57 protein-coding genes, 2 tRNA genes and 1 pseudogene (2 of these 60 cut by a window edge) are annotated in these 55,589 nt (G+C 65.2%); 35 read left to right on the top strand and 25 right to left on the bottom strand.

Annotation, left to right across the window (positions count from 1 at the left end; all coding sequences use genetic code 11):
* From GFY24_RS21525 to GFY24_RS21480, 10 genes are all read left to right on the top strand, one after another.
* A protein-coding gene (locus GFY24_RS21525) for a TIGR02234 family membrane protein (RefSeq protein WP_153806857.1) crosses the window boundary here: on the top strand, nucleotides 1–130 show its final stretch. It extends 806 nt beyond the left edge of the window; the window shows 130 of its 936 coding nt (coding positions 807–936); the start codon falls outside the window, past its left edge; the stop codon is at nucleotides 128–130.
* 149 nt (nucleotides 131–279) lie between these two features.
* Nucleotides 280–1,098, top strand: a complete 819-nt coding sequence (gene trpC, locus GFY24_RS21520) for an indole-3-glycerol phosphate synthase TrpC (protein WP_153806856.1) — start codon at nucleotides 280–282, stop codon at nucleotides 1,096–1,098.
* Between the two features lie 8 nt (nucleotides 1,099–1,106).
* A complete protein-coding gene (gene trpB, locus GFY24_RS21515; protein WP_153806855.1) occupies nucleotides 1,107–2,390 on the top strand; it encodes a tryptophan synthase subunit beta in 1,284 nt (427 codons plus the stop codon).
* Complete coding sequence (gene trpA, locus GFY24_RS21510) at nucleotides 2,387–3,187, top strand: tryptophan synthase subunit alpha (protein ID WP_309231143.1); 801 nt, start codon at nucleotides 2,387–2,389, stop codon at nucleotides 3,185–3,187. Before trpB ends, trpA begins: the two co-directional genes overlap by 4 nt.
* A gap of 139 nt (nucleotides 3,188–3,326) precedes the next feature.
* Complete coding sequence (gene lgt / locus GFY24_RS21505; protein WP_309231142.1) at nucleotides 3,327–4,517, top strand: prolipoprotein diacylglyceryl transferase; 1,191 nt, start codon at nucleotides 3,327–3,329, stop codon at nucleotides 4,515–4,517.
* Nucleotides 4,518–4,592: 75 nt separating this feature from the next.
* Nucleotides 4,593–5,096, top strand: coding sequence for an NINE protein (locus GFY24_RS43385; protein ID WP_309231141.1), 504 nt, complete (start codon nucleotides 4,593–4,595; stop codon nucleotides 5,094–5,096).
* A 199-nt stretch (nucleotides 5,097–5,295) separates the two neighbouring features.
* Entirely contained in the window at nucleotides 5,296–6,054 is a 759-nt protein-coding gene (locus GFY24_RS21495) for a transporter substrate-binding domain-containing protein (protein WP_309231140.1), read from the top strand.
* A gap of 37 nt (nucleotides 6,055–6,091) precedes the next feature.
* Complete coding sequence (locus GFY24_RS21490; protein WP_153806853.1) at nucleotides 6,092–6,760, top strand: amino acid ABC transporter permease; 669 nt, start codon at nucleotides 6,092–6,094, stop codon at nucleotides 6,758–6,760.
* A 235-nt stretch (nucleotides 6,761–6,995) separates the two neighbouring features.
* Nucleotides 6,996–8,417, top strand: coding sequence for a pyruvate kinase (gene pyk, locus GFY24_RS21485; protein WP_309231139.1), 1,422 nt, complete (start codon nucleotides 6,996–6,998; stop codon nucleotides 8,415–8,417).
* Between the two features lies 1 nt (nucleotide 8,418).
* Complete coding sequence (locus GFY24_RS21480) at nucleotides 8,419–9,330, top strand: acyl-CoA thioesterase II (protein ID WP_153806852.1); 912 nt, start codon at nucleotides 8,419–8,421, stop codon at nucleotides 9,328–9,330.
* A 116-nt stretch (nucleotides 9,331–9,446) separates the two neighbouring features.
* Here the strand turns inward: GFY24_RS21480 and GFY24_RS21475 are convergent, their stop codons facing one another.
* From GFY24_RS21475 to GFY24_RS21465, 3 genes are all read right to left on the bottom strand, one after another.
* Nucleotides 9,447–9,848 (bottom strand): hypothetical protein, encoded by a 402-nt coding sequence (locus GFY24_RS21475; RefSeq protein WP_153806851.1) that lies wholly within the window; start codon nucleotides 9,846–9,848, stop codon nucleotides 9,447–9,449.
* Nucleotides 9,849–10,063: 215 nt separating this feature from the next.
* The gene (locus GFY24_RS21470; protein ID WP_153806850.1) at nucleotides 10,064–10,744 is read right to left on the bottom strand and encodes a low molecular weight phosphatase family protein; all 681 of its coding nucleotides are present in this window, start codon (nucleotides 10,742–10,744) and stop codon (nucleotides 10,064–10,066) included.
* A 250-nt stretch (nucleotides 10,745–10,994) separates the two neighbouring features.
* The gene (locus GFY24_RS21465; RefSeq protein ID WP_153806849.1) at nucleotides 10,995–11,528 is read right to left on the bottom strand and encodes a monooxygenase family protein; all 534 of its coding nucleotides are present in this window, start codon (nucleotides 11,526–11,528) and stop codon (nucleotides 10,995–10,997) included.
* A gap of 317 nt (nucleotides 11,529–11,845) precedes the next feature.
* On the opposite strand from GFY24_RS21465, the gene GFY24_RS21460 reads away from it, so the two are divergent.
* Complete coding sequence (locus GFY24_RS21460) at nucleotides 11,846–12,394, top strand: hypothetical protein (RefSeq protein ID WP_153806848.1); 549 nt, start codon at nucleotides 11,846–11,848, stop codon at nucleotides 12,392–12,394.
* Nucleotides 12,395–12,477: 83 nt separating this feature from the next.
* On the opposite strand, the gene GFY24_RS21455 is transcribed toward GFY24_RS21460, so the two are convergent.
* The gene (locus tag GFY24_RS21455) at nucleotides 12,478–13,578 is read right to left on the bottom strand and encodes an FAD-dependent monooxygenase (protein ID WP_153806847.1); all 1,101 of its coding nucleotides are present in this window, start codon (nucleotides 13,576–13,578) and stop codon (nucleotides 12,478–12,480) included.
* A gap of 127 nt (nucleotides 13,579–13,705) precedes the next feature.
* Here GFY24_RS21455 and GFY24_RS21450 point away from each other — a divergent pair, with 127 nt between their 5' ends.
* Nucleotides 13,706–14,275 carry a TetR/AcrR family transcriptional regulator gene (locus GFY24_RS21450; protein WP_153806846.1) on the top strand — a complete coding sequence of 190 codons (570 nt, stop codon included), beginning with the start codon at nucleotides 13,706–13,708 and terminating at the stop codon, nucleotides 14,273–14,275.
* A gap of 112 nt (nucleotides 14,276–14,387) precedes the next feature.
* Here GFY24_RS21450 and GFY24_RS21445 read toward each other — a convergent pair whose 3' ends face one another.
* The 3 genes from GFY24_RS21445 to arfB form a co-directional block, all read right to left on the bottom strand.
* Nucleotides 14,388–15,056 (bottom strand): YdcF family protein, encoded by a 669-nt coding sequence (locus GFY24_RS21445; RefSeq protein ID WP_153806845.1) that lies wholly within the window; start codon nucleotides 15,054–15,056, stop codon nucleotides 14,388–14,390.
* 52 nt (nucleotides 15,057–15,108) lie between these two features.
* Nucleotides 15,109–15,459: a hypothetical protein gene (locus tag GFY24_RS21440; RefSeq protein ID WP_153806844.1), complete on the bottom strand. Its 351-nt coding sequence runs from the start codon at nucleotides 15,457–15,459 to the stop codon at nucleotides 15,109–15,111.
* Between the two features lie 190 nt (nucleotides 15,460–15,649).
* Nucleotides 15,650–16,078: an alternative ribosome rescue aminoacyl-tRNA hydrolase ArfB gene (gene arfB / locus GFY24_RS21435; protein ID WP_153806843.1), complete on the bottom strand. Its 429-nt coding sequence runs from the start codon at nucleotides 16,076–16,078 to the stop codon at nucleotides 15,650–15,652.
* Nucleotides 16,079–16,284: 206 nt separating this feature from the next.
* Between arfB and GFY24_RS21430 the strand changes: the two genes are divergently transcribed.
* Together GFY24_RS21430 and GFY24_RS21425 are read left to right on the top strand one after the other, a co-directional pair.
* A complete protein-coding gene (locus GFY24_RS21430; RefSeq protein ID WP_153806842.1) occupies nucleotides 16,285–16,668 on the top strand; it encodes a VOC family protein in 384 nt (127 codons plus the stop codon).
* Nucleotides 16,669–16,815: 147 nt separating this feature from the next.
* A complete protein-coding gene (locus GFY24_RS21425; protein ID WP_153806841.1) occupies nucleotides 16,816–17,652 on the top strand; it encodes a hypothetical protein in 837 nt (278 codons plus the stop codon).
* A gap of 188 nt (nucleotides 17,653–17,840) precedes the next feature.
* On the opposite strand, the gene GFY24_RS21420 is transcribed toward GFY24_RS21425, so the two are convergent.
* Nucleotides 17,841–17,927: transfer RNA gene (locus tag GFY24_RS21420), tRNA-Leu, on the bottom strand.
* A 231-nt stretch (nucleotides 17,928–18,158) separates the two neighbouring features.
* Here GFY24_RS21420 and GFY24_RS21415 point away from each other — a divergent pair.
* The 6 genes from GFY24_RS21415 (at nucleotide 18,159) to GFY24_RS21390 (ending at nucleotide 24,326) form a co-directional block, all read left to right on the top strand.
* A complete protein-coding gene (locus GFY24_RS21415; RefSeq protein ID WP_153806840.1) occupies nucleotides 18,159–18,782 on the top strand; it encodes an ANTAR domain-containing response regulator in 624 nt (207 codons plus the stop codon).
* Nucleotides 18,783–19,030: 248 nt separating this feature from the next.
* Nucleotides 19,031–20,242: a branched-chain amino acid ABC transporter substrate-binding protein gene (locus tag GFY24_RS21410; RefSeq protein ID WP_309231138.1), complete on the top strand. Its 1,212-nt coding sequence runs from the start codon at nucleotides 19,031–19,033 to the stop codon at nucleotides 20,240–20,242.
* A gap of 85 nt (nucleotides 20,243–20,327) precedes the next feature.
* The gene (locus GFY24_RS21405) at nucleotides 20,328–21,365 is read left to right on the top strand and encodes a branched-chain amino acid ABC transporter permease (protein WP_153806839.1); all 1,038 of its coding nucleotides are present in this window, start codon (nucleotides 20,328–20,330) and stop codon (nucleotides 21,363–21,365) included.
* A complete protein-coding gene (locus GFY24_RS21400; protein ID WP_153806838.1) occupies nucleotides 21,362–22,588 on the top strand; it encodes a branched-chain amino acid ABC transporter permease in 1,227 nt (408 codons plus the stop codon). The genes GFY24_RS21405 and GFY24_RS21400 overlap by 4 nt, the downstream gene beginning before the upstream one ends.
* Nucleotides 22,585–23,553, top strand: coding sequence for an ABC transporter ATP-binding protein (locus tag GFY24_RS21395; protein WP_153806837.1), 969 nt, complete (start codon nucleotides 22,585–22,587; stop codon nucleotides 23,551–23,553). Before GFY24_RS21400 ends, GFY24_RS21395 begins: the two co-directional genes overlap by 4 nt.
* Nucleotides 23,550–24,326 carry an ABC transporter ATP-binding protein gene (locus GFY24_RS21390; RefSeq protein WP_375336076.1) on the top strand — a complete coding sequence of 259 codons (777 nt, stop codon included), beginning with the start codon at nucleotides 23,550–23,552 and terminating at the stop codon, nucleotides 24,324–24,326. Before GFY24_RS21395 ends, GFY24_RS21390 begins: the two co-directional genes overlap by 4 nt.
* Before the next feature lie 62 nt (nucleotides 24,327–24,388).
* Here the strand turns inward: GFY24_RS21390 and GFY24_RS21385 are convergent.
* Nucleotides 24,389–24,461, bottom strand: a tRNA-Trp gene (locus GFY24_RS21385).
* Nucleotides 24,462–24,633: 172 nt separating this feature from the next.
* On the opposite strand from GFY24_RS21385, the gene polA reads away from it, so the two are divergent.
* Entirely contained in the window at nucleotides 24,634–27,372 is a 2,739-nt protein-coding gene (polA, locus tag GFY24_RS21380; protein WP_309231137.1) for a DNA polymerase I, read from the top strand.
* Between the two features lie 89 nt (nucleotides 27,373–27,461).
* Here the strand turns inward: polA and GFY24_RS21375 are convergent, their stop codons facing one another.
* Nucleotides 27,462–27,797, bottom strand: coding sequence for a four-helix bundle copper-binding protein (locus tag GFY24_RS21375; RefSeq protein ID WP_153806836.1), 336 nt, complete (start codon nucleotides 27,795–27,797; stop codon nucleotides 27,462–27,464).
* Between the two features lie 244 nt (nucleotides 27,798–28,041).
* On the opposite strand from GFY24_RS21375, the gene GFY24_RS43000 reads away from it, so the two are divergent.
* On the top strand, nucleotides 28,042–28,173 hold the full coding sequence (locus tag GFY24_RS43000) for a hypothetical protein (RefSeq protein WP_255458710.1): 132 nt from the start codon (nucleotides 28,042–28,044) through the stop codon (nucleotides 28,171–28,173).
* Nucleotides 28,174–28,266: 93 nt separating this feature from the next.
* Nucleotides 28,267–28,689: an alpha-isopropylmalate synthase regulatory domain-containing protein gene (locus tag GFY24_RS21370; RefSeq protein WP_153806835.1), complete on the top strand. Its 423-nt coding sequence runs from the start codon at nucleotides 28,267–28,269 to the stop codon at nucleotides 28,687–28,689.
* 82 nt (nucleotides 28,690–28,771) lie between these two features.
* On the opposite strand, the gene trxA is transcribed toward GFY24_RS21370, so the two are convergent.
* Nucleotides 28,772–29,140, bottom strand: a complete 369-nt coding sequence (gene trxA, locus GFY24_RS21365) for a thioredoxin (RefSeq protein WP_153806834.1) — start codon at nucleotides 29,138–29,140, stop codon at nucleotides 28,772–28,774.
* Between the two features lie 129 nt (nucleotides 29,141–29,269).
* Between trxA and GFY24_RS21360 the strand changes: the two genes are divergently transcribed.
* The 4 genes from GFY24_RS21360 to GFY24_RS21345 all read left to right on the top strand — a co-directional run bounded on the left by GFY24_RS21360 (nucleotide 29,270) and on the right by GFY24_RS21345 (nucleotide 33,159).
* Entirely contained in the window at nucleotides 29,270–30,355 is a 1,086-nt protein-coding gene (locus tag GFY24_RS21360; RefSeq protein ID WP_153806833.1) for an isocitrate/isopropylmalate dehydrogenase family protein, read from the top strand.
* Nucleotides 30,356–30,508: 153 nt separating this feature from the next.
* The gene (locus tag GFY24_RS21355) at nucleotides 30,509–31,417 is read left to right on the top strand and encodes an ABC transporter substrate-binding protein (protein WP_309231136.1); all 909 of its coding nucleotides are present in this window, start codon (nucleotides 30,509–30,511) and stop codon (nucleotides 31,415–31,417) included.
* A gap of 9 nt (nucleotides 31,418–31,426) precedes the next feature.
* Nucleotides 31,427–32,383, top strand: coding sequence for an amino acid ABC transporter permease (locus tag GFY24_RS21350; protein ID WP_153806831.1), 957 nt, complete (start codon nucleotides 31,427–31,429; stop codon nucleotides 32,381–32,383).
* A gap of 23 nt (nucleotides 32,384–32,406) precedes the next feature.
* Entirely contained in the window at nucleotides 32,407–33,159 is a 753-nt protein-coding gene (locus GFY24_RS21345; RefSeq protein ID WP_153806958.1) for an amino acid ABC transporter ATP-binding protein, read from the top strand.
* Nucleotides 33,160–33,244: 85 nt separating this feature from the next.
* Here GFY24_RS21345 and GFY24_RS21340 read toward each other — a convergent pair whose 3' ends face one another.
* The 3 genes from GFY24_RS21340 to GFY24_RS21330 are packed head-to-tail and all read right to left on the bottom strand — an operon-like array spanning nucleotide 33,245 to nucleotide 35,550.
* The gene (locus tag GFY24_RS21340) at nucleotides 33,245–34,135 is read right to left on the bottom strand and encodes an alpha/beta fold hydrolase (RefSeq protein WP_153806830.1); all 891 of its coding nucleotides are present in this window, start codon (nucleotides 34,133–34,135) and stop codon (nucleotides 33,245–33,247) included.
* Entirely contained in the window at nucleotides 34,132–34,563 is a 432-nt protein-coding gene (locus GFY24_RS21335) for a helix-turn-helix domain-containing protein (RefSeq protein WP_309231135.1), read from the bottom strand. The genes GFY24_RS21340 and GFY24_RS21335 overlap by 4 nt, the downstream gene beginning before the upstream one ends.
* A 45-nt stretch (nucleotides 34,564–34,608) precedes the next feature.
* Entirely contained in the window at nucleotides 34,609–35,550 is a 942-nt protein-coding gene (locus GFY24_RS21330; protein ID WP_153806829.1) for a LysR family transcriptional regulator, read from the bottom strand.
* A gap of 71 nt (nucleotides 35,551–35,621) precedes the next feature.
* Between GFY24_RS21330 and GFY24_RS21325 the strand changes: the two genes are divergently transcribed.
* Nucleotides 35,622–36,983 carry an FAD-binding oxidoreductase gene (locus tag GFY24_RS21325; protein ID WP_153806828.1) on the top strand — a complete coding sequence of 454 codons (1,362 nt, stop codon included), beginning with the start codon at nucleotides 35,622–35,624 and terminating at the stop codon, nucleotides 36,981–36,983.
* 270 nt (nucleotides 36,984–37,253) lie between these two features.
* Here the strand turns inward: GFY24_RS21325 and GFY24_RS21320 are convergent, their stop codons facing one another.
* Together GFY24_RS21320 and GFY24_RS21315 are read right to left on the bottom strand one after the other, a co-directional pair.
* Nucleotides 37,254–38,951: an alpha/beta fold hydrolase gene (locus GFY24_RS21320; RefSeq protein ID WP_153806827.1), complete on the bottom strand. Its 1,698-nt coding sequence runs from the start codon at nucleotides 38,949–38,951 to the stop codon at nucleotides 37,254–37,256.
* A gap of 73 nt (nucleotides 38,952–39,024) precedes the next feature.
* Nucleotides 39,025–39,582 (bottom strand): TetR/AcrR family transcriptional regulator, encoded by a 558-nt coding sequence (locus tag GFY24_RS21315; protein WP_153806826.1) that lies wholly within the window; start codon nucleotides 39,580–39,582, stop codon nucleotides 39,025–39,027.
* A 114-nt stretch (nucleotides 39,583–39,696) separates the two neighbouring features.
* On the opposite strand from GFY24_RS21315, the gene GFY24_RS21310 reads away from it, so the two are divergent.
* Together GFY24_RS21310 and GFY24_RS41170 are read left to right on the top strand one after the other, a co-directional pair.
* Nucleotides 39,697–40,581 (top strand): SPFH domain-containing protein, encoded by an 885-nt coding sequence (locus GFY24_RS21310; protein WP_153806825.1) that lies wholly within the window; start codon nucleotides 39,697–39,699, stop codon nucleotides 40,579–40,581.
* Nucleotides 40,581–40,745, top strand: a complete 165-nt coding sequence (locus GFY24_RS41170) for a hypothetical protein (RefSeq protein ID WP_194852959.1) — start codon at nucleotides 40,581–40,583, stop codon at nucleotides 40,743–40,745. Before GFY24_RS21310 ends, GFY24_RS41170 begins: the two co-directional genes overlap by 1 nt.
* A 213-nt stretch (nucleotides 40,746–40,958) precedes the next feature.
* On the opposite strand, the gene GFY24_RS41165 is transcribed toward GFY24_RS41170, so the two are convergent.
* Both GFY24_RS41165 and GFY24_RS21295 read right to left on the bottom strand, forming a co-directional pair.
* Complete coding sequence (locus GFY24_RS41165) at nucleotides 40,959–42,536, bottom strand: protein kinase (protein ID WP_309231134.1); 1,578 nt, start codon at nucleotides 42,534–42,536, stop codon at nucleotides 40,959–40,961.
* A gap of 61 nt (nucleotides 42,537–42,597) precedes the next feature.
* Complete coding sequence (locus tag GFY24_RS21295; protein WP_153806824.1) at nucleotides 42,598–43,470, bottom strand: class I SAM-dependent methyltransferase; 873 nt, start codon at nucleotides 43,468–43,470, stop codon at nucleotides 42,598–42,600.
* Between the two features lie 295 nt (nucleotides 43,471–43,765).
* On the opposite strand from GFY24_RS21295, the gene rpsA reads away from it, so the two are divergent.
* Together rpsA and GFY24_RS21285 are read left to right on the top strand one after the other, a co-directional pair.
* A complete protein-coding gene (gene rpsA / locus GFY24_RS21290) occupies nucleotides 43,766–45,247 on the top strand; it encodes a 30S ribosomal protein S1 (RefSeq protein ID WP_153806956.1) in 1,482 nt (493 codons plus the stop codon).
* A gap of 240 nt (nucleotides 45,248–45,487) precedes the next feature.
* Entirely contained in the window at nucleotides 45,488–47,017 is a 1,530-nt protein-coding gene (locus GFY24_RS21285) for a phospholipase C (RefSeq protein WP_153806823.1), read from the top strand.
* A gap of 72 nt (nucleotides 47,018–47,089) precedes the next feature.
* Here GFY24_RS21285 and GFY24_RS21280 read toward each other — a convergent pair whose 3' ends face one another.
* On the bottom strand, nucleotides 47,090–47,308 hold the full coding sequence (locus GFY24_RS21280) for a hypothetical protein (protein WP_153806822.1): 219 nt from the start codon (nucleotides 47,306–47,308) through the stop codon (nucleotides 47,090–47,092).
* 292 nt (nucleotides 47,309–47,600) lie between these two features.
* Between GFY24_RS21280 and coaE the strand changes: the two are divergent.
* Nucleotides 47,601–48,548, top strand: a pseudogene (coaE, locus tag GFY24_RS21275) (dephospho-CoA kinase); the annotation flags it as partial.
* 63 nt (nucleotides 48,549–48,611) lie between these two features.
* On the opposite strand, the gene GFY24_RS21270 reads toward coaE, so the two are convergent.
* Complete coding sequence (locus GFY24_RS21270; RefSeq protein ID WP_153806820.1) at nucleotides 48,612–49,136, bottom strand: DUF402 domain-containing protein; 525 nt, start codon at nucleotides 49,134–49,136, stop codon at nucleotides 48,612–48,614.
* Nucleotides 49,137–49,301: 165 nt separating this feature from the next.
* Between GFY24_RS21270 and GFY24_RS21265 the strand changes: the two genes are divergently transcribed.
* Nucleotides 49,302–49,715 (top strand): hypothetical protein, encoded by a 414-nt coding sequence (locus tag GFY24_RS21265; protein ID WP_228566519.1) that lies wholly within the window; start codon nucleotides 49,302–49,304, stop codon nucleotides 49,713–49,715.
* An 86-nt stretch (nucleotides 49,716–49,801) separates the two neighbouring features.
* Here the strand turns inward: GFY24_RS21265 and GFY24_RS21260 are convergent, their stop codons facing one another.
* The 5 genes from GFY24_RS21260 to GFY24_RS21240 all read right to left on the bottom strand — a co-directional run bounded on the left by GFY24_RS21260 (nucleotide 49,802) and on the right by GFY24_RS21240 (nucleotide 54,492).
* Nucleotides 49,802–50,386, bottom strand: a complete 585-nt coding sequence (locus GFY24_RS21260) for a DUF402 domain-containing protein (protein ID WP_228566518.1) — start codon at nucleotides 50,384–50,386, stop codon at nucleotides 49,802–49,804.
* 98 nt (nucleotides 50,387–50,484) lie between these two features.
* Nucleotides 50,485–51,186 (bottom strand): DUF3159 domain-containing protein, encoded by a 702-nt coding sequence (locus GFY24_RS21255; protein WP_153806818.1) that lies wholly within the window; start codon nucleotides 51,184–51,186, stop codon nucleotides 50,485–50,487.
* 42 nt (nucleotides 51,187–51,228) lie between these two features.
* Nucleotides 51,229–52,677, bottom strand: a complete 1,449-nt coding sequence (locus GFY24_RS21250) for a sulfatase-like hydrolase/transferase (RefSeq protein WP_153806817.1) — start codon at nucleotides 52,675–52,677, stop codon at nucleotides 51,229–51,231.
* Nucleotides 52,678–52,688: 11 nt separating this feature from the next.
* Nucleotides 52,689–53,645 carry a formylglycine-generating enzyme family protein gene (locus GFY24_RS21245; protein ID WP_153806816.1) on the bottom strand — a complete coding sequence of 319 codons (957 nt, stop codon included), beginning with the start codon at nucleotides 53,643–53,645 and terminating at the stop codon, nucleotides 52,689–52,691.
* Between the two features lie 238 nt (nucleotides 53,646–53,883).
* Nucleotides 53,884–54,492 (bottom strand): TetR/AcrR family transcriptional regulator, encoded by a 609-nt coding sequence (locus GFY24_RS21240; RefSeq protein WP_309231133.1) that lies wholly within the window; start codon nucleotides 54,490–54,492, stop codon nucleotides 53,884–53,886.
* Nucleotides 54,493–54,634: 142 nt separating this feature from the next.
* Here GFY24_RS21240 and uvrB point away from each other — a divergent pair, with 142 nt between their 5' ends.
* A protein-coding gene (gene uvrB, locus GFY24_RS21235; protein ID WP_153806815.1) for an excinuclease ABC subunit UvrB crosses the window boundary here: on the top strand, nucleotides 54,635–55,589 show its beginning. The gene runs 1,211 nt beyond the window's last position; only the first 955 of its 2,166 coding nucleotides appear in the window; the start codon lies at nucleotides 54,635–54,637; the stop codon falls past the right edge of the window.

The raw sequence follows: 55,589 nt of genomic DNA, 5'->3' as shown, positions 1-55,589 counted from the left end.
CGAGCCGCTCTCGGGTCGCGTCCTCTGGGATGCCCTCGACGCGGGTGCGGACCCGACCGACGATGAAACCAATACCCCTGCCGCACACGATGATCCAGGTAGCGGCGGTGCGGGCCACAAGCCCGCCTGATCAGCAATCAGGAGCAGTGTCGCTCCAGGTTCCGGCCCCGCCGACATTGACGGGAACATAGCCATTTACTCTTTATCAGCATCGGTGAGACAGCGCCTGGGGGGACTCTCAGGCAGCAAGTCCGTCTCCCCAGAAAGGATTCGAGCCAGATGACGGTACTCGACTCGATTCTCGACGGGGTCCGCGCGGATGTGGCCGCTCGGGAAGCCCTCCTGGATTTCCAGGCTGTCAAGAAGGCCGCCGCCGCGGCGAAGTCTCCACGTGACGCCAAGGCTGCGCTGCACGAAGAGGGTATCGGCGTTATCGCCGAGGTGAAGCGGTCTTCTCCTTCCAAGGGCGCCCTGGCCGACATTCCGGACCCGGCCGTTTTGGCCCGTGCGTACGAGGACGGTGGCGCGCGGATTATCAGCGTGCTGACCGAGCAGCGTCGCTTCGGCGGATCGCTCGCGGATCTCGACGCGGTGCGCATGGCGGTGGATATCCCCATCCTGCGCAAGGACTTCATTGTCGGCCCGTACCAGATCCATGAGGCCCGCGCCCACGGCGCGGACGTCATACTGCTGATCGTCGCGGCGCTCCCGCAGGACGTGCTGTCCTCGCTCATCGATCGCACCGAATCGCTCGGTATGACCGCGCTCGTCGAGGTGCACACCGAGGAAGAGGCGGACCGCGCGCTCGAAGCCGGTGCCACCGTGATCGGGGTGAACGCCCGCAATCTCAAGACCCTCGAGGTCGATCGGGATGTGTTCGCGCGCATCGCCCCCGGCCTGCCCAGCGATGTCATTCGCATCGCCGAATCCGGTATCCGCGGCACCGCGGACCTGCTGGCCTACGCCGGAGCGGGCGCGGATGCCGTGCTCGTCGGCGAAGGCCTGGTGACCAGCGGCGACCCGCGTGCCGCGGTGGCCGAGCTGGTGACCGCCGGAACCCATCCTTCCTGCCCGAAGCCGGTTCGCCGGGGCCGGTGAAAGAGCCGATGACACAGATCAACGATTTGGGTAAGAACACGCTCGGCCTGCCACAGGCCAGCGCCGGCGTCGCGCACCGGAGCGAGCACGAGCCGGACCTCGGTGGACACTTCGGTGTCTACGGCGGCCGGCATGTGCCCGAGGCGCTCATGGCCGTGATCGAAGAGGTCACCGCCGAATACGACAAGGTGCGCGTCGACCCCAACTTCCTCAACGAACTGGACCGGTTGCAGCGCGATTACACCGGGCGTCCGTCGCCGGTGTTCGAGTGCAGGAACCTCGCCAAGTACGCGGGCGGCGCTCGCATCGTGCTCAAGCGAGAAGACCTGAACCACACCGGTTCTCACAAAATCAACAATGTGCTGGGGCAGGCGCTGCTCGCCAAGCGCATGGGCAAGACGCGCGTCATCGCCGAGACCGGAGCGGGCCAGCACGGCGTCGCCACCGCCACCGCCTGCGCGCTGCTCGGCCTGGAATGCGTCATCTACATGGGTGCCGTCGACACCGCGCGGCAGGCATTGAATGTTGCCCGCATGCGGCTGCTCGGCGCCGAAGTCGTCAGCGTGACAACGGGTTCGCAGACCCTCAAGGACGCCATCAATGAGGCGCTGCGGGACTGGGTCACCAATGCGGACGCCACCTACTACTGCTTCGGTACCGCCGCGGGCCCGCATCCGTTCCCGCTCATGGTGCGCGACTTCCAGCGCATCGTGGGTCTGGAGGCGCGCCAGCAGATCCAGACTTTGACGGGTCGGCTGCCCGATGCCGTAACCGCCTGTGTCGGTGGCGGTTCCAATGCCATCGGCATCTTCCACCCCTTCCTCGATGATGCGGGCGTGCGCCTGGTCGGTTATGAGGCGGCGGGCGACGGTGTCGAAACCGGCCGTCACGCAGCCACTTTCGCCGGTGGACGGCCCGGTGCGTTCCAGGGCGCGTACTCGTACCTGCTGCAGGACGAAGACGGCCAGACCATCGAATCGCACTCCATCTCAGCCGGTTTGGACTACCCGGGTGTCGGCCCGGAGCACGCCTACCTCAAGGACATCGGTCGCGCCGAATACCGGCCGATCACCGATACCGAGGCCATGGACGCGCTGTTGCTGCTGAGCCGCACCGAGGGCATCATCCCGGCCATCGAATCGGCGCACGCGGTCGCCGGTGCGCTGAAGCTGGGCCAGGAATTGGGCGAGGGCGCAATCATTCTGGTGAACCTGTCCGGTCGCGGTGACAAGGATATGGACACCGCCGCCAAGTGGTTCGGTCTCTTCGACAAGCCGCAGGAGCAGCAGTGAGCCAGCAGTCCCGTCTCGCCAATACCTTCGCCGCCTGCCGCGAGGAGAACCGCGCCGCGCTGATCGGCTATCTGCCCGCCGGATACCCGGACTTGCAGGGCAGCATCGACGTCTGCCGCACCATGGTCGAATCCGGTTGCGACATCATCGAAGTCGGCGTCGCCTACTCCGATCCGGTGATGGACGGCCCGACCATCCAGGCCGCCGCCGAACAGGCGTTGCGCGGTGGCATCCGCGTCCGCGATGTCTTCAAGGTCGTGGAGGCCATTACCCAGGCCGGTGGTAAGGCCGTGGTCATGACCTACTGGAATCCGGTGCTGCAGTACGGCGTCGACACCTTCTCCCGCGATCTGGCGGCGGCGGGCGGCCTCGGCCTGATCACCCCGAACCTGATTCCGGAGGAGGCCGACGACTGGTTCGTGGCCTCGTCCACCTACAACCTGGATCGCATCTTCCTGGTGGCCCCGTCCTCCACGGAGGAGCGTCTGGTGAAGACCCTGGAAGCCTCGCGCGGATTCGTCTACGCCGCTTCGACCATGGGTGTCACCGGCGCGCGTGACGCGGTCTCGGATATGGCTCCGGCACTGTGCGCCCGGGTGCGCGCGCATTCGGATATTCCGATCGGCGTCGGCCTGGGTGTGCGCAATGGTGCGCAGGCGGCCGAAATTGCTTCCTACGCAGACGGTGTCATTGTGGGCTCGGCCTTGGTGAGCGCCGCGGCGCAGGGTCTGGGCGCGGTGCGCACCCTCACCGAGGAACTCGCGCTCGGCGTGCGCTCGGCGGCCGTGGCCTCCTGACAGCAGATTCACAGCGAAGGCGCGCATCGATCCCGATGCGCGCCTTTCGCGTGTTCGGGGCGGTGTTGTTCGCGCGAGTGTCGGCGGCGCGTTACCCGGGGACCATGCCCGTGGAGTTGATTCCGCTACGGTGGGGCCCGTGACCATTCGAGCCCTGGCCGACCAAGTTTCGGCCTCCGACGTGCTGGCCTACATTCCCAGTCCGCCTCGCGGAGTATGGGAGATCGGCCCATTTCCGTTGCGCGCCTATGCCATCTGCATCATTCTAGGCATTGTCGCGGCCATCTGGCTGGGGGAGAAGCGGTGGCAGCAGCGTGGCGGCCAGCAGGGCATGGTCCTGGATGTGGCCATGTTCGCGGTGCCGCTGGGATTGATCGGCGGGCGGCTCTATCACGTGGCCACCGACTGGTCGACCTACTTCGGTCCCGGCGGTAAGGCGGGCGATTGGTGGAAGATCTGGCAGGGCGGCCTCGGCATCTGGGGCGCGGTGCTGCTCGGCGCGGTCGGCGCGTGGATCGGCTGCCGTATCTACAAGGTGCCGCTGCCCGCCTTCGGTGATGCCATCGCGCCCGGTGTGCTGCTGGCGCAGGGCATCGGACGGCTCGGCAACTACTTCAATCAGGAGCTGTTCGGTCGCGACACCACCATGCCGTGGGGTCTGGAGATCTACGACCGGTTCAATACGCACGGTGACCCGGATCTGATGAACGGCATCGCATCCGGTCCGCCGATCAAGATCGTGCAGCCGACCTTCCTGTACGAGCTGATCTGGAATCTGCTGGGTGTGGCGATCCTGCTCTATGTCGACCGCAAGTTCCGGATCGGGCACGGGCGATTGTTCGCGCTGTACGTGGCGATCTACTGCTTCGGGCGGTTCTTCGTGGAGCTGCTGCGTGATGATCACGCTACGCATATCGCCGGAATTCGGATCAACTCGTTCACCGCGGCGATCGTATTCCTCTGCGCCATCGCGTATTTCGTATTCGCGACCAAGGGCCGGGAGACGCCGGAGCAGGTGCGCGCGGGCGTGGAGCGGCCGTGGCCGTGGCAGTTCTCGGCGCTGCGGGCATACGGGGCCGAGAGCGCGGGGACCGAGGTCGTGGCGGTCGAATCCGAGGACGAGGCAGTCGATCTCGACAAGTCCGAATCGTCCGATACCGAATCCGATGAAAAGGACGAGGCATCCGGGGACGACACCGACTCCGAATCCCCTTCGGAAGGCAACGAATCCGCTGAGGTCCGCGATAACTCTTCCGAATCCGGCGATTCCGAACCGGCGGTCCCGCTCGAGGAGACGAAAACGGTCGACTCGGGCAAGAATGGCTCCTGACCGCCGCGTATCGAGATTCGCACGGCGGGTTCAGCACACAGGGGGCCGTGCGGCCCGCGATTCAGGAGGACTCGAGTGACCGATCCATTCGCTAAGCAGCCCGAGCAGGGTGGCCCGCAGTACGGCGCGCCCGGCACCGGGCCGCAGTACGGGCAGCCGCAGCCGGGTTACGGGCAGCAGCCCGGTTATGGTCAGCCGCAGCCGGGCTATGGCGAGCCGCAGCCGGGTTACGGTCAGCCCCAGCCGGGTTACGGCCAGCCGCCCTATGGTGCGCCGCAGCCCGCGTACGGTCAGCCCGGTCCCTACGGTCAGCCGATGCCGTACGGCGCCGATGCCGAGGCTCCGTTCGGTCGCGATCCGTACGGCGTGCCGTACTCGGACAAGTCCAAGCTGACCGCCGGCCTGCTGCAGATTCTGATCGGTGGATTGGGTATCGGCCGTTTCTACCTCGGCTACACCACTATCGGTGTGTTGCAACTGATCACGTGTGGCGGCTTCGGAATCTGGTCGCTGATCGACGGCATTCTGATTCTCACCGGCAAGGTGCCGGATCCACAGGGCCGCCCGCTGAAGGACTGATCGCGGGGGTCATCGACACACCGACTTCGGCGGGCACCACTGGGCAGAGAGGTGCCCGCCCGCCGCTATCATCACCGTTGTAAACGCACAAGGTTTGCGCGCGGCGTGATCATTCACGTGCCGCCCGGTTGGTTTCCGGCGTACCCTTTGTCGGTTGTTTGTCGCGTGGGTCGACCACGCTCGAGGAGAGGTAGTCCCCGTGCGCCGTAAGCTGTTCGCCGCCGTGCTCGCCGTAGTCGCCGCCACCGCGGCGCTCACCGCCTGCAGCAGCAGTAGCGACGACCCCAATGTGTTGAAGGTCGGCACCGAGGGCACCTACTCTCCGTTCAGCTACCAGGACGGCGGCAGCATCACCGGCTACGACGTCGAGGTCGCCAAGGCCGTCGGTGAGAAGCTCGGCCGCAAAGTCGAATTCGTGCAGACCCCCTGGGATGCCATCTTCGCGGGCCTGGAATCCAAGCGTTTCGATCTCGTCGCGAACCAGGTGACCGTGAATCCCACACGCGCCGAGAAGTATTCGCTGTCGCAGCCCTACACCACCTCCGAGGGTGTCATCGTCACCAAGACCGATAACACCGGCATCCACGCGCTCACCGATCTGAGCGGTAAGACCTGCGCGCAGTCGGTCACCAGCAACTGGAACAAGGTCGCCGAGGGCGCGGGCTGCAAGGTCGAGGGCGTCGAGGGTTTCGTGCAGGCCATTCAGCTGCTCAAGAACGGCCGCGTCGACGCGACCGTCAATGACACCCTCGCGGTCGCCGAGTACAGCAAGAAGACCAATGACGCCAGCGTGCACATCGCAGGCAAGACCGGTGAGACCAGCAAGCAGGCGTTCGCCGCGCGCAAGGATTCGCAGGCGCTCATCGACCAGGTGAATACCGCGCTCGATCAGCTACGCGCCGACGGCACCCTGGCCAAGATCTCCGAGAAGTACTTCGGCACCGACGTCAGCAAGTAAGCGGCACAGGGCGATTGGACTGCTGAGCGATTAGACGATGGACGACGCCACCTGGGAACTGATCCGGGCGAACCTGTGGCCGATGCTCAAGGCCACGGTCGAAACGACCATCCCGCTGACGGCCATCAGCTTCGCGATCGGGTTGGTGCTGGCGCTGTTCGTGGCGCTGGCCCGCATGTCGAAGCTGTGGCCGGTGTCCGCGGCGGCCCGGTTCTATATTTCGATCATTCGCGGGACGCCGCTGCTGGTGCAGCTGTTCATCGTCTTCTACGCGCTACCGCAGTTCCACATAGTCATCGACCCGTTCCCGGCGGCGGTGATCGCGTTCAGTCTCAATGTGGGCGGGTATGCGGCCGAAGTCATTCGCGCCGCCATTCTTTCGGTCGCGCACGGGCAGTGGGAGGCGTCCTATGCGGTCGGTATGACCTATGCGCAGGCGCTGCGTTTGATCATCCTTCCGCAAGCTTCCCGCATCGCCGTACCGCCGCTGTCGAACACGCTCATCTCGTTGGTGAAGGACACCTCGCTGGCCTCGACCATCCTCGTCACCGAGTTGTTGCGGACGGCTCAACTCGCGGCCGCGCCGACCTTCGACTTCTTCGCCCTGTATGGCGTGGCGGCACTCTACTACTGGGTTATCTGCCTGATTCTCGGCTTCGGTCAGACACGCCTCGAGACTCGCCTCGCGCGCCACGTCGCTCGTTAACCAGCACTCAGGTTCGTGGCCCGCCTCGGGTCTGGACTGACGGAGCAGGGGAGCGAAGCGGAGGAGCGGAGGAGGGAAGACCCGAGGTCACGAGGGCCGCGAACAGCCGGAGCGCAGCGGAGGCAGATTGAACAGAGCACGCTGACCGGCTGTTAGCTGAACGGCATGTGTATATCTTTGTTTCGAGCGTGTGCCCGTTCAGCGGGACACTTGCGGCAGGTCTAGGGTTGTCCCCGTGATGCGACGAACGAAGATTGTGTGCACACTCGGACCGGCTGTGTCGTCCGAGGACCGTATTCGTGAACTCGTTGAGAGTGGAATGGACGTGGCGCGGCTGAATTTCAGCCATGGCGAACACTCCGACCATGCCGACAACTATAAAAAGGTGCGTCAGGCCAGCGATCTGCTGGGCCGCGCGGTGGGAATTCTCGCCGATCTCCAGGGACCGAAGATCCGATTGGGCCGGTTCATCGAGGGTAAGACCGTCTGGGCGACGGGTGAAGAAATCCGCATCACCGTGGACGACATCGAAGGCACTCACGACCGAGTTTCGACCACCTACAAGCAGCTCGCCCAGGACGCCAAGGCCGGAGATCGACTGCTCGTCGACGACGGCAAGATCGGGATGACCGTCGAACGCGTCGAAGGCAATGACGTGATCTGCCGGGTCACCGAGGGCGGGCCCGTCTCCAACAACAAGGGCGTGTCCCTGCCGGGTATGGATGTTTCCGTTCCGGCCTTGTCCGAGAAGGACATCGACGATCTCGAGTTCGCACTGAACCTCGGCGTCGACTTCATCGCACTGTCCTTCGTGCGCTCGCCGTCCGATGTCGAGCTGGTGCACGAGATCATGGATCGCGTGGGTCGCCGGGTGCCGGTCATCGGCAAGCTCGAAAAGCCCGAAGCCATCGACAATTTGGAGGCCATCGTGCTGGCCTTCGACGCCATCATGGTGGCGCGCGGTGACCTCGGTGTGGAGCTGCCGCTGGAGCAGGTGCCGCTGGTGCAGAAGCGCGCGATTCAGATGGCGCGCGAGAACGCCAAGCCGGTCATCGTGGCCACCCAGATGCTGGAATCGATGATCACCAACTCGCGGCCGACGCGCGCCGAGGCGTCCGATGTGGCGAACGCGGTGCTCGATGGTGCTGACGCGGTGATGCTTTCGGGCGAGACCTCGGTCGGCGACTACCCGATCGAGACCGTGCGCACCATGGCCCGCATCGTGCACGCGGTGGAATCCGAGTCCTCCACCCGGGTGCCGCCGCTGACCCACGTGCCGCGCACCAAGCGCGGTGTCATCTCCTACGCTGCCCGCGATATCGGCGAGCGTCTGAATGCCAAAGCGCTTGTTGCCTTTACGCAGTCCGGTGACACCGTGCGCCGCCTGGCGCGACTGCACACCCCGCTGCCGCTGCTGGCATTCACCCCAAATCCGGCGATTCGCAGTCAGCTGGCCTTGACGTGGGGTACTGAAACATTCATCGTCCCCACCGTCGATACCACCGACGAGATGATTCATCAGGTGGATACCGCACTGCTGTCGATCGGCCGGTACAAGAAGGGCGATCTCGTGGTGATCGTGGCGGGCTCCCCGCCCGGTACTGTCGGGTCCACCAATCTGATTCACGTGCACCGTATCGGCGAGGAGGACCACTAAGTTGAGCGCGTCGCTTGGCGAGACCGCAACCGGGGCCGAGGAATCCGCCCCGGCCGATGACCTGAGGGTGCTCCTCGGGCTGCTCGATCTCGAGGAGCAGGGCCCCGACATCTTCATCGGACAGCATCCCGAGAAGGTGTGGAGTCGCACCTTCGGCGGGCAGCTGGTTTCCCAGGCGATCATTGCCGCGGGGCGCACGGTCGGCCCCGGCCGGCCGGTGCACGCGGTGAACGCGCACTTCGTGCGTGGCGGAGACCCCAAGATGCCGATCGAATATCACGTCGATCGGCATCGCGACGGGCGCTCCTTCGCCAATCGCACGGTGACCGCGCTGCAGGACGACCAGGAACTGTTCGTCATGCTCGCGGCCTTCCAGGACTGGGGTAAGGGCCTCGAGCACAGCGCACCGCTGCCCGAGGTCGCCGACCCGGAAAACCTTCCGCGCGTGGAGGAGTCCTTCGCCGGACTGGAAGACAAGCTCGAAATGTTCGTCAAGGCACCGCATCCCATCGATATGCGGTACACGAACGACCCGGCCTGGATTCTCAAGGGCACCGGCGAGAAGCTCAATCACAATCGCGTCTGGATGCGCACCGACGGCGCGCTCCCGGACGATCCGCTGATTCATGTTGCGGCGCTGGCGTATTCATCCGACACCACGGTGCTGGATTCGATCATCACCACGCACGGTTTGTCCTGGGGGCATGACCGCATTCTCGCGGCCACGGTCAACCACTCCATCTGGTTCCACCGCCCCTTCCGCTTCGACGACTGGGCGCTCTACGCCACCGAGTCGCCGGTAGCCTCGGGTTCGCGCGGCCTGGCCCGCGGCCACTTCTACTCCCGCGGTGGCGATCTGATCGCCACCACGGTGCAAGAGGGCGTCATCCGCCACTTCCCGGCTCGCCGCTGAGCCGAGCCACGAGACTTCGGGCCGTACCCTCACCGGGGTGCGGCCCGTCTCGTCATCCCGGCATGCTTTTGGCCGGGATCCACCCTGTGGCAACAGATTCCAGGGTGCCGGCTCCCTCAGATGAGTTCGCGGTTCTCTTCGAGTTCGAAGTTCTCCCGCTGCAACGCGTGCACGATGTAGGGGATGGGCTCATGGGTCGACAGTTCGAGCACCAGCCGTTGCTCCAGGCGCGCGATTCCGGCCTTGGTGAGCTGGCGCGCCTCGCCGACCAGGCTGAGCGCTATCTCGTAGGTGTGGCGCTCACCCGGGTCGGCATCGGGATGGTCCAGGCGCCACTGGGTTTCGAGGACCGTATGGGTGGGATCGTCGCACTCCACCGGAAGGGTGAAGCGCCAGGCGAAGATGTCGCGATCGTCCACGTATTCGTCCACGACGCGGCACACGGTTTCGGTGACACGGTGGAGGGTCTGCGGTGTGACGAAAACATGGAGCGAAACATCCGAAATTCGCTTCGGCATGTCCTGAGTCCTGTTCCTGTGTCGGACCACCGGCGGTGGTGTTCCGCGCGGAAGTGTAATCCCTTACCGGACTTAGCGGGCAGACAGGTGTATTGACACGCAGGAGCCAGCGTAATCCTGGTTACGCCACAACGGAAGTAGGAGCAGTCGATTCGTGGTCGGAATCGGAAATGGCCGGCCGGAATCCGCACGCGGGCGATGGCCGGAATCCGCTCCTATCCGGCCGATTCCACCGAATGATGCGTGGGTTCGATTGACCGCTTGGGGAATTCGGGCAGTGTCCCGGTGTCGGTGCGACCGCCGGGCAGCACCAGCAACGCCGGGCGATGCGTCCCGGTATCGGTGACCGAGGAGCGATGAACGGTGGCCTGCGGGTGCTGATGTGCGTGCAATGCCAGCAGCAGCGGCACCAGCGCCTCGGCGATCCGATCGCCGACCTCACAGAACTGCTGGGCCTTGAGACCCACCGGGTCCGAGATGTTCTCGCTCGCCACATACGCCAGATCGTCACGCGCGGCATGCAATCCGACCACGGTGCGCGCACCGGTCACCTTGGCGATGCGGTACGCCTCGAGCAGCGTGAAGGTGCGGGGGAGGGCCTCGGGCACCAAATCGCGTACCTGGTCACGAATCTTGTCGGTCATGGTGAGCACCAGATCGGCGCGGTGCATCATCTCCGGTTTGATGCGGCGCGCCTTGAAACCGCTCGGGTCGCCGCCGAGTCCGATAATCGTCTGGGCCGCAAGGGGTTCCACCGGGAATCCGACCAGTGCCCGCACGCCCGCGCTTTCGGCGGACAGCTCCTGGAGACCGTGTTCGGCGGCCACCGCCAGCGTGAGGCGCTCGGCTATGACGGACCGGCAAACGTTTCCGCTGCACACGAAGAGCACATGCATGGGCACAACGTATGCCCATGTCCGCGACACGAAAACGGCTGGAAGACCGAATCACATATTTTGACCGGTAAGTTCATCTTTCGGTCCCGTGTCGGTCGCTTCACGTTCGCTGGTGGTACCGATCGCACACCGGTCGGCTATCGTCAATACCCCTGGCATGTGAGCATGCTGGTTTTCCGCCAGCAAATCAATAGTGCCGGCGATTTACTTGGCAGGTCGGTCGGATTCGATTGGGCGCGTTGCTCTTCGGCTAGGACTGCGGCGGCCGCGCGGGCCCCTCGGTTCCGTTGTAATACGCGGTCTCCTCGACCACCGAGGCGACCAGCGGGGCCGCCCCGCGCACCCGCTGCCGAGTCGAGAACATCCGCCCGCGTGCCGGCACCAGCGGCGCGAACCGGGTGAGCCCGGAGACCGCGGACATATCGTCGTACACCGAATCGATGCCGCCGCGCGCGAAGTACGCCTCATGCCAGAAACCGGTGCCGCCGGAGTCCTTCAGGAATTCCTGCCACCAGATCCGATGCGGGTCGGAGCGAGTCCATTTCTCCAGACTCTCGAGGTCTCGCCAATACTGCCGAGCACCCCAATGCGGTGGGAAGAGCGACCAGATCACGTCCTCGTGCGAGAGCAGCCCATCGGGGCGATCATGATGCGACCGGTACAGCTTGGGCCCGACCCCCAGCAGTCGCAGGATCCCGCGTGGCTTGTGCACCCGCATGCCGAGCAGTATCACCACCAGATCCGGATACCCCGACAGATCCGCCGTCACCCTGTTCACCCGCATGCGGAGACCCTCCACTTCGACCCGAGGCCGTCGTCAGGTCTGTCTGTGCGGTGGTACGAAATACCCGCTCCACCGGTTCGGATCCTCTTGGTTACCGCCACTGCCTCCAGCATGCGCCCGTGCGCGGGCACCCGCCATCCGCTCGTCCGGTCCGTTCTCCCTATTCATGCGGGTTCAATGCTCCGCGACCACCCGCGTGAATGCTACTCGGCGCTATCGGACATATGCCCTATTCGCCGAAGCGAGACCGCGCGCGACGACCTGGGAGTCGCTCTATTGCTGTGCGCGAGTGCCTTCACCTTGGCTACTGTCCGTGGGTGAGCTCCGAAACCGCCGCCCCGCGTTCCTACTCCCTGCGCGACCTGGCCGAGACCTATGTGCTGGCCCAGGCGAACTGGTCCGACCCGATCGGTGGCTACGTCCAGGAGAATACCTCCTACAACGCCGCCCTGCGCAAGTACCGTGAGCGTCTCCTGGAGGCGCTCGAAGGACTCTACGGCCTCACCCTCGAAATGGGTCAGATGGTCGAAATCCCTCGCGGCACAGTCCTGTTCATGCATTTCAAACGCACGGTCAGCTCCTGCCTGGCATTGCGCACGCCCGGCTCGGGCTATCTCGAAGCGGGACTACTACTGCGCTCCCTGGAGGCGGCGGGTGATCCCGGCCGCCGCGTCCTGGAAACCTCCACTCGCATAGACAAGTTCATGGACCAATCCCGTGAAGCGCACCTGGACATTCTGGAGGACCTACTACGCATCCTGGTCGGCGGGAACGCGGCACTGACGTTCACCGCCGAGGATCTGCGCAGCCTTGGCGTGGACGACACCCCGCCCGTCGCGGCGGACTTCCTCTCGGCCGCCGAGTAGTCCCCGCCTGCCGGCTAGCGTGGGCCCGAGCTCACGCTTCGTACAGCTCCAGCGGCAGCTCGTCCTTCAGCGGTGCCGGGCGGTCAGCATTCCCAATCCAACACCGGTGCAAGGGCTTTGAACTGAGATGACGACGGCAGCAGCCGCATGACGGTATCGCGGAGCGCGACGGCGGGGGCTGAGGCCAGCTGGCCTACGCTGCCGATTCGGGCCGAGCGGGCGGCGATCATCTGGGTTCGTGGCCGGCGCTCGGCGTCGTAGCGGGTGAGATCGGGGTCCTCGGCGGCGACCTGCGCCAGGACCACCGCGTCTTCCAGGGCTTGGCAGGCCCCCTGACCGAGGTTGGGAGTCATGGCGTGGGCGGCGTCGCCGATCAGCGCGATGCGGCCCGCGACATACGTTTTCAGTGCGGGCAGCTCATAGATGTCGTTGTGCAGGACCGCGGTTTCGTCGGCCGCGGCCAGCAGGGCCGGGATCGGCTGATGCCAGGTGCCGAAGCGCTGCCGCAGTTCCGGGAGACCGGTGCTGGGTGTGCCGGCCGGGGTATTGGCGGTGGCGAAGCAGTAGACGCGGCCGTCTTTCAGCGCGGCGTAGCCGAAACGTTCACCGCGGCCCCAGCTTTCGGCGGCATCGCGCAGCGGCTCGGTGGGGGTGACCACCACCCGCCAGGCGGTGTATCCACTGTAGCGGGGTTCGACCGGTCCGCAGACCGCGCGGCGCACGACGCTGTGGATGCCGTCGGCTCCGACGATCACATCGCCGGTGGAGGTGCCCTGCGAGTGCGTGACGGTGCCGTCGGCGCGAACCTCGCTCACCGAAATCCCGGTGCGCAGTGCGGATTCCGGGACCGCCGCGCGCAGGATGTCCAGCAGATCGGCGCGATGCATCATGATCGGGCTGCCGTACCGAGCCCGCACCGCCGCCGCATCCGTACGAGACAGCCAGTTCCCCTTACGGTCCCGAATCCCCGCCGATCCATCCTCGACGGCCCGAGCGCGCACCTCATCGCCGAGCCCGAGCGCATCGAGCGCCCGAATCGCATTGGGCCACACCGACAATCCCGCGCCCACCGCGGTAATCCGCGCGGCCTTCTCCAGCACCTCGACCTCCCAGCCCCGCCTGCTGAAGGCAATAGCCGTAGCCAGCCCGCCGATACCGCCGCCGACGATGAGTGCCTTGGACATCTGATTTCTCCGCTTCCGCTCCTGAACCGGCTCCCCGAGCCGATTGCCGCACTCCTCGAAAATTACTACAGGTGTAGTTGAAAAACTGCCGATGTAGTGAAAGTCACTACCGATGTAGTATCCGTCCATGCCCACCAAACGCGAGCAGATCCTCGACGGCGCAATCGAACTCCTCGGTTCCCGCGGCCTGCGCGCCCTGACCCACCGAGCCGTCGACGACATAGCAGCCATGCCCTCCGGCTCAACCTCCAACTACTTCCGCACCCGCGAGGCCCTCCTCTCCGGCATAGCCGACCGCTTGGAGGAACGTGACTACGCCGACTGGGAAGCCGTCAGCCGCATATCAACCCTGTCGACCCTGCCCCAACTGATCGACGGCCTGTCCGCCCTCCTCACCCACACGGTCACCGCCGACCGCGCCAGAACCCTCGCCCGCTACGCCCTCTTCCTCGAATCCCAAACCACCCCCGCCCTCCAACTCACCCTCCGCCGAGGCCACGACCGCCTCACCGAATGGATCCGCACCCTGCTCCACGCCGTCGCCCCCGCCGCACCCCCATCAACAACCAAACTCCTCGTCGACTACATAGACGGCGCAGCCCTACACGAACTGACCTACCCCACAACGAATTTCAACCCGCATCCTGGATTGGATCGAATGACCCGCGCCCTGCTGAGCGATCCGATCGACACATAGATCGCCACGAATGGCCTGCGGCCCCGCATATTCGGAAAAATGAGTCAAAGGCGTGATTGCGGTCGCGCGGCTACTCCAGGTACGCGATCCCGTTTTGCCCGTCGCCGGCGTCCTACACGGGGAGAAGGCGGCGAGTAAACCCGGCATTCACCAGGCGGGAGTATGCCATCCGAACCTCGTCGGGTACGTCCTGCTCAATTGCCCAGCCTTTCGCCGCGTAGACCCAGATCCGCTGGGTATCGCCGACAAGCATGTTCATCACACGATCTACATCGCCGATGCCGGCCACGTAATCGTCGAGGCCGAGCGGAAGCGATCCGCAGATCACTTCGACCTCAGGCCAACGCTTCCGGCAGATCGCATAGCTGCGGCGCTGTTGGTACGGGCGAGAAATCAGCATCACCGACTTGGTCGAGCCCAGGTACTCGCGATCCGCGAGCAGAGTGCGGCTGAAGTCGATATTGTCGCCGGTGTTGGTCGCATAGGGCTCGACCAGGATCGCGTGCTCAGGCACGCCGAGTTCGATTGCCCGCTCACGAAAATGCACTGCTTCGCCACGCGGGAACCGGTCCACGGTGGTTGGCGCGTTCGCGCCGGTGAACACAATCAGCGGGAAGACGCCCGCGCGGTAAAGGTCGGCGGCATACGTGGCGACTCCGATGTCGTGACCCCCGAGGCCGACAGCGACATCAACCGGATGCGGCTCGTGATGCATTTGGTTGTAGTCCCAAAGGGTTTCGACATCCGAGCGGTACATCGCGGGCACAGTTGGCGTCGCCATCGGGAGCTCCTCTGATCGGGCAACTTGGAGTCGGAACGCCGAAGGGATTGGCCTATCGGAACTCCCGCACCACTTCGATGCGGCCCACGATGTGCCGGTTGAACTCCTCGAGTTCCTCAGCCGGTACCCACAGTTCGAGGATCGTTCGGCCGCCCGCCTGCTGTATCGGATACCTGGCCGCGAAGTCGGCATCGATCTCGAACCGAGTCACGTACCCGACCCCGGATGCCGGAACATTCCAGTCCCGCGCGATCCGAATCGCATAGTCCTCGTTCAACACCGGATAGAAGATCGGCTGATCGGCCAGCCGCGGCGGCCACGAGGTCCACCCCGACGCCTCGACCAGCGCCAACTCCTCCGGCCCGGTCGGCCGCCAAAGTGCCAGTGTCTCAGGCCTGTTCATCGCCATTCCTCGGTTGCTACGTTCGGCGAATCATCGCATCACCGGACCGTCGACGGCCAAGCCATATTCGCGACGGAGGTAACCGCCGGGCTCGAGCCCGAACAGCGGGACGCCGCCAACGGCATCGGATTGATCAGCTGTGTGTAGGTGTGCCTGCGAAGGCGGCTGCCAGCGGCGAGCTGCCCGTCGTCTAGTCGTCGGGGGAGGCGCGGCGGTTGCGTTTGGTGATGCCGCGCCGCTTTTTCGCGGCGATGCGACGTTCCTTTGCGCCGCGCGAGGGCTTCGTGGCGCGGCGATCGGGTGGTGGGGCTGAAGCGGCGTCACGCAGTAACGAGGCCAGGCGTTCGCGGGCGGCCGCGCGGTTCTGCAGCTGTGCGCGTTGTTCCGATGCGGCGATCGTGAGCACCCCGTTGACCAGGCGGGTGGCCAGGCGGTCGAGCATCCGGGTGCGCAGCCACTCCGGCACGGAGGGCGAATTGGCGAGGTCGAACGACAGCTCTACCCGGCTGTCGGTTGTGTTGACGTGCTGCCCGCCCGGACCGGACGACCGTGAGAACCGCTCGCGCAACTCGGACGCCGGTATTACCAGCACCCGAGTCACGGTCAGGTCCTCTGCCATGATTCGACGCCGCTCTTTCCGATCCGCGAGTTGGGCCACGTCGGCCTGGTTACGACTGAACGGTGACCTTGTCGTTCACCATAGCGACCACCTTGTCGGCCCGCAGATGGTCCCGTTTCACCGCCACTCGGACTTCCGATAGCAGCCCATGAAAGCCCACGTCAGGCAGTATTGCCCGGGCTCGACCCGCATGATGAAGTGTCCTGATGCGATTGGATCAGGTGACCGTCGGCACGATAGACCTCGACAGCGCCGAACGCTTCTACAGCCTGCTCGGCCTGCGATTGATCGTCCGCGACAAGCACTACCTGCGGTTCGAATGTCCCACAGGCGACAGCACGTTCTCCATCGAACATGTCGACGCTGTCCCGGCAAACGAGCAGGTCACAATCTACTTCGAAACCGACCAACTCGACGCCGACTGCAAAAGACTGCAGCAAGCCGGTGTCATCTTCGACCAACCACCCGCCGACATGCCCTGGCTCTGGCGCGAAGCCAGACTCCGTGATCCCGACGGCCACAAACTCTGCCTGTTCCACGCCGGCCCCAACCGCCGAAATCCGCCATGGCGATTGGAGAGAAACTCCTGAGAAATCCACTGAGGCCCTGTCGATCTCCGCGAACCGCGGCGACCGTCGCGAGCATTTCGCGGCTGGAGGTCTGCTGTGGCATGCGTGGTGCCCGGGTAGTTCCGCAAGATGTCGCGAGACATGTTGGTGCAAGCGAAAATCGAGTGCATGACCGATCTCGCGCTGACTGCGGAACGTCGTGACGAACTGGCTGCGTTACTGGAGGACGCGCAAGGCCTTCGGTCCAGGTTTCCGAAGGTGGCGGACTACCTCGATACGGCGCCGATGTTGTCGGGCAGCGGGAATGTCCAGGCGGACTCCGCGTTTGATCTTCGGTTCGTGCATTTCATGACGGGCGGTCCGGCCGCGAGTAGCAATCCCTATTGGGACATTGTCGGTCCATCGGTGTCTGACCGCGATGGCATCCGCCGGGCCGATGGTGGTCGGCCGAATGGGAGTGCGCGGCTTGGGTACGCGCAGACGATTCTCCAAGCCGTCTACGCGTACGCCATCCCGGCACCGGAAACCCTCGCCTGGATGGCCGATTTCTGTGCCGGTCGGCCAATCGTGGAACTCGGTGCCGGCCGCGGATATTGGGCCGCGCAGCTGGCGAAGCAGGGGCTTGTCGTCGACGCCTACGATTCCGAGCCCCCGGACCGAGCCGAGAACCTCTCGTTCCCGGGAGCTGCCGGCCAGCTCGATGTCTGGCATCCGGTGGGTGACCTTGCGGCGTGCTCGGCACGCATCAGTGATCGCCCAGATCATGTGCTGTTCCTGTGCTGGCCCCCAGGGTGGGGCAGCACGATGGCATCGCAGGCACTAGCAGAGTTCGAGCGCTCCGATGGCGAGCGGCTGGTATTCGTTGTCGAACCGAAGGGCGGCAAGACCTGCGACGACGCCTTCTTCGATGCGCTCAATTCAGGATGGCGGCTGGAATCTCAAGACTCCCAATATGTTTCGTGGTGGAACCTATCGGATGTCGCCCAGGGCTGGGTTCGCCGCTGAGTGCCGAATCACTGTCGGCGTCCGAAGCCACGGAACCCAGTCGTCGGAAAGATTCTGGACGGCGATCTTTCAACAGCGGATTGAAGGATGTTGTGCCGCAATGGGATTCGTGCGAGCCGTAAGTGGGGCTCGGGGCAGGCGGTCTGCGAGATACGAAAGGGGCCTCCGGGAGGTTCCGGAGGCCCCTGTGGTGCCGAGTGTGGGAATCGAACCCACACGTCCTTTCGGACAACGGTTTTTGAGACCGTCGCGTCTGCCTATTCCGCCAACTCGGCGCACCGCGTTGGAGAGCATAGCGGGTTGGTGGGCGGATGTCCTAACCGGGGCTTGTGGGAGCGGAGGTGAGAACGACATGGTTGTGATACTGGTCGGTTTGCGCTGGGTACGTGGGTTGTGAGCGGGGGCGGACGGTACTCTTTGGGTACTCGGGTACGTGCCGATCCGTCGAGGGTGGCTTCGGACCGATGTACGTCGGGTGTTGGTATCGGAGCGACAGGGGTTCATCTATGGGAACGACAGCAGGGGGCGGTTCGAAGAAGGATGCTTCGGCATCGGCCCCCAAGCGGGTGGTGGTTGCCGAGGACGAGGCGCTCATCCGGATGGACCTGGTGGAGATGCTCTCCGAGGAGGGCTATCACGTGGTGGGTGAGGCGGGGGACGGCCAGGTGGCTGTCGATCTCGCCGAGGAGCTACGTCCGGATCTGGTGATCATGGACGTGAAGATGCCGCGGCGCGACGGCATAGACGCCGCCGCCGAGATCGCGTCGAAACGCCTTGCGCCGGTGGTCATTCTGACCGCGTTCAGCCAGCGCGACCTGGTCGAGCGGGCCCGCGACGCGGGCGCCATGGCATATCTGGTGAAGCCGTTCACCAAATCCGATCTGGTACCGGCCATCGAATTGGCCGCCAGCCGATTCCATGAGATCGCCGCGCTGGAAAGCGAAGTCGCGAATCTGACCGATCGCCTGGAAACGCGCAAGCTGGTGGAGCGTGCCAAAGGTGTGCTCATGCAGACCCAGGGGCTTTCGGAACCGCAGGCATTCAAGTGGATTCAGCGCACCGCAATGGACCGCCGCACCACGATGAAGGCGGTCGCGGAGGTAGTACTGGAGAATCTCGCCCCGAAGTAGTCCGACTTGCCTGAAAGTTGCCCCTCGGTTGCCGCGAATGTGCTAATGCAATTAACTCGCCGGTAACACGAGGGGTGCTTTCGTTTGTGGCGATGTCACATGAATGATCCGAATGTGATGCGGAGCTAACCTGGCGGGGATATGTTCTGTCCGGGCCGATCGATGGGGCGGCCCACCTCGGCGAGCCGAGGGAGCACAGAACATAGAGGTGAATCGTGCTTGGTTCAGTGACAAACACGCGAGGCCCAGTGGCTCGCGCGGTAGTCATCGGGGCTGCGGCAGTACTTGCGCTTGGCATTGCCGGATGCAGCAGCAAGTCCACCGACAACAACAGCGGTGGCACCGGTGGCGGTGGTAGCAGTCTGACCATCGCGCCCCTTGTCCAGATCGACAAGGACGGCAAGGAAGTCGCCAGCGCCGACAATTCGGCCGCGGCGAATCCCGCCAGCGACGGCAAGGACAAGTGCGCGCCGCAGACGATCGCGATGTCGGGCCCGCTCACCGGCCCGAACGCCAACCTCGGTCTCAATATCGTGCGCGGCGTGAAGCTCGCGCTGGACCAGCACAACAAGGCCAACCCGAACTGCCAGGTGGCCGTCAAGGAATTCGACACCGAGGGCGACCCGCAGAAGGCCACCCAGGTCGTTCCGACCATCATCAACGACTCGTCCATCGTGGCCATGATCGGCCCGACCTTCTCGGGCGAGACCAAGGCGACCGGTCAGGTCATCAGCGATGCGGGTCTGCTGTCCCTGACCCCGTCCGCCACCAATGTCACCCTCACCACCAATGGCTGGAAGACCTTCTTCCGCGGCCTCGGTAATGACGGCGTGCAGGGCCCGGCGGTCGCCAAGTACCTGGCGGGCACCGGCAAGTACAAGAAGATCTGTGTCGCGCAGGACAATTCGGATTACGGCACCGGTCTGGCCAAGACGCTGACCGAGGGCCTGGGCCCGATCGCCGATCCGAGCTGCTCGGTGCAGCTCAAGGCCGGTGACAAGGACTTCTCCGCGGCGGTCTCCAAGCTGGCTTCGGCCAAGCCGGACGCCATCTTCTACGCCGGTTACTACGCCGAGGCGTCCCCGTTCGTGCAGCAGCTGCGTTCGGGCGGCGTGACCGCGACCTTCATCTCCGATGACGGCACCAAGGATGTCGAGTTCACCAAGCAGGCGGGTGACTCGTCCAAGGGTGCGCTGCTGTCCTGCCCGTGTGGTCCGGCTCCGGACAAGTTCGCCACCGATTACAAGGCGTTCAGCGGCTACGAGTCCGGCACCTACTCGACCGAGGGTTACGATCTCACCACGATCGTGCTCAAAGGTATTGCCGCAGGCAAGGTTTCGCGTCCGGACCTGGTCGAATACGTGAAGACCTACCAGGGCCAGGGCCTGGCCCGCGAATACAAGTGGGATGCCCAGGGTGAATTGGCCAATGCGCTGATCTGGATGTACGAAGTCAAGTAGTCCCCCCGACTCGAAGCGGCGCGGCCGGTTACGGCGGGTCACAAACCCGTCCGGCGCGCCGCTTCCTCTACGGCGAGAGTTTTGAATGTCTTCATCCCTATTGGCCGATGCGGCTCTGCTTGCCAACGGGTCCATCGAATTCAACGTCTCGGGCGTGGTCGACCAATTCTGGCGACTCACCGTGGACGGCTTGGCTTACGGCTCGATCTACGCTCTGGTAGCGGTCGGCTACACATTGGTCTACGGTGTGCTGCGACTGATCAATTTCGCCCATTCGGAAATCTTCATGGTGGGCATGTTCGGTCAGTACATCGGTCTGATGGTGGTCGGATTCTCGCCCAGCGGCAATGTGTACTCCGAAGGCATCGTCCTCACCGTCGTCTACCTGTTGGTAGCCATGATCTTCGGCATGCTGGTCTCGGGTGCGACCGCGGTCGGCCTGGAACGCATCGCCTATCGCCCGCTGCGTAAGCGCGGGGCCAAACCACTCATCTTCCTGATCACCGCGATCGGCATGTCGTTCGTGCTGCAGGAGTTCGTGCACTATGTGCTGCCGAAGTTCTCGACCAAGCTCGGCGGCACCAACGCGCAGCAGCCGATCATGCTGGTGCAACCCACCGAGCAGTTCACCCTCTTCGGCGCTTCGGTCTCGAACGTGACCATCGTGATCATCGTGGCCGCGATCATTTTGGCGGCCACCACCGAAATCCTCATCAACAGAACCAAATTCGGCCGCGGTATTCGCGCGGTGGCGCAGGATCCGGATACCGCCACCCTGATGGGTGTGTCGCGGGAGCGGATCATCATGCTCACCTTCCTGCTCGGCGGTCTGCTCGCCGGCGCGGCGGCCATGCTGTACACGTTGAAGATCCCGAACGGCATCATCTACTCGGGCGGATTCATCCTGGGTATCAAGGCATTCAGTGCCGCGGTGCTCGGTGGTATCGGCAATCTGCGTGGTGCGCTGCTGGGTGGTCTGTTGCTCGGACTCGCGGAGAATTACGGTCAGATTCTGTTCGGCACCCAGTGGCGTGATGTTGTCGCGTTCGTGGTGCTGGTGGCCGTGCTCATGTTCCGTCCCACCGGCATTCTCGGTGAGAGCCTGGGGAGGGCGCGGGTATGACGATATCGAAATCCGCTGCACCACAACCGAAGTCCGAGCCGAAGGGTCGCGGTATCGGCGACTCCCTGCGTGATTGGTGGGGTGGGCTGTCCCGTCCCGCGCAGTGGGGCGTCGGCGTGCCGGTGATCATCCTGCTCGCGCTGCTACCGCTGTTCCCGCCGCCGCTGCTCGATACGCCGGGCACCAGTTTCTCCGGTGTGATGGCGCAGTTCGCCATGACGGCGCTGATCGCCGTCGGGCTGAATGTCGTTGTCGGCCAAGCCGGTCTGCTCGATCTCGGCTATGTCGGCTTCTATGCGGTGGGCGCGTACACGGTCGGTCTGCTCACCAGTCCGAACAGTCCGTGGAATCAAACCGACGGCTGGCTGAGCCCGAGTTGGGCCTGGATCGTCTGTGTGCCGCTGGCGATCCTGGTCACCGCGATCTCCGGCCTGATCCTGGGTACGCCGACGCTGCGGCTGCGCGGTGATTACCTGGCCATCGTCACCCTCGGTTTCGGTGAGATCGTGCGTCTGCTCGCCGACAATCTGGGTGATATCACCAATGGCAGCCTCGGCCTGTCCCGTATCGCGTATCCGCGCGTCGGAGTCTCCGAGACGCATCCGGACGGGTACTTCTCCTCCGGCAATCTCGGCGACAAGAACAGCTCGAACCTGTTGGACCGGGCCAACTCCGGCGCCTGGTGGTTCTGGCTCGGCATGACCCTGGTGGTCATCGTGCTGCTGTTCGTCGGCAATCTGGAGCGCAGCCGGGTCGGCCGCGCCTGGGTGGCGATTCGCGAGGACGAGGACGTCGCCGAGATGATGGGCGTCCCGACCTTCAAATTCAAGCTGTGGGCGTTCATGATCGGCGCGGGCATCGGCGGTATGTCGGGTGCGCTGTACGCCGGTCAGGTGCAGTTCATCAATCCGACCGGATTCAACATCATCAATTCGATGCTGTTCCTGTGCGCGGTGGTGATCGGCGGTCAGGGCAATAAACTGGGTGTCATCGTCGGCGCGTTCCTGATCGTGTATCTGCCGAACCGGTTCATGTCGGTGAATATCGGCGGGCAGTCGCTCGGCGACTACAAGTATCTGTTCTACGGCGTCACGCTGGTGGTGGTCATGATCTTCCGGCCGCAGGGTTTGTTCCCGGTGCGGCAGAAACTGCTCGCCTACGGACGCACGGTCTACCGCGCGGTTCACCGCACGCCCGTCGAAACCACTGGAGGGCAGCGATGACCGGGCCGGGCGCGGGTGGCGCGCTGTTCGACAATGAGGATATGGCGGCCGGTTACACCACCGAGGAGGTCAGGCAGGCCGCGGGGACGCTCGATGTCACCGAGGTCCTGCCGATCTACAAGGACGCCGAAGTCGTCGCGGAAGTTGTTGCGCCGCATCGTGAAATCGAAACCGCCGTGGGTGCGTCGCTACTGCGCACCGACGGGCTGACGGTGAAATTCGGCGGCCTCACCGCACTGGACAATGTGAGCTTCGAGATCCGCCGTGGCGAAATCCTCGGCATGATCGGACCCAATGGCGCGGGCAAGACCACCTGCTTCAACGCCATTACCGGTGTGTACCGCCCGTCCTCGGGCACTGTGTCGTTCGACGGCAAACCGCTCACCAAATCCAAGCGCAATGAGATCACCCGCCTGGGTATCGCCCGCACCTTCCAGAATGTGCGGCTGTTCCAGGAGATGACGGCGCTGGAGAATGTTGTCGTGGGAACCGATGCGCGGCACCACACTTCGGTGCCGGGCGCGGTCTTCCGCACCGCGCGGCACCGCCGCGAGGAGAGGGACGCCATCGAACGCGGTATGGCGCTGCTGGAATTCGTCGGCATCGCCCCGCGCGCGGTCGAGAAGGCGCGCAACCTCTCCTATGGCGATCAGCGCCGCCTGGAGATCGCCCGTGCGCTGGCCACCGAGCCGAAATTGCTGTGCCTGGACGAACCCGCGGCCGGATTCAATCCGAGCGAGAAGTCCGCGCTCATGGATCTGATCCGCAAAATTCGTGACGACGGTTTCACGGTGCTGCTCATCGAGCACGATATGCGCCTGGTCATGGGCGTGACCGACCGTATTGTGGTGCTCGAATTCGGCCGCAAGATCGCCGACGGACTGCCCGCGGAGATCCGGGACAACCCCAAGGTGATCGCCGCCTACCTGGGCGTCCCCGATGAGGAAGTGGGTGCGGATCAATGACATTGCCGACGAATTCGCCTGCCGCCAAGGGAGATATGCCGGGCGCGGATCCCGATGCGCTGTTGCAGGTCGACGATATGGTCGTCAGCTACGGCAGAATCCAAGCCCTGCATGGCATTTCGCTCTCCGTCGCACCGGGTGAACTGGTCACCCTGCTGGGTGCGAACGGCGCGGGCAAGACCACCACCATGCGCGCCCTCTCCGGTCTGCTCCCACTGGGTCGCGGCCGAATCCTCTTCGAGGGCCGCGATATCACCCGGGTGAAAGCGCACGAACGCGTGGGCCTGGGCCTCATCCAAGCCCCCGAGGGCCGCGGCGTCTTCCCCGGTATGACGGTCCAGGAAAACCTCGACATGGGTTGCTACTCACGCCCATTCAAGAACAGGGTCGAGTACAACCACACCCTGGAATGGATCTTCTCGCTCTTCCCGCGCGTACAGGAACGCCAGAAGCAGGTCGGCGGCACCCTCTCCGGCGGTGAACAGCAAATGGTGGCCATCGCCCGCTCCCTGATGGCCCGCCCGAAGCTGCTCCTGCTCGACGAACCGTCAATGGGCTTGGCCCCCATGGTCATCCAGCAGATCTTCAAAATCATCGCCGACATCAACGCCCAGGGCACCACGGTCCTGCTGGTCGAGCAGAACGCCCAGCAGGCCCTGACCCGAAGCGACCGCGCCTACATTCTCGAAACCGGCGAAGTCACCAAAACCGGCGCGGGCCGAGACCTCCTGCACGACCCGGCAGTCAAATCCGCCTACCTCGGCGTCGGCTGATTCGCCTGCTCGGCACCGGCATTCGGGCCGGTCACCCTGATGGGTAACCGGCCCGAATATTGCAGGGGCGACAGGACTTGAACCTGCAACCTGCGGTTTTGGAGACCGCTGCTCTGCCAGTTGAGCTACGCCCCTTGGCATGTTGTGCGCGGCAAGATTATCAGGACCCGCCGCCGACGCGAAATCGGATTTCCAGGCGCTGGTGGGGGACCGGCCGGCGGCGGCCGTGCGACCTGTGTCGGCCGGTGGGCGCGGCGAAAGTGCCCGCTTCCCCCATGTGTCGGTGCACGTCCCTAGACTCTCCTGCGTGACCCCTGCCTCTACCGATCAACGGCCGAGTGCCGTCTCCGTTCCCGATGCCTCCGCCGAGCAGCCGACATTGCTGCTGTTGGATGGGCATTCGCTGGCATATCGCGCGTTCTATGCGTTGCCGGCGGAGAACTTCAAGACGGCAGGTGGGCAGACCACCAATGCGGTGTACGGGTTCACCGCGATGTTGATCAATTTGTTGCGGGATGAGAAGCCCACCCATGTGGCGGCGGCGTTCGATGTGAGCCGGAAGACGTTTCGGACCGAGGCTTATCCGGAGTACAAGGCGAATCGGGCCAGCACGCCGGATGAGTTCCGGGGGCAGGTGGAGACCACCCAGGAAGTGCTGGGGGCGCTGGGGATTCCGGTGATGGCCATCGACGGGTACGAGGCCGATGATGTGATCGCCACGCTGGTGACGCAGGCGGTGCCGCAGGGATTCCGGGTGCTGATCGTCACCGGCGACCGGGATTCGCTGCAACTGGTCAATGACAATGTGACCGTGCTGTACCCGAAGAAGGGTGTCTCGGAGCTGACCCGGTTCACCCCGGCGGCCGTCGAGGAGAAGTACGGGCTCACCCCGGCGCAGTACCCGGATTTCGCGGCGCTGCGCGGCGACCCGAGTGACAATCTGCCGGGTATTCCGGGCGTGGGGGAGAAGACCGCCACCAAGTGGATCCGCGAATACGGTGACCTCAACGCACTCGTGGACAAGGTCGACACGGTCAAGGGCAAGGTCGGAGATGCCTTGCGCGCCAACCTTTCCAGCGTGATCCTCAACCGCCAGCTCACCGAGATGGTGAAGGAGGTGCCGCTGCCGTACACCCCGGATCAGCTGGGTATGCAGCCGTGGGATCGGGACAAGATCCATCGGCTCTTCGACGAACTCGAATTCCGGGTGCTGCGCGATCGGCTGTTCGACACCCTCGCCCCGGTCGAGGCCGAAGCCGAGGTCGGGTTCGACATCAGCGGTGCGGCCATCGCCCCCGGCGCATTGGCCGGGTGGCTGGCGGAGCACGCCAAAGCCGGTGTCCGGCACGGTGTTTCGGTTGTCGGCGTCGGCAACCCGGTGCACGGTGACGTGAAGGCCATCGCCCTGGCCGCCGCCGACGGTGAAGGCGGCTACCTCGACGTACACACCCTCACCCCGGAGGACGAAGCCGCGCTCGGCGCCTGGCTCGCCGATCCGGAGACCCCGAAAGCCCTGCACGAGGCCAAATCCGCCATGCACGCGCTACGCGGTCGCGGCTGGACACTCGGCGGGCTCAGCAGCGATACCGCCATCGCCGCCTACCTGGTGCGGCCCGGCCAGCGCACCTTCAACCTCGACGACCTCTCACTGCGCTACCTGAGTCGCGAACTGCGCGTGGAGGACACCGGCGAAACCCAGCTGTCCCTGCTCGATGACGAGGACCAGGTCGACGAAGAGGTCGCCAAGGGCGAAATGCTGCGCGCCCGAGCGGTTTCCGACCTCGCCGACGCCTTCGACGCCGAACTCGAGCGCATCGAATCCACCGCGCTGCTCGGCGATATGGAACTGCCGCTGCTCAGCGTGCTCGCCGATCTGGAGGCCGCCGGTATCGCGGTCGACTCCGCCCAATTGGATGAACTGCAAGGCGAATTCGCCAACCGTGTCGCCGAGGCCGCACAGGCCGCCTACGGGGTGATCGGCAAGCAGATCAACCTGGGCTCGCCCAAACAGCTCCAGGTGGTGCTGTTCGACGAACTCGACATGCCCAAGACCAAGCGCACCAAAACCGGTTACACCACCGATGCCGATGCGCTGGAAGGGCTTTACGAGAAGACCCAGCACCCGTTCCTGCAGCATATGCTCGAACACCGTGACGCCACCCGGCTGAAGGTGACGGTCGACGGCCTGCTCAAGTCGGTCGCCGACGACGGGCGGATTCACACCACCTTCAATCAGACGGTCGCCGCGACGGGTCGCCTGTCCTCGACCGAGCCGAATCTGCAGAACATTCCGATCCGCACCGATATGGGTCGTCGTATTCGCGATACGTTCGTGGTGGGTCCGGGGTTCGAATCGCTCATGACCGCGGATTACAGCCAGATCGAAATGCGCATCATGGCGCACCTTTCCAAGGACGAGGGCCTCATCGAGGCATTCAACTCCGGCGAGGATCTGCACAATTTCGTCGCCTCCAAGGCATTCGACATTCCGATCACCGAGGTCGATCCGGAGCTGCGCCGCCGCATCAAGGCCATGTCCTACGGTCTGGCCTATGGACTCTCCGCCTACGGCCTGTCCCAGCAGTTGAAGATCAGCGCCGAAGAGGCCAAGGCGCAGATGGACGTCTACTTCGAACGCTTCGGCGCGATCCGCGAATACCTGCGCGAGGCAGTCGAATTGGCCCGCAAGACCGGCTACACCGAAACCCTCTTCGGCCGCCGGCGCTACCTCCCCGACCTCGACTCGTCGAACCGTCAGCGCCGCGAGGCCGCCGAACGCATGGCCCTGAACGCCCCCATCCAGGGCACGGCCGCCGACATCATCAAGGTCGCCATGATCGACACCCAGCGCGCCGTCGCCGCCGCGGGCCTCAAATCCCGCATGCTCCTGCAGGTGCATGACGAACTCATCTTCGAAGTTGCCCCCGGCGAACGCGAACAACTCGAATCCCTTGCCCGCGAACACATGTCGAACGCCATCGAACTCTCGGTCCCGCTCGAGGTCTCCGTCGGCGTAGGCCGCAGCTGGGACTCCGCCGCCCACTAGCGGAACCGCACCAGACCTCGCAGCCCGTGCTCTGTCGAGCACGGCCTGCGGTATGTGATGGGGAAGTCCGCCGGGGCGGGCTCTTCGGGTCAGCTCTCCGCGAGCTGAGCCGCGAGAATCGTTAGTACGTCAGCGGTTTCGCGGCAGGTGCGGGCGCAGATCTTCTCGTCGAGTTGTTCGCAGCTCTCCGCGGTGGCGGTGCACACCTGGGCGGTGAGCTCGCACAGCGCCAGGGCCCAGGGGGAGCGGCGGTCCAGGATGTCGGCGGTGAGGCGGCAGATGGCCGCACAGTCCATCAGTTGGGCGATATGCGCGCGGGCGGCGTGTTCCCCACTCAGGTCCAGGGATTCGCCGGTTTGGCGGACGCAGGTGCGGTGACAGCCGAACAAATGGTTGATGGTGCTCATGATCTTCGGATCGGTCATCGTATTGCTCCCGGTTGTTCACGGAGGGTTGGAACGAGCGTCCGGCAAGGTTTGCCCATTGTGACATCCGTTGTTGCCCGCGCCCGGAACCATGGAAGTCGTGCCATACGAGGCTGGTTGCTGTGCTTGCCGTCGCTAGGCGGTATGGCCTGCGCCACACACCTGATGACCTGCGACGAAGTTACCCGTGGGTCGAATGCGAATATGGTTGCCAATGCGAGGGCCTGCCCCTATGCTCGGTGCCGTGCCGAATCCCCTCAACAGCCGCAACGCTGCGCTCGATGTCGCCGACCGCGACCGCGCAGCGATTGTTCCGCTCACCGCGACGGTGGCTGTCGAGCGCGTACTCGTAGTTCTCCGCCGTAGCGGGGTCTGATTCGGACCGGCCCCTCGCTGCGGCCGTTTGAACTTTTTTTTGCGCTGGTCCCCTCTGCCAATTTCTGAGAAGAAGTCGGGAAGACCTAGTTCAATGACACTCACAATCGATATACACACGTTCATCGCCGCTGCCCCCGCGAGCCTGCGGGCCGAAAGCGCCGGTATGAGTCCAACCGAGTTCCATGATCGCTACTGCCGCTATGCGGGCGCGGTCAAGCTCGGCGAATGGACTCACCTCCGAGCCGCGGATTTCACCGCGACCCTGGAGTTCGCCGGTCACCTGCGCACCGTCACGGCGTCCGGGAGCCCGGTCGCGGCGCTCACCTCGGCCCTGTACGACGAGGGCTATCCGGTGGAGATCCTGCGATTCCATCAGCGCCACACCGAAACCGGCACCGCCACCTTCGTGCAGTGCGAGTTCAACGGCCGCCGCGGCTGGGGTGCCGCCATCGCCGATGACAGTGCCGAGTCCACGGTCCGCGCCATGATCGCCGGTATCAACACCTTCGCGTAAACGAATGCGCCGCAACCCTTTCGGGGATTGCGGCGCATTCGGTGCGTGAATTACCGGCGGTGCCAACGCATTTCGCGCCAGGCTAAGCCTGGGCCTGCTGCTCGGCGAGCTGCTTGCGGACCTCGTCCATATCGAGCTCCTTCACCTGCCCGATGAGATCCTCGAGCGCGGCGGGCGGAAGTGCGCCGGGCTGCGCGAAAACCAGCACGCCCTCGCGGAAAGCCATAATGGTCGGAATCGACCGGATATTCGCGGCGGCGGCCAGGCCCTGTTCGGCCTCGGTGTCGACCTTGCCGTGCACCACATCCGGGTGCTTCTCCGAGGACGACTCGAAGGTGGGGGCGAACGAACGGCACGGACCGCACCACGCAGCCCAGAAGTCGACGAGAACCACGTCGCTCTTGGTGACGATGTCATCGAAGTTCTGCTCGGTCAGTGTCTGGGTGGCCATGACGTCCTCTCATGTCGATTTTCCGGTCCAACACCGGGTCGGGCGGTTCTCTTCCCTTTACCCACTACGGTAGCGGCCAACCGCGTGCCGCCGGGTGGCCGCTGTGGCGTTTGCGCGAGGATGACCGGCATGAGCGACAGCGAGACTCGGCTCCGGCTGGGCCTGATCGAGGGTGACGGCATCGGCCCGGAGATTGTGCGGGCGACCCGCGATGTGGTGGACGATGCCTTCGAGGTGGTAGGCCTGACCGCGGTGGAGTGGGTGCATTTGCCGATCGGTCACACCGCGATCGAACAATTCGGTGACCCCATGCCCGAGTCGACGCTGCGGGTCCTCGAAGGTCTCGAGGGCTGGATCATGGGCCCGCACGACAGTGCCTCGTACGCGCCGGAGCATCGCACCGGTCTGCCGCCGGCGGGCGCGGTGCGAAAGCGTTTCGGCCTGTACGGCAATGTGCGTCCCTCGCGGACCATCGCGGGTGTGCGTTCGGTCGCGCCCGAGATGGATCTGGTGATCGTGCGGGAGAACAGCGAGGGCCTGTACGCCGATCGCAATATGTTCACCGGCTCCGGCGAATTCCGTCCGACCGCCGATATGGCAATGGCCATCGGCGTGTTCACGCGTCAGGCCATCGAGCGTGTCGCGCGGCTGGCCTTCGACGGCGCGAGCGATCGCCGCAAGAAGGTCACCATCGTGCACAAGGCGAATGTGCTGCCGGTGACCATGGGCCTGTTCCGGGACGTGTGCTACGAGATCGCCACCCGGTACCCGGATATCGAGGTGACCGATGAGCACGTCGATGCCGCGGCCGCGCATCTGGTCCGCGCGCCGGGGGATTACGACGTGATCGTCACCGAGAATCTCTTCGGCGACATCCTGTCGGATCTGGCCGGGGAATTGACTGGTTCTCTGGGTTTGGCGGCCTCGCTGAACTGTTCGGATGACCAGGCCATGGCGCAGGCCGTGCACGGTGCCGCGCCCACGCTCACCGGCCACAATCGCGCGAATCCGGTGGCGCTCATGCTCTCTGCCGCGTTACTGCTGCGCTGGTTGGCGACCCGCTGTTCGCATAGTGCGCTGCGACGGGTGGCCGAGCGAATCGAACACGGGGTTGCGGAGACGTTGCGGGCCGGAGTCGCTACTTCCGATTTGGGTGGGTTAGCATCTACCACCGAATTCACCGAGCAGGTGCGCGCCCGGCTGCACCGCTGGTGAGCGCACTTCCGGAACCGGGCGTGTATCGGCCACGCTTCGGCGTGTCGCCGATTAATGTTCGGTTACCGACCGGCATGGAATGTACGAACCGCCTACATTTCAAAACGGCGGGCGACGTCCGGATGTCGCGTGACCGAACTGTGGAGGACTGCTGTGTCTGTTCGTAACTCTCTCCGCGGGCGTGCCCTGCGGGCCGCCTGCGTAGTCGCGGGTGGCGCCCTGGTGCTGACCGCGTGTACCAGCAACTCGGATTCCAACGCGCCCGATGTGGCGAAGGTGGATGTGTCCAAGGTCGACACCATCGCCGCCAAGGTGCCCGCGGACATCAAGAGCTCGGGCAAGCTGCTCGTCGGCGTGAACACCCCGTACTCGCCCAACGAGTACAAGGATCCGGGTTCGGGCAAGATCGTCGGCTACGACGTCGATCTGATGGACGCGGTGGCCAAGGTGCTCGGCCTGTCGGCCGATTACAAGGAAGCCGACTTCGAGAAGATCATCCCGGGTATCGAGGCCGGTACCTACAACCTCGGCATGTCCTCGTTCACCGATAACAAGGAGCGCGAGAAGACCGCCGACTTCGTCACCTACTTCACCGCGGGCAGCCAGTGGGCCCAGCAGAAGGGGAAGACGATCGACCCGAACAATGCCTGCGGTAAGCGAGTCGCCGTGCAGCGCACCACTGTTCAGGACACCGACGAGATTCCGGCCAAGAGCGCGGCGTGTGTCGCCGCCGGTAAGCCGGAGATCACCAAGGTCGCCTACGACGAGCAGAGTGCCGCGGCCACCGCGCTGGTCAACGGTCAGGTCGACGCCATGTCCGCCGATTCGCCGGTGACCGCGTACGCCATCAAGCAGAACCAGGGCACCATCGAGCCCTCGGGTTCCATCTTCGACTCCGCGCCGTACGGCTGGCCGGTGAAGAAGGGTTCGTCGATCGGTCCCGTGCTGCAGGAGGCCGTGCAGTACCTGATCGACAACGGGCAGTACAAGAAGATCGCCGAGAACTGGGGCGTTCAGGACGGCGTGATCACCAAGTCCGTCATCAACGGAGCACAGGGCTGATAACCCACCATGTCGCAGGACGAGAGTAATTCCGCAGCCTCGGCTGTGACGATCGCGAAATCCACCGAGCCCGAACCGATCAAAGCGATTCCGCTGCGTCGGCCGGGCCGGTGGATCGCCGCGGCCGTGCTACTGACACTGGTCGCACTGTTCCTCTACGGCGCCAAGACCAATCCGGCGTATCACTGGGACACCTACTTCAAGTACTTGCGGGACAGCAAGATCGCCTCCGGTGCGATGGTCACCCTGGAGCTCACGGTGCTGGCCATGGCCATCGGCGTGGTGCTCGGTGTGTTGCTGGCCGTCATGCGGCTGTCGCCGAATCCGGTGCTGCGCTCGGTGGCGTGGGTATACCTGTGGATCTTCCGCGGGACCCCCGTCTACGTGCAGTTGGTGTTCTGGGGCCTGTTCCCGTCGCTGTACAAGACGATCACCGTTGGTGTGCCGTTCGGTCCGTCGTTCGCGCACTTCGATGTGCAGCACTGGTCGGCGCCGTTCTTCTTCGCCATGGTCGGCCTGGGTTTGAACGAGGCCGCGTATATGGCCGAAATCGTCCGTGCCGGAATCAATTCCGTGGACGACGGGCAGCGTGAGGCGTCGACGGCGCTGGGCATGTCGTGGTCGCAGACCATGACCCGCACGGTGCTGCCACAGGCCATGCGGGTGATCATCCCGCCGACCGGTAATGAGCTGATCTCCATGCTCAAGACCACCTCGCTGGTCACCGCCATCCCGCTCACCACCGACCTGTACGGCCGGGCGCGCGATATCTACGGCGTCAACTTCCAGCCGATTCCGCTGCTGCTGGTCGCGGCCACCTGGTACCTCGCGGTCACCAGTGTGCTCATGGTCGGGCAGTTCTATCTGGAGCGGTACTACTCGCGCGGCTCCTCGCGCAAGCTGACCGGAAAGCAGTTGAAGGCGTTGGCCGCTGTACAGCAGCGTGCGGGGGTGGAAGCGCATTGAGTACCAACGATTCCGCGACGCCGATGGTGCGCGCCGATCGGGTGTGCAAGAACTTCGGCGCACTCAATGTGCTGAAGGGCATTTCACTGGAGGTCAATCGCGGTGAGGTGATGTGCCTCATCGGGCCGTCCGGCTCCGGTAAGTCCACCTTCCTGCGCTGCATCAACCATCTGGAGGATGTGAACGCCGGAAGGCTGTATGTGGACGGCGAACTCGTCGGCTATCGCGAGAAGGCCGGCAAGCTGTATGAACTCCATCCGCGCGATGCCGCCCGGCAGCGCCGCGATATCGGCATGGTGTTCCAGCACTTCAACCTCTTCCCTCACCGGACCGTGCTCGAGAATGTCATCGAGGCTCCGACCCAGGTGAAGAAGGTCAAGAAGGCCGACGCGATGAAACGCGCCCGCACGCTCCTGGATCGAGTCGGCTTGGCGGACAAGGCCGATTCGTATCCGGCGCAGCTCTCGGGCGGCCAGCAGCAGCGCGTCGCAATCGCACGGGCACTGGCCATGGACCCCAAGCTGATGCTCTTCGATGAGCCCACCTCGGCGCTCGATCCGGAGCTCGTCGGTGAGGTCCTCGGTGTCATGCGCGAACTGGCGGCCGACGGTATGACCATGATCGTGGTGACGCACGAAATGGGCTTCGCCCGTGAGGTCGCCGATCAGCTGGTCTTCATGGACGGTGGCGTGGTCGTCGAGGCGGGTAATCCGCGCGAGGTACTCGCCAACCCCCAGCACGACCGCACCAAGGCGTTCCTGTCCCGCATTCTGTAGCAGGACAACACCTTTCAGCCCCCGCTCCGCGATTCGGAGCGGGGGCTGGTGCGTGCGAGCCAGGCCCAGCCAGGTGGATTCGAGCTCAGGCGCCGGCGCGGAGGAAGTCCAGGATCATATTCGTCTGGTCGAGGATGGCGTGGCCGATCCCGGGCAACACCTGAACTTTGGCATCGGGAACGAAACGGGTTATGCGGCGGGCGGTTTCGGCGGAGTCGAACATGACATCGCGTTCGCCGACGATGGTCAGCACCGGCATGGTGAGACCCCGCAATTGCGTATCGGTGAAGCGCGGCAGGCGTTCCCGGCGCGGATTGAAGTGGGTGAAGGTCAGGGCGATCTCGTCCACCACCGCATCCAGATGCGGACCCTGCAATCCGGTCACCGTGCGAGCGGAGCTGTGCAGGTCGTGGCGGCCGAGCAGGCGCGGGACGATGGCCTTCAGGATCCAGCCGTAGCGTTGCTTGCCGACACCGCCGGGGCACAACAGCGCCAACTGGGTGACCCGCTCGGGGCGGCGAATGGCGTAATCCAGTGCGGTCCAGCCGCCGAGCGAGATCGCCGCGACAGCCGTGCTCGAAATACCGAGTCCCGCAAGGACATCGTCGAGCCAGAGCGCGACCGCCTCGGAGTCCAGTACCGGGCGCGACGGTGCGCTGCCGCCGGGCTCGCCGACCATATCAACGGCATAGACGCGGAATTCCTTTGCCCAGGACGGGATATCGCCCCGCCACGTGCCCGAGTTCGCGCCGGAGCCGTGCAGCAGCACCAGTGGCGGCGCGTCTCGGGGTCCGGCGGCGATGACGAAGGTGTCGCCCTCGCGGGTCGGCACCAGCAGCTGTTCCGAGGGAATCGGCCACGCGCGCAGTACCTCTCGATACTGCTCGGCAATGGCCGCGGCCCCGGCGGCGGACTTGTAGATGGGCGCGACCGTCGATTGTGCGGTGCCGCCGGGGGAGTCGTGTGTCGTACTCATGAGCTGAGCACCCCTTCCATATATTCGAGCAGCCGGGCGGTCGCGCCCAGGTCGCCCACGATGATGATCTTCAGCCGGGCGCGTTCGGCGTCGTAGAAGGTCTGGAAACGCAGCGGTTCGTCACCGGCCTGCTGATTGCCCGCCGCACCGGTCAGCAGGGTGGAGACGCGGTCGGCGGTGCGCCGATCCACCGCGTCGACCTCGACAATGCTCGACACCTCGGCATACCGCTGCCGGGAGATGTTCTCGCGCAACGCATCCGGGACCGGGCGGCCGGTGAAGGCCTCCAGATCCGCATGCGCGATGCGGTATTGCTTGCCGATGCGTACGGCCGGGAGCTTCCCATCGCGCACATAGCCTCGGACGGTGCGTACATGCAGGCCGAGGCGTTCGGCGACTTCCTCCACGGAGTACAGGCGATCGTTCACGCGAACTACTGTAAACGTCCCTATTGTGACTTGCAATAGGGACGTTTAGGGAAGAATGCGTACCTGTCGTTCGACGAAGATCGTGTCCTGGTTCTTCCAGCCGCGGAATGCGATGCGGATCTGGCCGAGCAGGATCTTCGCGGCGGGGCTGAGCGGTCGCTCCCGATTCCAGGCGAGCGCCAGGCGGCCCGACATCGAGGGGTCGATATCGAGCATGCGCACCCCGAGCGCGGCGGCGTCGGCCTCGCGGAGCGGCGGCACCACCGCCACTCCGAGTCCGTGCGCGGCGAGCCGGATGAGCAGCGGCGGCGCGGCGGCTTCGAACGCCACATCCGGCACCAAACCGGCTGTCGCACACGATCTCTCGAGTACCCCTCGGATTCCGGTACCGCGCGGCAGGCAGATCAGCGAATGCTCGCACAGTTCGGTCAGGGTGATGCGATCGCCGAACCCGGTGGCATCGGTCGCGACGGCGGCCACGATGACCGAATCGAAGACGGTCTCGGCCTCCACCGCCGGATCCAGCTCCGCGCCCGTGAGGCCGAGCAGTGCGATATCGAGTTCGCCATGCCGCAGCGCCGCGTACATGGCTTCGGAGGTGTCCTCGGTGAGCGAGATGGCGATCTGCGGATGATCGCGGTGGTATTCGGCCAGGACCCGCGCGATATCGACCTCGTCATTGGCCGCGCCGGAGATCATGCCGACCCGCACATGCCCGCGCAGCAATCCGGTGAACTCGTCCACGGTATGCGTGATCCGTTCGGCGGCTTCCAGTGCCGCCTTGGCATGGGTCAAGACCGCCGCGCCGACCGGGGTGAGCGTGACCGAGCGCGTCGATCGATCCAGAAGCTGTTGTCCCAGTTCATGTTCCAGTTGTTTGATCTGCGCGCTCAACCCGGGTTGCGTCAGGTGCAGGCGGGTGGCCGCGCGGGTGAAGTTGGCCTCCTCGGCGACGGCGACGAAGTAGCGCAACTGCCGTAGTTCCATAACTACTGATTCTAGCTACTAGAAAAACTATCTGTTGGAGTTATCAATTCAGGCAGGGCAGAGTCGGAAACATGACGAAGAACGCGAACACCGAACTGCCCACCGTCACCGGCGCGGTCCACCAGCCGGGTGACAGCGGTTACGAGGCCGAGATCTCGGGCTTCCAAACGGGTTACACCCATCGCCCCGCGCTCGTCATTACCGCCGCACACGCCGAAGATGTCCGCGCCGCCGTGGAATACGCTGCCCGGCAAGGACTTCCGGTCGCGGTGCAGGCCACCGGGCACGGCCTGTCGGTGGCCGCCGACGGGGGAGTGCTCATCAATACCCGGCGCATGACCGATATCCGGATCGACGCCGCCACTCGTACCGCCCGCGTCGGCGCCGGTGTGCAGGCCGGGCAGCTGATTGAGGCGGCCGCCGCGCACGGGCTGGCGCCGCTGAACGGTTCCTCGAATTCGGTCGGCGTGGTCGGCTATACCCTCGGCGGCGGCACGGGCCTGATGGCCCGCGAATTCGGTTATGCCGCAGACCATGTGCGGGCCATCGAGATGGTGACCGCGGACGGTCGCGCCCGCCGCCTGGAGCCAGGTGACGAACTCTTCGGCGCGGTACTCGGCACCGGCGGCAACTTCGGCATCGTCACCGCACTGGAGCTCGAATTGGTCCCGGTGACAACGGTTTACGGCGGCCAGCTGCAATTCGACGGCCCGCTGGTGCCGCAGGCACTGGAGGCCTGGCGGCTGTGGACCACCCATCTGCCGGAGCAGCTCACCTCCAATATCGGCTGGATGACCATGCCGAATATTCCGCAGTTCCCGGAGCGCCTGCGCGGGCGCTTCCTGGCAACGGTGAATATCACCTACACCGGTTCGCAGGCCGAGGGTGAGCGCCTGGTCGCACCGCTGCGCGCGGTGGGCGAACTGTTCGCCGACACCTTGAAGCTCATGCCCTACACCGACTCTCACGTCATCTACAACGATCCGCCGCACCCGCACCCCTACACCTCCACCAACGCGTTGCTCGACGAACTGCCGGCCGATGTCACCGATGCCTTCCTGGAGGCGACCGGTCCGGAGTCCGCGCTCCCGGTCGTCGCGGGTGTGCGGCACATGGGCGGCGCGCTTGGGCGTCCGGGCCCGGCCGGTATCGCCGTGGATCACCGCGGCGCCGAGTATGTCGCTCGTGCCATCGCCCTGCCCGGCCCGGACGCCGCCACCGTCACCGACGGTCTCGAGCGGATCCGAAAGACAGTGGCGCCGTGGACCATCGGCCAGAACCTGAACTTCCTGTACGGCGGCGGCGATCAGGCCGACGAAGCTCAGACCCGAGGTTTCTACACCGGTGCCACCTATGACCGCCTGGCCGCGCTGAAGTCGAAGTACGACGCGCAGAACCTCTTCCGCTTCAACCGCAATATCCTTCCCCGCTGATACGGCCAGCAATGCGCCGAAACTCCACGCCCGCAATCGCTTTCGATTACGGGCGCGGTCTACCAAAGGTTCAAGGTGTGATGCCATGTCCCGTCATCCCGGCGTGTTGGCCGGGATCCACACCTGAAGTGGCTCAGCTGATTTCGGTGGATTCCCGCCAAAAGCACGCGGGAATGACGGGGTTGGTCGACGACATCACGACTTCATTCTCGGTAAGTCGAACAGCGCGGTGGGTGAGTCCGTCAGCCCCCGCTGCCGTCCGAATTCGGCTCAGCCCCTGAGCTTTCGGCCGATCGGGGTGGACGCTGCGAGGAGGTGGTTCGCGACCTCGGCGGGATGCGTCAGCTGGGGGTAGTGCCCGGCCCCGGCGATCTCGGCTACCGGGTGATCTACAGCGGTGCTGAGCGGGTCGGCCGCGCCCACGATGATCTGCACCGGGATGCGCAGCCGGTCCAGCAACGCCCGGGAGCGCGCCCGCTCGCCGACATCGTTGCGCAAGGCCGCGACCACCCGGCGGGCTACTCCGGGACGGTGCAGATCCGCCGCCGCGCTCCGCACCGCCGCATCCTCGGGGATGCCGAGCGCCCGAGCCAGTCGGTCGGCGGACATGCGGCGCAGCATCGGCGCGGCCAGGTTCGATCGGCTGAGCCGTGCGGTGGGCGGCTGCAGGAAGGCCGGGGAAATCAGGACCAGCTTGCCGACGCGGTCCGGATGATCGACGGCGAAGCGCAGCGCGGGCCCGCAGGCCGCCGAGTGCGCGACCAGTACCGGGCGGGTCCGCACCGGGCGCATGAGATCGGCCAGCCAAACATCGAGCGATTCGGTGGTCGCCGCCGAACGACCCAGGCCCGGGAGATCGGGGGCCAGGATCGGGCCCGGCAGGTGCTCGGCGAGTGGCGCCCACAGGTCGGCATTCATCGGCAATCCGTGCAGCAGAACGTGTTCGGGGCGCTCCCGCTCGCCGGTCACCCAGGTGCGGCTGCCCGCCACCTCGTGGAAACCGTACGGGCTCGACCAGGGCGATGCCGCGCCGAAACGTTCGGCCACCAGGTTATCGGCCCAGGCGCGCAGGGCATCGGCGGCGGGCGGCATCTCCAGCCCGGCGTTCGCGGCGAGGGCGCGGGCGGAGGCGGTCGGGTAGCGGTCGGTGGACAGGAACGACAGCGTCTCGGGATCCGCTCCGGTCAACTTGCGCGGTAGCCGCCGTAGCAGCCCGACGGGGATGTGCCGTCGTGGCGCCCGCACACCCAGGTGCTCGGCGATCGTTCCGATCAGCTCGGGCAGCAGTGGCGTGCTGTCGTCGAGGATCCAATGATGTTCGCCCGCAGGCGATGTGGGGATCTCGGCGAGAAATCGCACCATGTAGTCGATCGTCGTGATCGGTACGAAGGTGTCCGGTCCGCCGGGCAGCGCGGGGAGCCGCCCATTCCACAGGTCCCGTACCAGCTCGGACAGGCCGATGTGCTGCCCCGGCCCGATCACGGCGCTGGGATTGGCGATGGTCAGCGGCACCCGTAAGTCATCGGCCCGCTTGCGCAATGCGAGATCGCCCTCGAACTTCGACGCCTCGTACGCGCCGAGTCCGGCATAGTCGGGCACCCCCTCGGGCGCGCTTACCCGGTATCCGCTGATGTGCACGAGTCGCCGTAGCTCGGGAAGTGTTGCGGCCCAGTCGAGTACGTTCAGTGCCCCGGTCACATTGGTCGCGCGCGCCTCCTCGTTACTCAGGCCGAAGGCGTACCGCCCGGCGGTGTTGTAGACATCGCGCGCCCGCGGCAGTCCCGAGAGCGGTCGGGTGATGTCGGCGGTGACGATTTCCAGACCGCCGGTATCGACGCCCTGGGTGATCAGCCACGGGGTGAGGGTGTCGGTGCGGACGGCGGCCGTCACCCGCTGCCCGCGACCGAGCAGTTCGGCGACGAGGGAGCGGCCCAGAAAACCGGTGGCGCCGAACACGATTGCGTCCATGAGGAGTCCTTAATAGATCGGTCTACATATTCTGTGGTCGAAAAGCAGGCCCGCCGATCGTGGCGGGCCGATATCAGCTCAACAGGACGCCGACCTGGCGGGCGATGCGAGTCAGCGGCTCCCTGCTCCGGTGTGCGCGGGCGAGCAGCAGCGCACCCTCCACCAGGGCGAGGATGGTGACGGCGAGATCTTCGGCATTCGGGCGGTCTGCCAGTTGTGTGCGCAGGGCCGCCTCCCAGGCGGTGTAGACCTCCGAACATGCTTGTTGCAGTGGGTCATTGGTGGCGGCGGTCTCCAATGCGACGGTCGCCACCGGACACCCTTTGCGCCACCCCGACTCCTCCAGTCGATCGCCGAGGAACCGCAGCACGCCGTCGACGAATTCCGTTGCCGATGGCTGGGATTCGGCCAGGCCGCCCAAGCTGTCGCCGATGGCCTGGCCGGCCCGCCGGATCGACGCGCCGACCAATTCGTCCTTGCCGCCGGGGAAGTGGAAGTAGAGCGAGCCGCGGGGTGCGCCGCTGACCGCAACCACCTGATTGAGCCCGGCGCCGAGGTATCCGGCGGTCTCCATCAACTCCTGTGTCGCGTCCAGTAGTCGGTCCCGCGTCTCGGCGCCCTTCTGTCCCATGCCGCCAAAACTAGACCGATCTACATATTTTCGCAAACCATTGCCCGATCGTGCTTGGCGCGGACCTGGTTACGCGCTATCGTAGTGATATCACTTCGATACTAGGAGAATGTCATGGAAATGCGTCGGGCGTTCCGCGTGAACGGGTTTCTGATGCTGGGGGTGTTCGTACTGCTCGGGGTTCTGGTCGCGGTCGCGATCGGGATTATCGGCAATGCGCAGAACGGTGACGGGGGTGGATCTCCGGCCGGTGCCGCGCTGCTGATCCTGGGCGTGATCGCGGCGGTGGTGATCCTCACCGGTTTCGTGGTGGTGAATCCCAACCAGGCCAAGGTGGTTCAGTTCTTCGGCCGCTATATCGGCTCGGTGAGCGAGGCCGGGTTCCACTGGGTGACCCCGTTCAGTAGCCGCCGCGGAATCTCGTTGCGGGTCAGGAACTTCGAGACCCAGAAGCTGAAAGTCAATGAGGCGGACGGGAATCCGGTCGAGATCGCGTGCGTGGTCGTGTACCGCGTGATCGACAGCTTCAAGGCCGCGTTCGCGGTCGACGATTACGAGCAGTACGTGGAGACCCAGTCCGAGGCCGCTGTCCGGCACCTGGCCACCACGCACCCTTACGACGCGCACGACGACAGCACCCGGATCAGCCTGCGCGACGGCGCGACGGTCGCCGAGGAGCTCACCACCGAACTGCGCGAACGCACCGCGCTGGCCGGTATCGAGGTGATCGAGGCGCGCATCACCCACCTCGCCTACGCCCCGGAGATCGCCCAGTCCATGCTCGTTCGCCAGCAGGCCTCGCAGATCGTCGCGGCCCGCACCCGTATCGTCGAGGGCGCGGTCGGCATGGTCGGCCTGGCCCTGGAACGCCTCGCCGAACAGGGCATGGTCGAACTCGACGAGGAGCGTAAAGCGGCAATGGTCTCGAATCTGCTGGTGGTCCTGTGTGGTGACCGCGCCGCCCAGCCCGTCGTCAATACCGGCACCCTGTACAGCTGATGTCGGCGGCCAAACGCGAGCCGAAGCGAGTACTGCTGCGGCTGGACCCCACCGTCCACGACGCCATCGCCAAATGGGCCGCCGACGACCTGCGCAGCATCAACGCCCAGATCGAGTACGCACTACGCCTGGCCCTCAAACAGGCTGGGCGAGAACCGAAATAACCTCGACCCGCTGCGCCCGCACCGCCTTCGCGGTGCGGGCGCGGCGTCGTAACGATCGGCGGCCAGGGTATTCCGGGTGCTCGTAGTCGAAGCGGCAACCGGCGTCCCAGGCCGAGCGCTGGTTGCAATGCGTCGGAAAACCGCCCGCGTCCTTCAACATTCGCGCCGGGGGAGAGCCGAATCGAACCGTCGAGCCACGCTCCGCGCCCAGCGTCACGAGATGAGTTCGGCACTGTCGATCAGGTAGCCGGCGCCATTGCGGACCAGTTGTGCGCGGCGCTGTTCGGTGGCGATCGGTTTGCCGTCGTTGTAATGGAACGAGAGGCGGTAGGTGACGGTCAACGAGCCCGGGTCCGCCTCCACATCCCACACGGTGACGGAATCGACTGTGCCCCAGAAGGATCGGTAGGCGTCGTAGCCGCCGATATAGCTCTGGTAGCGCGAGGTCAGTCTTGCCCACGCGGCCGCCGGATTCCTCGGCAGCAGCCCATAGTGCTCCCGCACGAAGTCGGCAGAGCGGGTCGCCTCGTCGACGGGAGCCGAAGTGGTCGTGGGACTTACGGTGGTGGTCGGACCGGCGGTCGCACTCGGACCCGTGATGGTCGTCGGGCTCGTAACGGCCAGGGTGCCGGTGGGCGCGGGACCGGTGGCGTGGGAACCCGGCGCGGTGCCCGAATTCGACGATGTATCGCTCTGGCGCAGGATCGGAACCACCACCACACCGATCGCGATGAGCAACGCCATGGCGGACGCGGCCGCCCAGACCAGCGCGCTCAAGGAACGCTTGGCGGGATCCGGCGCGGTGCGCCGGATCAATTGGGGATCCGGCGTACCCGGCCGGATGAACTGGGTATCGGCCGTCGCGGCGGGCGCGGTGTCCGGACGGTTCTGTGCCGGCGAGAGTGGATTGATCTGCGTGGCAGCGGTATTCGGATCCGCCGACCCTGCGTCGGACCCGCGGGCCGGCGGTCGCGGTCTGCTGTGGGCGGCAATTCGAGCCGCTTCGATCAGTGCTCCTGCCGTCGGATAGCGATCGTCGGGAGCCTTGGCCATTCCGCGCGCGACGACCTCGTCGAAAGCGGAGGCGATTCCCGCCGTGCTCACCGATGGGCGCGGCGGCGGCACGGACAGATGTGCCGCGATCTGCCGCTCAACGCTGTTGCCCGGGAACGGTTTCGACCCCGCGAGGCATTCGTAGAGCACGCAGGCCAGCGAGTAGACATCCGCGCGCCCGTCGTAGTCGTCATTGGCGAGCCGTTCGGGTGCCATGTACGCGAAGGTGCCGATGGCCGCGCCGACGGTGGTCAGATCGGAGTCCTTGTCGCCCCGGGCAATTCCGAAATCGATCAGATACGCGAACCCGTCCGAGGTGGTGAGTATGTTGGACGGCTTCACATCCCGGTGCACCAGCCCGGCGCGATGCGCGGCGTCGAGCGCCGCGGCGATCTGCGCCAGCGTCTCGACGGCCCGCATGGGCGCGAGCCGCCCGGTATCGCTCAGCACGGTGGCCAGGTCGATTCCCTCGACGAGACGCATATCCAGGAACAGTCGCCCGTCGATCTCCCCGTACCCGTGAATGGGAATGATGTGCGGTTCGGTCAGCCGCGCCGCCGCCTGCGCCTCGCGCCGGAATCGCTCCCGGTACACCGGATCATGCGCGAATTGTGGCGGCAGCACCTTGAGCGCCACGACCCGCTCGGTCTCGGTGTCGAAGGCGCGATAGACCCGCCCCATGCCCCCTTCGCCGAGCAGCCCGAGGAGTCGATAGCGGCCGAACGGACTTTCCTCCACCTGGTTACGCCTACCACACCCGAGCCCGGCGCGGCAGTCCCGGACCGGCCTCGAGGCGGCCTCAGCGCGGCTTCTCGGTGACGAAAATGGCTGTGCCGGGGAAGATTTCACCGCGCAGCGGACTCCACTGGCCCCATTCGCGTTCCAGCCATTCCGGCCATTCGGGTTCGATGATGTCGACCAAAGTCAGCCCGGCCGCGACGATTTCGCGGACCCGGTCGCCGATGGTGCGGTGGTGTTCCACATAGGTGGGCTCGCCATCGGCGTCCAGCTCCACATACGGGGTGCGGTCGAAATACGGGATGGCCGCGCGCAAGCCCTCGGGTCCCGGATCGTCCGGGAAGATCCAGCGCATGGGGTGGTTGACGGAGAACACCCAGCGCCCGCCGGGCTTCAGCACCCGCGCGACCTCACTCATCACCTGGCCGGAGTCGGCCACGAACGGCACCCCGCCGAAGGCCGAACACGCGATATCGAAACTCGCGTCCGCGAACGGCAATGCCTCCGCGCCCGCCTGGATCAGCGGCACCCGCGGCCCGCCCGCGGCCATGGCGGTCAGCCCGCGCTCCAGCATCTGCCGCGAGATGTCGAGCCCGACCGGATGGGCACCGTGCGCGGCGAGCCAGCGTGAGCACGGCGCGGAACCGCAGCCGATCTCCAGAATGTGCTTGTCCACAATGTCGCCGAGCAGCCGCCAGTCACCCTCGTGCAGTCCCTCGGGACACCAGATGAACTCGCCCGCAGCCGAATCCACGCCGAGGAAATCGGCATGCGTCTCGTGGTAGGCGGCGGCGTCCGCGTCCCACCAACGGCGGCTGGCTCTTTCGCTCGCGGTGGAGTCAATCTTGGTGCGCGCCACTCCCACCGTTCCGAGCAGCGAATTCGCCTCGGCATGCCGGGTATCATCTGGGGGCGCGGGGAGATCTTCAGCCATTACGTAACCCTATCGACTCGCGCCGGGGGACCCGTGTTTGCTTGGTACAACAGACCTCGCGTACGCTGTTTCCCGCGAGTGTCTTCTGTACTCGATTCTCTGGGGAAACTCACGGGGGCGAGCAGAGCAGACAATCGTGCTGTGAGTCCGCATGCTTTTCAGGGCAGCGTTGTGCTCCGCCACAGCGATGTGCTGTCGCATGACCAACGTTAGTTCCATCAGCTGTGTGTTCGCAGCGATACCGAAAGCCCACATGTCCACTACCGACCACAATCCGTCCGGAGCAACCTCACATATGCCCACTACTGTGACCTCGCCGCAGGTAGCCATTAACGACATTGGCTCTGCCGAGGACTTCCTCGCCGCTATCGACAAGACGATCAAGTACTTCAACGACGGCGATATCGTCGAAGGCACCATCGTCAAGGTCGACCGTGACGAGGTCCTTCTCGACATCGGTTACAAGACCGAAGGCGTCATCCCCTCCCGCGAACTCTCCATCAAGCACGATGTCGACCCGAATGAGGTCGTTTCCGTGGGCGATGAGGTCGAGGCCCTCGTTCTCACCAAGGAGGACAAGGAAGGCCGCCTGATCCTGTCGAAGAAGCGCGCGCAGTACGAGCGGGCTTGGGGCACGATCGAGGAGCTCAAGGAGAAGGACGAGGCCGTCAAGGGCACCGTCATCGAGGTCGTCAAGGGCGGCCTGATCCTCGACATCGGTCTCCGTGGCTTCCTTCCCGCCTCGCTCGTCGAGATGCGTCGTGTCCGCGACCTCCAGCCGTACGTCGGCAAGGAGATCGAGGCCAAGATCATCGAGCTCGACAAGAACCGCAACAACGTGGTGCTGTCGCGTCGCGCTTGGCTGGAGCAGACCCAGTCCGAGGTCCGCTCCGAGTTCCTGCACCAGCTGCAGAAGGGCCAGGTCCGCAAGGGCGTCGTGTCCTCCATCGTCAACTTCGGTGCCTTCGTGGACCTGGGTGGCGTCGACGGCCTGGTGCACGTCTCCGAGCTGTCCTGGAAGCACATCGATCACCCGTCCGAGGTTGTCGAGGTCGGCAACGAGGTCACCGTCGAGGTTCTCGACGTCGACCTGGACCGCGAGCGGGTTTCGCTGTCGCTCAAGGCGACTCAGGAAGACCCGTGGCGTCAGTTCGCCCGGACCCACGCGATCGGACAGATCGTCCCGGGCAAGGTCACCAAGCTGGTTCCCTTCGGTGCCTTCGTGCGCGTCGAAGAGGGCATCGAGGGCCTGGTGCACATCTCCGAGCTGGCCGAGCGCCACGTCGAGGTCCCGGACCAGGTTGTCGCCGTCGGCGACGACGCGATGGTCAAGGTCATCGACATCGACCTCGAGCGTCGTCGTATCTCGCTGTCGCTGAAGCAGGCGAACGAGGACTACAACGCCGAGTTCGATCCGTCCAAGTACGGCATGGCGGACAGCTACGACGACCAGGGCAACTACATCTTCCCCGAGGGCTTCGATCCCGAGACCAACGAATGGCTCGAGGGTTCGGACAAGGTCCGGGAAGAGTGGGAAGGCCGGTACGCCGAGGCCGAGCGTCGCCACAAGATGCACACCACTCAGATGGAGAAGATGGCCGCTGACGCTGCCGCTGAGGCCGCCAATGGCGGACCGCAGAACTACTCCTCGGAGACCGGTTCGCAGGCTGCCGCTTCGTCGTCCTCGTCCTCCTCGTCGACCGAGTCCGCTGGTGGCTCGCTCGCGAGCGATGCGCAGCTGGCCGCGCTGCGTGAGAAGCTGTCGGGCAACGCCTGATTCGCTACTGACGCGGTAACGCGATAGTCGTAAGTCCCCGAGTCCCTATGGGCTCGGGGACTTTCGCTATTCTCGGAGGCCATGAGCCGCATCCCGAGGTGCGCGCGGTCGAGCCCCTGCGTGAACCCGAGGGCAATTGCGTATACGGTGTCCGGGCGTCGCCGGAATGAGAGCTGACATGATTCGGCGCGCTGACGTTTTCGACCCGAATTCCGTTCTCATGGAAGGCGCAACCGAGGTATGGGTGTGTTCGACGGCATCAACAGGCGCGACTTCATGGCCAAGGCCATGGTCGCGGGCGGGGCGGGAATGCTGGCCTCCTGGGCCAATCCGATTATCGATCGCGCGTACGCCGCGGACCCCGCGGGCATGGGCGGGCTCGGCGATATCGAGCACTTCGTCCTGCTCATGCAGGAGAACCGCTCCTTCGACCACTACTTTGGAACCCTTTCCGGCGTACGCGGATTCGACGATCCGTCCGCGGCGTGGAACCAGTACGGGTACGCGCCCGGTGTCGGCCCCACCCCGGACGGTTTCATCAACCCGTTCCGCCTGGACACCGAACGCGGCCCCTCCCTCGACGGTGAGTGCATCAACGATCCCGACCACACCTGGGAGGGCATGCACAAGGCGTGGAACAACGGTAAGAACGACGGCTGGATGCCGATGTCCATCGCCTCGGTCGGCGCGGCGAACGGCCCCGCGGCCATGGGGTACTACACCCGCGCCGATATTCCGGTGCACCACGATCTCGCCGACGCCTTCACCATCGCCGACCACTACCACTGCTCGGTGCTCGGACCGACCGATCCCAATCGGCTGTACTGGGTTTCGGCCACCCTCGATCCCGACGGCGTCGCCGGCGGGCCGCTGCTCGAGACCCCGACGCTGATTCCGCAGAACGCGTACAGCTGGCGGACCATGCCGGAGAACCTCTCCGATGCCGGGGTCAGCTGGAAGATCTACAACAATCGCGATGTGGGTCCGCTCTCCTCGGTGCTGCTGGACGGCATGATGGGCTGCTTCAAACAGGCCGCCGATCCCGCCTCGGAGCTGGCCCGGCGCGGTAAGGCCCCGGTGTACCCGAGCGATTTCGCCGCCGATGTGGCCGCCGATCAGCTGCCGAGTGTCTCCTGGGTGATCCCGTCGCTGATCAACTGCGAACATCCCGCGCTGCCACCGGCTTTGGGCGCGGTCGGCATCATGCAGGTCCTCGATATCCTCACCTCGAATCCGAAGGTGTGGGAGAAGACCGCGCTGATCGTCAGCTATGACGAGAACGGTGGCTTCTTCGATCACGTGACACCACCGACCCCGCCGCCCGGAACCGCCGGTGAATACCTGACCGTTCCCCTGGACCAGGCGCACAAATCCGAAGGCATCGCCGGACCGATCGGTCTCGGCTATCGCGTTCCGTGCTTTGTGATCTCGCCGTACAGCCGGGGCGGACTCGTCGCGTCGGAGACCTTCGACCACACCTCACAGCTGCGCCTGCTGGAGCGCCGCTTCGGTGTGGACGTGCCGAACCTGACCGCGTGGCGGCGCGGCGTCACCGGCGATATGACCTCGACCTTCGACTTCCGGTCGTCCCCGGACGCGGTGAAGCCCGCCTTCGGCCCCGCGGACCGGAAGGTGGATGCCGCACTGGCACAGTGTGGTCCGAATGTCGCCCTGGGTACCGCGACCGCCGGTACGCCGTACCCGGTGCCGCCGAACGCCATGCCCACCCAGGAGCCGGGGAGCCGTCGCAGGCCCAGCGGCCTGGTCTGATCCCGCACCGACCGCGCGCACGCGACTGTGGCCCAGTCCCGAAAGGGGCTGGGCCACAGTCGTATTCGCACGTCAGACGGCGGTGGCGGGTACCCATTGGACGGGGGCGGAGGGGCGCTCGGCGCGTTTTCGCATGGACGCGAAACTATGCCGGGCGGGGCTGAGCAAAGCGGAAAGCCAACCGCGGCGATGCTCGGCGAGCGCTGCCGCGACCGCGGGGATCTCGATGCAGTGCATCATGCCCGGCAGTCCCAGACGGTGCCGACCCGTCTGGATGTTTCTGGTGCCCAATGGTGTTCCTTCTCCTCTGCGTGTTTACCGGCCCTGGATCGCCTGCGGCGAACTTTAGCGGAACGAAAGTGTGCGACACCGTATTTTGCACGACGTTCGCCCCGGCGTGTCGGAATGTTGCCGACAAACGGTTCGGATTGGGCGAAAAAGTTGCGAATTGGTCTCGCCAATGTCACGGAATGAGCAAACTCCGAGCCCGATGGTGAATTCCACAGGGCAACTGGGTAATCCGTACTTTCGCCAGGTGAGGGGTGGTGCGCGCGATCACCGCCGGAGCTGTCAGACTGGTCGAATGTTGCGAATCGGTCTCACCGGAGGCATGGGAGCGGGCAAATCCACCGTGGCCCGAATTCTTGTCGAACACGGCGCGTTGCTGGTGGACAGCGACGTTATCGCGCGCGAAGTCGTCGCACCCGGCACCGAGGGATTGGCCGCACTCGTGGCCGCCTTCGGGGACGATATTCTCGCCGCCGACGGCAGTCTGGACCGACCGGCCCTGGCCGCCAAAGCCTTCGCCAGCGATGAGGCCCGGGCCACACTGAACGGCATCACCCACCCTCTGGTCGGCAAGCGCACCAACGCACTGGTCGCCTCCGCGCCCGCCGACGGCATTGTGGTGCAGGACATTCCGCTGCTGGTGGAGAACGGGCTCGCACCGTTCATGAACCTGGTGGTGGTGGTCGACGCCGCGGAGGAGCTCCGGCTGCGCCGCCTGGTGGAGTTCCGTGGTGTCGACGAGGCCGACGCGCGTTCGCGAATCGCCGCCCAGGCCACCGATATTCAGCGGCGCGCCGTTGCCGATGTGCTCCTGGACAACAATGGCGTCGACGGTGTGATCGAGCCCGCCGTGCACGCGCTCTGGACCGAACGGCTGATTCCCTTCGAACGCAATCTGCGCACCCGCACTCCGGCGGCCCGGCCCACGGAACTGCCTGTGGTCGAGGCGAATCCGGAGTGGCCGGTCCAGGCCAAGCGGCTCATCGCCCGGCTCGCACTGGCCTGTGCCGCCGACGCGCGCCGTATCGAACACGTCGGACCCACCGCCGTCGCGGGCAAGCCGGCCGAGGATGTCCTCGATATCCGGATTACCGTCGCCGAGGCCGCCGTGGCCGAGGGGCTGCGAGATCGCCTGTCCGACGCCGGTTTCCCGCGCGTCACCGATCGGACTGCCGCCGAGGGGGAGTGGCTGCACGCCGGTGCCGACCCGGGCCGTCTGGTGAATGTGGTTGTCGCGGTGGACAACTGACGTCGGCGGTGCCGGAGCGGTCGCCGTGGCGGAGTAGCCGGTCGCGGCGACCGGGTGTCACATCCAGGTCAGGGTGATGTCCCGGGCCCGCAGCCAGTTCTCGAAACTGTGCCCGTGCGCGGCGATTCCGTCGATGACGGTGGTCGCGGTCTCGATGGCAAGCTGTGCCTCGGGGAGTTCGAGATAGCCCGCGGCGTGTGCGGCGAGTAGCTCGTCCACATCGAGTAGTTCGACCTCGCGACCGCTGCGCACCACCAGATCCAGGTAGTGGTCGACCGACTTCCATTTCTTCGGCTCGACCTGTGCGTATTCGCCGATATCGATGTAGTAGTCCTGATCGCGCAGGTGTGCCGGGGTGAAGTGGAAGACCGTCGCGCGAATGGAAAGGCTTGGCAGCAGCCAGGATTCGATGTAGTGGAACTCGGGGTGGTCCGAGGTGCGCGCCATGTAGAGTCCCCACGGTTCGACGTGGTAGCGCTCGACCTGTCGTACGAAGCCCTTGGGGTCGATATTGGTGAGTTCCTCGACATTGAAGTACTCAACCTTGGGTCGGTGGAGGTCAACCGCGGAAGCCTGAGTCATGTCGTAAGCATTGCGTGTCGCGGCGGCGGCGTCCAGAGGAGTGTGGCCGATTCGGTCGAGTTTCCCCGAAACCCAAATGTGAAACACCAGTGTTCGTTACGGTGCGGCTACCCACATCTGACGTGGGCGGTACATACCAAGAGGGAAGTACACAGTATGAACGCAATGAGCGCCCGCGCTCGCCGCGCCGGAATGGGGCTCACCGCCTTCGGTGCCGCTGCCGCGACGATGGTTCTGGTAGCGCCCCAGGCGAGTGCATGGGTCAGCGACATCTCGGTCGCCGGCTCGAATCAGCAGGTGGGCTGCGCCTACAAGGTGACGGCCACAGTCGCGATCGACCGGCTGTTGTCGGTGAGCTTCACCGATAACGGTGCCGCGATCACCGGCAGCCCGGTCACACCGTCGCTGCTCAGCAATTCGGTCACCATCCAATGGACCCCGACCACCGTCGGTGCCCACACCATTACGGCGACGCAGGACTTCATCAGCAAGTCGACCACTGTCCAGGTCGCCGCATCCAGCGCCTTCGGCAGTGCGGGCTGCGGCCTCAACGGGCTGTTCCCGAGCCTGTCCGGCTAAGTCGGAGGGCGGACAGTAGACGAAAGCCACCCGAACCGAGCGTGAGCCGGATCGGGTGGCTTTCTCATGCGGAGACCCCTGGGTTTTTACAGCCAGCTGAGCGCGAGACCCTGTGTGCCGAGCCACCTGTCGACATCGTGACCGCACCCGGCGATACCGTCCACCACCGCGGCGGCGCGCTCGATCGCCCGCTGCGTGCGCGCGGTGTCGAAGTGCCCCTCGGCATGCGCGGTCAGCAGCTCGTCGATGCCGAGTAGCTCGGGCACCTGCCCGGGACGGGCCACCACATGCAGGTAGTGCCCCTCGGCGCGCCACTTCTTCGACTCGACCGGACCGTATTCACCGATATCCAGGTAGTAGGTCTGCCCGCGGTCGTGGCCGGGTCGCATGTGATAGACCGTCACCCGCAGGGAAAGCTTTGGGAGCAACCAGGATTCGATGTAGTGGAAGCGCGGATTGTCCACGACTCGTTCCACATACAAACCCCAGGGTTCGGCATGTAGCCGCTCCACCGAGTGCACATACCCGTGATGATCGGTCCAGCACAGGTCCGCCAGATTGAAGAACTCGAGTCTGGGGCGATGCGCGGATGCCGGGGGAGCGGTACGTCTGATCCCGCGAGGATCAGCGCCATTGGTGGAATTCCGCTGTGGCATATGCAGACCGGTCATGGCCTTGCCTCTTTCCGACTCGTCCGAACCGCCAGCTCAGGTTACACCTGGAGCCTGGGAATCGGACGTCCGTGCGCGGCGCGGAAATTCGATGTTCGTCACATGGAATTCCTTTGAACTTTCTTGGGAGAAACAATAATTCGGACATTTCGAACAGCAGTTGTGGTTTTGTCGCGACGCACCCACACCCAGGTCCCCGCCAAAGCCGCCAGCAGCATCGGTTTATTGAGAATCAGCGCCAGCGTGCCGAGCAACACCACATTTCCGGCGAGCCAGACCGGACCCATCACCAGTACATGCGCCACACAGAACACCAGCCACGCCGCCGTGACACGCCGGTGCAGTCGCACCCGCGCGGCCGGATCAGCCGCCGCGGCGGGCTCGAAGCGAATCCGCCGGCAGATCGGCAGCGTCAGCGGCGTGGCCGTCAGCAGGCTCAGACCGAACGCCACCGACAACGCCGCGTACAGGATCAGCGGCGGCAGAAAGAAATTCCGGCCTTCACCCGTGACGGCCGCCATGGCCGAGAAGACCAGGACCAGCGCGGTCGAGACGGCCACCACGCGAGCCCGGTCGCCATGCCGCAGCCGGACAATGCCCACCAGCAGGGCGACGGCCACCGCCACCGCGATACCGGTGAGAATGCCGTGCAGAGCGAAGCCGATGACGTAGCCGAGGATGGGAGCCGCGCCATCCACCAGATGCCGCGCGCCACCCATATCGCGGATCTTGGCGAACAGCTCCGCGCCGGGCCCGGAATCCGGGTCGGGGGTGTCCGGGCGGGAGTCGGGATTGTTCACGGGTACAACGCCTTCCGTGATTGTGCCGATGTCATCGGATGGTCAGGGCTGATCGGTGAGCGCGGGCGGCGGCGTCTCACCGGGAGTGCCGATCGCCGCCGCGACGGCCGGACCACCGAACCTGTCGACCAGGGCGGCCTGATCGGCCTTGGCGCACTTGTCCACCAGCTCCGGATCGAGCACGCGCCGCAGTTCGCCGGTGAGATCGGCGAGCACCCCGGCATGTCCGGGACTCTCCGCCAGATCGAGGGTCTGCTCCGGGTCGCCGGCCAGGTCGTAGAGCTCCGGCGGGAAACCGACATAGTGGTGAAGAACGAAGTCGCCCTTGCGAATCAGATAGGCCGCGCTCGTCGCGCCCATGGCGTGGTACTCGCTGAACACCACCCGATCACGGTCGACGCTCGCCGCGGCCAGGCCCAGCAGCGAACGGCCCGGGCGTGCTGCCCCGGTGGGCGTGACATCGGCGGCCTCGAGAATCGTCGGATACAGATCGACCAGGCTCGCCGGGGTGTGGCACACCCGCCCGGCCGCGACGCCCGGACCCGCCACAATCAGTGGCACACCGGCGGATTCGGTGTACATCAGCGATTTGCCCCACAGCCCGCGACTGCCGGTCATATCGCCGTGATCGCTGGTGTAGACCACCAGCGTGTTCCCGGCCTGACCGCTCGCCGCCAGCGCGCCGAGCATCCGGCCCAGATTGTGGTCGAGATAGCTGACCAGCGCGTAGTACGCGGCGGCCGCGCGGCGGCGCTCTTCGTCGGTATTGGAGTCGTCGAGGCCGGGCAGTACCCCCGCGAACCGCTCCACCCACGGATGCCGGGTATGACCGTGCTCGGGACGCATTGTCGGCGTGGGCATTTCGGCGGGGTCGTACATCTCGAAGAACCGCGGCGGCGCGAGATACGGGAAATGCGGCGCGAGCAGGCCGGTATAGAGCACCCACGGTTCTTCATGATTCCGCTCATCGCCCAGCCATTCGCAGGTGCGGTCGGTGACCGCGGCGTCATAGCGGGTGTAATCGCTGTCCGCGCCACCGGAGATACTCACCATGAGCGGGGCATTGTCCCGGCGCGGCAACGGATCTCGCACCGACCCCCACACCTGGCCGATCCCGCCCGCCAAATGCATGGGCAGGTGCTGCACATCGAAACCGGTGGGGTCCTCGGCATTTCGGTAATGCAGCTTCCCGATCGACTCGACACGCCTGCCGGCCCGCTGCAATTCGTGACCCCAGCCTTCGACGCCGCCGTCATAGCCCATGGCATTGTCCCAATGACCGGTCTGATGCGGATACAGCCCGGTGGCGAATGCCGCCCGGGACGGGACGCAGATGGGGCTGGCACAGTAGGCGGCGTCGAAGCGGGTGCCCCGCGCGGCGAGCGCATCCATATTCGGGGTCCGCACGATCGAATTACCCGCCGCGCCAAGGATTTTCGGATTGTGCTGATCGGACATGATCACCAGCACGTTCATCGGACGATCAGGCATGGTGGTCCCTTTCATAGTCTTCGGCTCGGTCGGCGGGCGATACGGAATCCGGTATTGCCGCTGGTGGAATCGGGAGTGTTGTGGGTGCGGGCCGCCACCCGATAGCGGTTGCAGTGACTGTCGTGGCACAGATACGACCCGCCGCGCATCACCTTGGTCGTGCCCGCCGCCGGGCCCGCCGGGTCGACGCGCGGCTCAATGGTGTGCTCGGTCTGCCACCAGTCGGCGCACCACTCCCAGACGTTCCCGGCCAGGTTGTGCAGCCCGAAACCATTGGGCGCGAACGCATCCACCGGCGCGGTGCCGTCATAGCCGTCGGCGGCGGTATTTTGCGCGGGAAACCGCCCCTGCCAGATATTGCAGCGAAACTCCCCACCCGGAGTGAGCTCATCACCCCAGGGATATCGGGCCTGATCGAGCCCGCCGCGAGCCGCGTACTCCCACTCCGCCTCGGTCGGCAGCCGTGCGCCCGCCCACGCGCAGTACGCCACGGCATCGCGCCACGAGACATGCACCACCGGATGGTCCGCGCGCGCATCGATCCCACTGCCCGGCCCCTCGGGCGCGGCCCAGATTGCCCCCGGAACCGCGCACCACCACGGCGTATGCGGTGCGCGCCGCGTTTCGCGGCGCAGCCCCGCGGCCAGCCGGCCCGCGAAGACGAACGACCATCCGAACCGCTCGGCATCGGTGCGATAGCCGGTGGCCGTGACGAATTCGGCGAACTCGGCATTGGTCACCGCATACGGCGAAATCGCGAACCCACCCACTCGAACGGTCCGTACCGGGCCCTCCCCGTCGCCGGCCACCGCATCGGGATCCGCGCCGCCCATCCGGAACTCACCCCCGGGCAACGGCGTCAAAATGCCGACCTGGCCCACACTCGCCGTCGCAGCGGGTGCCGCGAGCAGTGTCTCGGTCTCGGCGTGTCCACCATCCCGCGGGGGTGCACAGCATTTTCCGGTCATACCGATTCCCGTCCTGCGCCGATGACCGGTTCGGGTTGACCGGCGTTGGTAGACAGAATGCCCGAAACTAGACGTCGTGTCCAGGAATGTGAATATGGCCGAACGCTCGGCGAGGGGAGTGGTCCGCGCGACAGTGCGGGTTGACGAGTGCGTGCATCACGCAGGACGAATCCGCTTGTGGCACGGCAGATCACAGGCATGCCGGATCGGCATATCCTGGTAGAGAACGGAATTCACGTCAGGGGTGGAGCTGTGGCTCGCCGTCGAATCCGGAGGCCCAATAGCGGCCGCGCAGTGAGAGATTGAGCAGCATGGCGGTGACGTCCTCGGGGCTCATTCGATCCTCGGACTCCAGCCACCACTCCATGACCGCGAGCATTTCGCCGACCCAGGCGCGCGCCAGCACCCGGCCGTCGATGCGCAGTGTGGTGCCGTTCGCGGCCGCGCGGGCCTCGAAGATTTCGGCGGCCGCGCCGGTGCGATCCTCGACGAAGCGCCGCAGCGCCCGGCCGTCGCCCTCGCCGCGCAGCAGTATCCGGTAGGCGTCGCGCTCCTCAGCGGCGTGCCGGAAGAGTTCGAGCACCGGTTTACCGGTGAAACCCTCGGCCGAAGCCACCAGGGTCGGTTCCAGGCGTTCCTGCATGCGGCCGACCAGATCGGTGACGATCTCGTCGAAGAGCGCGTCCTTATCGGTGTAGTGGGTGTAGAACGTGGCCCGGCCGACATCGGCGCGCTCGGCGATGTCCTCCACCTTCACCGCGGCGAATCCGCGTTCGAGCACCAGTGCCACGAATGCCTCGCTCAGCAGTCTGCGACTGCGTCGTCGGCGGCGATCCTCGGGCGGCACGGTGTCCTTCTCTCCTCTGCGGGTGGTCCGGGCGAAGCATAGTTCACCCGGACATCGCGACCGAATACATACATGGTGTCCATGAACGTGGGTGGTGAGTCGATGGGATGAACCTGTCGGTGGGTGGTCCTAGGCTGTGAACATGGCATTCGCAACCGAGATCCCGGACGATCGGCCGCTGGCACATTCGGACTTCCGGCCCATCGGCGATATCGAGCGGGTCGAGGGAGAGTTCGAGGTCGTCAGCGAGCACGTTCCCGCAGGTGACCAGCCCGCCGCCATCGCGGAGCTGGAGAAGCGCATCAATGCCGGTGAGCGCGATGTGGTGCTGCTGGGCGCGACCGGTACCGGTAAATCGGCCACCACCGCCTGGCTCATCGAGAAGCTGCAGCGGCCCACCCTGGTCATGGCACCGAACAAGACCCTCGCCGCGCAGTTGGCCAATGAGCTGCGCGAGATGCTGCCGCACAATGCCGTCGAGTACTTCGTCTCGTACTACGACTACTACCAGCCCGAGGCGTATATCGCGCAGACCGATACCTATATCGAGAAGGACAGCTCGGTCAACGACGATGTGGAGCGGCTGCGGCATTCGGCCACCTCCAGCCTGCTCTCGCGGCGCGATGTCGTGGTGGTGGCGTCGGTGTCGTGCATCTACGGTCTGGGTACCCCGCAGTCCTATCTGGATCGCTCGGTCATGCTCGAGGTCGGCCACGAGGTGGAGCGGGACAAATTGCTGCGGCTGCTGGTCGATGTGCAGTACACGCGCAATGACATGTCGTTCACCCGCGGCAGTTTCCGGGTGCGCGGCGACACCGTCGAAATCATTCCCTCCTATGAGGAATTGGCGATCCGCATCGAATTCTTCGGGGACGAGATCGAGGCGCTCTATTATCTGCATCCGCTCACCGGTGATGTGGTGCGGCAGGTAGATATGGTTCGAATTTTTCCGGCCACCCACTATGTGGCGGGGCCGGAGCGAATGGAAAGAGCCGTCAAGGATATCGAGGCCGAACTCGAAACGCGCCTGGCCGAATTGGAGAAGCAGGGCAAACTGCTCGAGGCACAGCGTTTACGCATGCGCACCCAATACGATC

It is taken from the genome of Nocardia sp. SYP-A9097, assembly GCF_009649815.1.
Lineage (GTDB): Bacteria > Actinomycetota > Actinomycetes > Mycobacteriales > Mycobacteriaceae > Nocardia.
This window is presented reverse-complemented; position numbering and strand designations above follow the sequence as displayed.

Excerpts from the sequence above, each read along its gene's own strand:
- trpC (WP_153806856.1), top strand. The coding sequence starts at position 280 with ATGACGGTACTCGACTCGATTCTCGACGGGGTCCGCGCGGATGTGGCC.
- trpB (WP_153806855.1), top strand. The coding sequence starts at position 1,107 with ATGACACAGATCAACGATTTGGGTAAGAACACGCTCGGCCTGCCACAG.
- GFY24_RS21490 (WP_153806853.1), top strand. The coding sequence starts at position 6,092 with ATGGACGACGCCACCTGGGAACTGATCCGGGCGAACCTGTGGCCGATG.
- GFY24_RS21475 (WP_153806851.1), bottom strand. The coding sequence starts at position 9,848 with ATGCCGAAGCGAATTTCGGATGTTTCGCTCCATGTTTTCGTCACACCG.
- GFY24_RS21470 (WP_153806850.1), bottom strand. The coding sequence starts at position 10,744 with ATGCATGTGCTCTTCGTGTGCAGCGGAAACGTTTGCCGGTCCGTCATA.
- GFY24_RS21465 (WP_153806849.1), bottom strand. The coding sequence starts at position 11,528 with ATGCGGGTGAACAGGGTGACGGCGGATCTGTCGGGGTATCCGGATCTG.
- GFY24_RS21455 (WP_153806847.1), bottom strand. The coding sequence starts at position 13,578 with ATGTCCAAGGCACTCATCGTCGGCGGCGGTATCGGCGGGCTGGCTACG.
- GFY24_RS21450 (WP_153806846.1), top strand. The coding sequence starts at position 13,706 with ATGCCCACCAAACGCGAGCAGATCCTCGACGGCGCAATCGAACTCCTC.
- GFY24_RS21445 (WP_153806845.1), bottom strand. The coding sequence starts at position 15,056 with ATGGCGACGCCAACTGTGCCCGCGATGTACCGCTCGGATGTCGAAACC.
- GFY24_RS21440 (WP_153806844.1), bottom strand. The coding sequence starts at position 15,459 with ATGAACAGGCCTGAGACACTGGCACTTTGGCGGCCGACCGGGCCGGAG.
- arfB (WP_153806843.1), bottom strand. The coding sequence starts at position 16,078 with ATGGCAGAGGACCTGACCGTGACTCGGGTGCTGGTAATACCGGCGTCC.
- GFY24_RS21430 (WP_153806842.1), top strand. The coding sequence starts at position 16,285 with ATGCGATTGGATCAGGTGACCGTCGGCACGATAGACCTCGACAGCGCC.
- GFY24_RS21425 (WP_153806841.1), top strand. The coding sequence starts at position 16,816 with ATGACCGATCTCGCGCTGACTGCGGAACGTCGTGACGAACTGGCTGCG.
- GFY24_RS21415 (WP_153806840.1), top strand. The coding sequence starts at position 18,159 with ATGGGAACGACAGCAGGGGGCGGTTCGAAGAAGGATGCTTCGGCATCG.
- GFY24_RS21405 (WP_153806839.1), top strand. The coding sequence starts at position 20,328 with ATGTCTTCATCCCTATTGGCCGATGCGGCTCTGCTTGCCAACGGGTCC.
- GFY24_RS21400 (WP_153806838.1), top strand. The coding sequence starts at position 21,362 with ATGACGATATCGAAATCCGCTGCACCACAACCGAAGTCCGAGCCGAAG.
- GFY24_RS21395 (WP_153806837.1), top strand. The coding sequence starts at position 22,585 with ATGACCGGGCCGGGCGCGGGTGGCGCGCTGTTCGACAATGAGGATATG.
- GFY24_RS21390 (WP_375336076.1), top strand. The coding sequence starts at position 23,550 with ATGACATTGCCGACGAATTCGCCTGCCGCCAAGGGAGATATGCCGGGC.
- GFY24_RS21375 (WP_153806836.1), bottom strand. The coding sequence starts at position 27,797 with ATGACCGATCCGAAGATCATGAGCACCATCAACCATTTGTTCGGCTGT.
- GFY24_RS21370 (WP_153806835.1), top strand. The coding sequence starts at position 28,267 with ATGACACTCACAATCGATATACACACGTTCATCGCCGCTGCCCCCGCG.
- trxA (WP_153806834.1), bottom strand. The coding sequence starts at position 29,140 with ATGGCCACCCAGACACTGACCGAGCAGAACTTCGATGACATCGTCACC.
- GFY24_RS21360 (WP_153806833.1), top strand. The coding sequence starts at position 29,270 with ATGAGCGACAGCGAGACTCGGCTCCGGCTGGGCCTGATCGAGGGTGAC.
- GFY24_RS21350 (WP_153806831.1), top strand. The coding sequence starts at position 31,427 with ATGTCGCAGGACGAGAGTAATTCCGCAGCCTCGGCTGTGACGATCGCG.
- GFY24_RS21345 (WP_153806958.1), top strand. The coding sequence starts at position 32,407 with ATGGTGCGCGCCGATCGGGTGTGCAAGAACTTCGGCGCACTCAATGTG.
- GFY24_RS21340 (WP_153806830.1), bottom strand. The coding sequence starts at position 34,135 with ATGAGTACGACACACGACTCCCCCGGCGGCACCGCACAATCGACGGTC.
- GFY24_RS21330 (WP_153806829.1), bottom strand. The coding sequence starts at position 35,550 with ATGGAACTACGGCAGTTGCGCTACTTCGTCGCCGTCGCCGAGGAGGCC.
- GFY24_RS21325 (WP_153806828.1), top strand. The coding sequence starts at position 35,622 with ATGACGAAGAACGCGAACACCGAACTGCCCACCGTCACCGGCGCGGTC.
- GFY24_RS21320 (WP_153806827.1), bottom strand. The coding sequence starts at position 38,951 with ATGGACGCAATCGTGTTCGGCGCCACCGGTTTTCTGGGCCGCTCCCTC.
- GFY24_RS21315 (WP_153806826.1), bottom strand. The coding sequence starts at position 39,582 with ATGGGACAGAAGGGCGCCGAGACGCGGGACCGACTACTGGACGCGACA.
- GFY24_RS21310 (WP_153806825.1), top strand. The coding sequence starts at position 39,697 with ATGGAAATGCGTCGGGCGTTCCGCGTGAACGGGTTTCTGATGCTGGGG.
- GFY24_RS41170 (WP_194852959.1), top strand. The coding sequence starts at position 40,581 with ATGTCGGCGGCCAAACGCGAGCCGAAGCGAGTACTGCTGCGGCTGGAC.
- GFY24_RS21295 (WP_153806824.1), bottom strand. The coding sequence starts at position 43,470 with ATGGCTGAAGATCTCCCCGCGCCCCCAGATGATACCCGGCATGCCGAG.
- rpsA (WP_153806956.1), top strand. The coding sequence starts at position 43,766 with ATGCCCACTACTGTGACCTCGCCGCAGGTAGCCATTAACGACATTGGC.
- GFY24_RS21285 (WP_153806823.1), top strand. The coding sequence starts at position 45,488 with ATGGGTGTGTTCGACGGCATCAACAGGCGCGACTTCATGGCCAAGGCC.
- GFY24_RS21270 (WP_153806820.1), bottom strand. The coding sequence starts at position 49,136 with ATGACTCAGGCTTCCGCGGTTGACCTCCACCGACCCAAGGTTGAGTAC.
- GFY24_RS21265 (WP_228566519.1), top strand. The coding sequence starts at position 49,302 with ATGAGCGCCCGCGCTCGCCGCGCCGGAATGGGGCTCACCGCCTTCGGT.
- GFY24_RS21260 (WP_228566518.1), bottom strand. The coding sequence starts at position 50,386 with ATGACCGGTCTGCATATGCCACAGCGGAATTCCACCAATGGCGCTGAT.
- GFY24_RS21250 (WP_153806817.1), bottom strand. The coding sequence starts at position 52,677 with ATGCCTGATCGTCCGATGAACGTGCTGGTGATCATGTCCGATCAGCAC.
- GFY24_RS21245 (WP_153806816.1), bottom strand. The coding sequence starts at position 53,645 with ATGACCGGAAAATGCTGTGCACCCCCGCGGGATGGTGGACACGCCGAG.